This is a genomic window from uncultured Jatrophihabitans sp. (assembly GCF_964246335.1).
In the GTDB taxonomy this organism is placed as follows: Bacteria; Actinomycetota; Actinomycetes; order Mycobacteriales; family Jatrophihabitantaceae; genus Jatrophihabitans.
The window spans coordinates 113,830-162,885 of the sequence record NZ_CAXTQF010000001.1 but is presented as its reverse complement, the minus strand read 5'-3'; the positions used below and the strand labels follow the sequence as shown (position 1 = coordinate 162,885).

The following is a 49,056-nucleotide window of genomic DNA, read 5'->3' as shown; positions in this document are numbered from 1 at the left end:
CGGTGGAGATCGACGTGCTGGCCGCGATGGCCGCCGACCCGGACCCCTACCGCGACGGTGCACCGGACCTGGGCAAGCAGTGGATACGCGAGGACGTCGCCTGCGCGCTACGCGTGCCCTCGGCGACCGCCGGACACAAACTCGCCCTCGCCACCGAGGTGACGCGCCGGTTCCCGGCCACCCTCACCGCGATGCACGACGCGACGATCAGCGCGCACTACGCCGAACGACTCGTCGAAGCCACCACCGACCTGCCCGACACCGCCGCCGCGCAGGTGCAGACACGGGTCCTGGCGCGTGCCGGATCCCAGACCCTGGCCCAGTTCGGGTACTCGCTACGCCGCGCCGTCGCCAGCGTCGACACCCGCGCCGCCGAAGCCAAACGCGCTGCCGCCCGCGCGCAACGCCGCGTCGTGTTCACCCCCGCCGATAACGGGATGGTCGAACAATGGTCACTCAACCAGCCGAACAGGCCGCCGCCATGCAGACCGCCGTCAACACCCTCGCCGACTCCTGGAAAGGCCTCGACGAGCGCACCGCCGACCAACGCCGCGCCGACGCCCTCGCCGCCCTCACCACCGGCACCGGCACCGGGACGGCCGTGCCACCGCGGGGCAGCGGTGGGGCGCGGGTCAACGTGACCGTCGCGCTGTCCACCCTGCTGTTCCTCGACGACCAACCCGGCGCCCTCGACGGGCACGGCACCATCCCCGCCAGCATCGCCCGCGCCCTCGCCTTCGACCCGGACAGCAGATGGCGCCGGCTGCTGCTCGACCCGAACGGTCGCGTCTGCGACACCACATCGGCCAACTACCGGCCACCCAAACCCATGGCCCGCTACGTCCAACTACGCGACCGCACCTGCCAGTTCCCCGGCTGCCGCCGCCGCGCCACCACCACCGAGATCGACCACCTCACCCCCTGGGCAGCCGGCGGACCCACCACCCCGACCAACCTCATCTGCCTATGCGCCCGACACCACCACCTCAAACACGACGGCCACTGGACACTGCGCCGCGACCCCGTCACCGGCCAAGTCGCCTGGACCAACCCCATCGGCACCACCTGGACCCGACCACCACCCGAACCCGCGCCGTATTGATCACTAGCGAAGTTCGGCTCAGCTCACTCCGTGCCCTCGGCGAGGCGCAAACGCAGTTCCTCCAACGGTGCCCACTGCGCAGCGGTCACGACGAGGGGTCGTCCTGCTGCTGGTAGGGCGTGGGGGTCCGGTTGGGTGGGCGGATCGGTTCGATCTCCGCGTCACCGGTGAGCCGCGGTCCGGTCCACGGTGCCGGCACCGCGTCCAGGCGGGCCGCCAGCTTGTACGCGATCGCCTCGTAGTTCACCCGCCAGCCGCGGAAGTCCGGCCAGGCCTCCTCCGCGGTCCGCTCCGTCCGGAACGACGTCTCGAAGATCCGCCCGACGCCGTCGAGATACGCGTCGTAGGACAGTTGCAGCGCAGCGTCGGGATCAGGGTCGCGGTCGGTCTCCATGCCGAGCGAATCGGCTACGGCACGCAACGCGGTGAAGCCCATCCGCAGCGCCAATCGGGCTTCGGTCACCGGCGCACTGCCCGGGGCGAGCGCGAGCCACAGCGCGGCCGAATCCATGACCGCGACGATCGCCACCAGCCACGACGAAAGGCGCAATGGCGAGCGGAGCAGCGTGAGCACCGGATAGTTCGTGTGGCTCTCGGAAAGATCAGCGGCCCAGCGCTCCCACCGCAGGTAGAAGTCGTCCATGACAGCGCCGTGGTCATCGGCAGTGAACCCGAAGCGAGTCCGGGCGAGGATCTCCGGGCCCCAGGCCGGCACGCCGGCCCGCCCGAACAGCAGCCGTACCTCGGTCTCGCGACGGTTGAACGCGCCGTAGAGCGTCGGCAGGTAACCGATCTGCAACGCGACGACGATCAGGCCGGTCGCCGCAGCCAGGTAGTCGACGATGTTGAGCGATGCACCTTGCGGCCCCGCGTATCCGAGGGTGAACAGCGACGACCCGGACTGGGCGAACGCATGAGCCACGCTGTCCACTTGAATCGCATTGATGATCAGCGCATACCCGACGTAGAAGATGGCCAGCCACGCTGCGAGCTGCACCATGATCAGCGACGGCCCCTGCCAGGCCAGCCACCGGTCGCGCAACGCATAGCCGCGTAACCGGTGCGCCACGAATCGGAAAAACCACTCGACGACCTCGAACATCACGCGGTTGAGCTGGTTGCGGGTCCGCCGCGGCACGACGAGCACGGAGAGCACGCTGCCCCACGCCAGCACCACCAGCAGGCCGCCCGCGACGGCGCCCAGGACGTTCGGAACGCTCACGCGGGCGAGGTTCGCCTTATGCTCCGGTGATCGCGCCTTCGCCACTCGGCAGGTTCGATCGCGTCGGCAGCACGAGCAAGCTCGACTCCACCCGCCTCATTCACCTGTGGGCAATTCGTTGTGGCCGCCGAACGCCTTGCGCATGGCCGACAGCAGCTTGTCCGCGTAGACGGCCTCGCCGCGGCTGGAGAACCGGGCGAACAGCGACGCCGCGAGCACCGGGGTCGGGACGCCCTCGTCGATGCCGGCTTTGATCGTCCAGCGCCCCTCGCCGGAATCCGAGACCCGCCCAGCCACACCGTCGAGGTTCGGGTCGCCGTAGAGCGACCCGGCGGTGAGGTCGAGCAGCCATGACGCGATCACCGAGCCGCGTCGCCACACCTCGCTGACCGCGGCGAGGTCGAGGTCGTAGCGGTAGTACTCGGGCTGTTCGAGGGGCGTCTCCTCGGCGGAGTGCGTCTTCTCGGTCTTGCCGGCATTGGCCTTATGCAACACGTTGAGGCCCTCGGCGTAGGCAGCCATCATGCCGTACTCGATGCCGTTGTGGACCATCTTCACGAAGTGCCCTGCGCCGGCGTCCCCGCACAACAGATACCCCTGCTCCTCCGGTGCGGGGTCACCCTTGCGGCCGGGCGTGCGCTCGACGTCGCCGACACCCGGCGCGATGCTCGCGAACAACGGCTCGCAGTGCTCGTACGCACCCTGGTCGCCGCCGATCATCAGGCAGTACCCGCGGTCGAGACCCCACACACCGCCGCTGGTGCCGACGTCGAGGTACTCGATGTTCTGGTTCTCCTTGAGTGCCTTGGCGCGGTCGTAGTCCTCGCGGTAGTTCGAGTTGCCGCCGTTGATGATGATGTCGCCCTCGTCGAGCAGTCCGGACAGCTGCTCCACGACCTTGTCCGTGATGCCGGCCGGGATCATCACCCAGGCCACCCGCGGCTTGTCGAGCTTCTGCACGAACTCCTCGAGCGTCTTGGCGCCGATCGCGCCCTCGCCGGCCAACTGGTCGACGGTGTCGGGGTTGGTGTCGTACGCGACGGCGGTGTGCCCGTCGCGCATGATGCGCCGCACGATGTTGGCGCCCATGCGCCCCAGGCCGATCATGCCGAGCTGCATGTCAGGAGTCCTTTCCGGCACGCGCCGCTCTGTAGCGGCGGATCAATTCGTTGGTGGAACTGTCGTGCGTCAGGTCCGGCTCGTCAGCGGCCGACAGCTCGCCGGCAACCTTCTTCGCCAGCACCTTGCCGAGCTCGACACCCCATTGGTCGAAGGAGTTGATCGACCAGACGGTGCCCTGGGTGAAGACGCTGTGCTCGTACAACGCGACGAGCGTGCCGAGCGATCGCGGGGTCAGCTCGTCGAGCAGCAACGTGTTCGACGGGCGGTTGCCGTCGAACACGCGGTGCGGCACGAGCCAGTCGTCGGTCCCCTCGTCCTTGACCTGCTGGGCGGTCTTGCCGAACGCGAGCGCCTCCCCCTGGGCGAAGACGTTGGCGGTGAGCAGGTCGTGGTGCGCGACGCCCTCGGACGTCACCTCGGGGTTCAGCGACTGCGTGAAGCCGATGAAGTCGGCCGGGATGAGCTCGGTGCCCTGATGGATGAGCTGGTAGAAGCTGTGCTGGCCGTTGGTGCCCGGCTCACCCCAGTAGACCGGACCGGTCGGGTAGTCGACGGTCTTCCCGGCGAGCGTCACGTGCTTGCCGTTGGACTCCATGGTCAGCTGCTGCAGGTACGCCGGGAACCGCTTGAGGTACTGGTCGTAGGGCAACACCGCCTGGGTCTGGGCGTCGAAGAAATCCGTGTACCAGACGGTCAGCAGGCCTAGCAGCACCGGCAGGTTCTGCTCCCACGGCGCCGTCCGGAAGTGCTCGTCCATCTCGTGGAAGCCGGCGAGCATCTCATTGAACGCGTCGGGGCCGACGGCGATCATCGTCGACAGACCGATCGCGGAGTCCATCGAGTAGCGGCCACCGACCCAGTCCCAGAAGCCGAACATGTTCATGACGTCGATGCCGAACTGCTCGACGGCCTCGGCGTTCGTCGACACCGCGGCGAAGTGCTTGGCGATAGCCGACTTGCTGTCCATCGCGGCGAGGATCCAGTCCCGGGCGGAGACGGCGTTGGTCATCGTCTCCAGCGTGGTGAACGTCTTCGACGACACGATGAACAGCGTCTGCTCGGGATCGAGATCGCGGGTGGCCTCGGCGAAGTCAGTGCCGTCGACGTTGGACACGAAGCGGAAGGTCAGGTTGCGATCGCTGTAGTGCCGCAGCGCCTCGTAGGCCATGACCGGCCCGAGGTCGGACCCACCGATACCGATGTTGACGATGTTGGTGATCGGCCTGCCGGTGTGCCCCAGCCAGTGGCCACCGCGGATCCGGTTGGCGAACTCGGCCATCCGGTCGAGGACCTCGTGTACCGCCGGCACGACGTCCACGCCGTCGACCGCGATCCGCTCGCCGGTGGGTGCGCGCAGCGCCACGTGCAGCACGGCGCGGCCCTCGGTGATGTTGATCTTCTCGCCGGCGAACATGGCGTCGATGCGCTCACGCAGGCCCGACTCGTCGGCCAGCCGGCGCAGCAGCTCGAGCGTCTCGTCGGTGACCCGGTTCTTGGAGTAGTCGAGGTAGATGCCGCACGCCTGCGCGCTCAACCGTGCGCCGCGCTCGGCGTCCTGCTCGAACAGCTCACGCAAGTGGGTGTTCGCAACAGCCGAGTGGTGCTCCTGCAGGGACTGCCAGGCGGGACGTTGGGTGAGGTCGGTGATCTTGTCCGGCTCGGTCACGTCGTATTCCTCCCCATTCGGCAACGGTGTCAGACACTCAGCTCGGGGGCGAGCAGATCCAGGACGCGGGTAGATGCGCAGCCGTCGTCGTGTGGCGCCAGCCGGGCCACGAGCTCGGCGCGACGGGGCCGTTCGGCGGCACCGAGGTCGGGGGCGAGCAGGGCAGCCTCGAGCTCGTCCTGGTCGCGCACGACGGGCCCGGGGACGTCCTCGACCGGCAGGTAGAAGCCACGCAGCGCCGACGCGTACCTCGCGAGGTCGTACATGAAGAACAGCATCGGCCGGTCGAGCAGTGCGTAGTCGAAGTAGATGCTCGAGTAGTCGGTGATCAGCACATCACTGGCCAGGCACAGGTCGTTGATGTCGTCCACGCCGGACACATCGCGTACGAAGTCGCCGTGCCCGGCGAAGTCGATGGTGTTCGTCACCAGGTAGTGGGCGCGGAACAGCAGCAGCCAGCCGTCGCCGAGCGTCTTGTGCAGCCGGGCGATGTCCAGCGGCTGCGTGTAGACGTATCCGGAACGCGAGTCGTGCTGGTCGTCGCGCCAGGTGGGCGCGTAGAGGATGACCTTCGTGCCGGGCTCGATGCGCAGCTTCGTCCGGGCGGCCGCGACCTGGCTCGCCCCGGCGTTGACCAGCACGTCGTTGCGTGGCTGCCCGGTCTCGACGAACGGGGTGCGCTCACCTTCGGCCGGCAACCCGAACGCGGTGGCGAACGCCTCGGTGGTGAACGGCGCCGAGGACAGGAACCGGCTGATCTTCACTGCTTCTTCGCGGTAACGATCGTCGATCTCGGCCTTGCCGTTCATCGCGGTCTCGGTGGTGGCGACGACGTCCAGGCCGATGCGTTTGAGCGGCGTGCCGTGCCACGTCTGCAAGTACACCTGATCGGCGCGCGGGCTCATCTCCGGCGCGATGATCGAATTACTGATCCACACCCGCGCGGTGCCGAACGCACGGTAGTACGGCGTGGTGCGGTAGTGCACGACCTCGGTGCGCGGGTCGTCCAACGCCGGGAACTGCGCCGAGCGGCCCGGTTCGCGCAGGGCCCACACGAAGCGGCAGCGGGCGAAGCGCGGGTCGCGAAGCATCGCCTCGTACAACGCACGGGGCGAGCCGGCGTAGCTGCGGCCGTTGAACGACTCGAATACGACGAGCGCCCGATCGGTGCCACCGCGCGATTGCCAGCGGAAGACGAGCTGGCGCTGGGCACGCCGGCCGAAGCGGTAGATCAACCGCAACCACACCACCCGCTTGAGCACCGCGACGCCGAGGGCGCGCACCCGGGATTTGTTCATCCGAGCTCCGCCGGCGACGCACCGAGCGCGAGCGCCGCGATGCGCCGGGTGCTGCCGCCGTCGGGTTCGCTGACGAAGTTCTCCCGGAACCGTTCGACGTCGGCGTCGGTGACGGCGTGCTCGAGCAACGCGCGCACGACGGACTTCTCGTCGCGGTGGACGACGCCCGGCATGTCGTGCTCGTAGTCGAACGGGATGCCGCGCCGCTCGCGGTACTCGTCCAGGTCGTAGGCGTAGGCGTAGATCGGCACGCCGAGCACCGCGGCGTCGAACGCGACAGCCGAGTAGTCGGTGACGAGGTCGCTCGCGATGGTCAGCCAGTCGAGCGTGGTGAACGTCGGGTCCTGCGTGACGCCGGGCAGCCGGGAGAAGTCGCGGTGGTCCAGCGGGTGCAGCGCGACGACGACGTCGAGCTCGGCCTCGATCAGGGCGTCGAGCAGCGGTTCGACGCGCACCGGATCGCCGGTGCGGAAGGTGGGGGCGTACAGCACGACCCGGCGGTCACGCAGTTGCGGGTGCGCAGCGTCGATGCGCTTGCGCTTGCCCGCCAGGTAGTCGGGGTCGCGCAGCAGGTCGACGCGCGGCGTGCCGATCGGCAGCACGTGGTCCGGCGCAACGCCGAACGACTCCGCGAACGGCTCGACCATGCGCTTGCCGCCGGCGATCACCCAGTCGTAGCCGTGGTGCATGCGCATCACCCGCGCGAGGCCGCCCGGCCGACCTTCGGCGGTGCCCACCGCCGCGAGCCCGAACCGCTTGATGGCGCCGAGCGCGTGCCACATCTGCACGATGATCAGCTCATCTTTGTGCTCCAGCGCGCTGATGGCAGCCATGTAGCTGTCGGTGACGCAGGCGCGCGACGTCGCGAGCTGGTACATCTCGACGAGCATCTGGCCCGGGACCGCCCACGGCCGGGTGTTGCGGTGGTTGAGCACGACGACGTGGGTGCGCGGACTCTGCCGGTGGATCTCGTCGCGCACCCCGGCGAAGTCCTGCGATGTCTGGTCGTAGAGCCGGGACATCAGGACGATCTTGTTGCGGGTCGGCAGCTTCTTCAGCACGGCATAGATGCCGCACATCGCCGCGACAGCCACCTGCGCGACCACCACGACGAACGCGTCGACGAGCTTGCCTAGCGGGCCGCGTTGGTCGCCGCGCAACACCGAGAAGGTCGGGTCGGGGGCGCTGCGCCGACGCTGCCCACCCTGGATCTGCACGGCTGCTTACCTTACGGGGCGGGGGCGGGCGCTGGGGTCACCCGCCGTCACCCGCCGTCACCCGCCCAGTGCGGCGTCGACGATGGCACGCGCCTCGTCCTGGATCCGCGCGAGGTGATCCGCGCCGCGGAACGACTCGGCGTAGAGCTTGTAGACGTCCTCGGTGCCCGAGGGGCGCGCGGCGAACCAGCCCGATTCACTGACGACCTTCAACCCGCCGAGGGCCGCGTCGTTGCCCGGCGCCTTCGTGAGCTTGGCGACGATCTTCTCGCCGGCAAGCGTGTCGGCGTCGACCTGGTCGGGCGAGAGTTTGCCGAGCACCGCCTTCTGCTCGCGCGTTGCGGGTGAGTCGATGCGCGCGTATGCGGGGTCGCCGAAGCGTTGCGTCAGCTCGGCGTAGCGCTGCGACGGCGACGAGCCGGTGACGGCGGTAATCTCGGACGCCAGCAGGCACAAGATGATGCCGTCCTTGTCGGTGGTCCACACCGAACCGTTCCGGCGCAGGAACGACGCACCTGCGCTCTCCTCGCCGCCGAAGGCCACCGAGCCGTCGAGCAGGCCGGGGACGAACCATTTGAAGCCCACCGGGACCTCGAGCAGTTCACGGTCCAGGCTCGCCGCGACTTTGTCGATCATCGACGAACTGACCAGCGTCTTGCCGACCGCGGCGCGCGTCGGCCAGTCGGCGCGGTTGCGGTAGAGGTAGTCGATCGCGACCGCGAGGTAGTGGTTGGGGTTCATCAACCCGCCGTCCGGCGTCACGATGCCGTGCCGGTCGGAGTCGGTGTCGTTGCCGGTGGCGATGTCGAACTCGTGCTGCCGCGAGATCAGCGAGGCCATCGCGACCGGCGACGAGCAGTCCATCCGGATCTTGCCGTCGGTGTCGAGCGTCATGAACGCGAACTGCGGGTCGACGGTGTCGTTGACGACGGTCAGGTCGAGTCCGTACCGCGACCCGATCTCGGCCCAGTAATCGACGCTGGCGCCCCCGAGCGGGTCCGCGCCGATCCGCACGCCGGCCGCGCGGACGGCGTCGAGGTCGACGACGTCGGGCAGTGCGGCAACGTATGCGTCGAGGAAGTCGTAGCGCTGCGTCGTGTCCGCGCGCAGTGCCCGCTCGTGCGGCACGCGCTCGACGCCGCGCAGGCCGCCGGCGAGCAGCTCGTTCGCGCGGTTCTGGATCCACGTCGTGATGTCGGTACCGGCCGGCCCGCCGTCCGGCGGGTTGTACTTGAACCCACCGTCCTGCGGCGGGTTGTGCGACGGCGTGACGACCACGCCGTCCGCGCGTGCAGCGTCGCCGTCCGCGTTGTGCGTGAGGATTGCCAGGGACACCGACGGCGTCGGCGTGTAGCGCCCGCGAGAATCGATCAGCGTGGTGACGCCGTTGGCGGCGAACACCTCGAGCGCGGACGCCGTTGCCGGCTCGCTGAGCGCGTGCGTGTCGGCGCCGAGGAACAGTGGGCCGTCGATGCCCTGGCGCGCGCGGTACTCGCAGATCGCCTGGCTGGTGGCGACGATGTGGTCCTCGTTGAACGTCGACTTCAGCGCGGACCCGCGGTGCCCGGACGTGCCGAAGCTGACCTGCTGCTCCGGGTTCGCCGGGTCGGGGTGCAGGTCGTAGTACGCGCTGATCAGCGCGTCGACGTCGACGAGGTCCTCGGCTCGAGCCGGCTGTCCGGCGCGCGGATCGCTCATCCCTCGATCCTGGCACGGACTTCCCCGCCCCGGCCGAGCGCCCGTTTGCACCCGGTACCGTCGTCAACTCCCCCGCCCGGACCCCGGTTGGCGACGGGTGCGGGTGCAAACCGAGGCCGGGGCCACCGCTGATCAGGGGTCGAGGCGGATGCGGACGGCGCGGAACTGCTCGGGCATGGCCTGCAGCGTGCGCAGCTTGACGTCCTGCACCTGCAGCCACGGCCCGGCCGGCTGCAGGTGTGCGAGCCGCGGGTCGGCCAGCACGGCCCGCACCGCATCGCGATCGCCCCCGGCGACGAACGCGTCGAGCTGGTCGTCGCCGAGGACCCGCGCGGTGGCGTCGGCGGCGTCGGCGAACGCGGCCGTGGCCTGGTTGCCGCGACGGCGCGCGTAGCGCTGCTGCGACCACCCGCCCGCCTTCGTGCCGCCCTGCACGTATCGCGACCCGACCTTCGACGCGATCAGCTCCGCGCCGGCAAAGGCACCCACCGCGTAGCCTCCGCGCCGCACCAGCAACACACCCACCCGGCGGTCGCGCATGACGTGCTCCACGATGTCGCCGGTCAACGGCGGGAACGGAACCTCGAGCCAGGCACGTGCGCCGTCGTCACCGACCAGGACCACTACCTCGGCCGATGTCGCAGTGCGGGTGTCGCCGTGCCGCTCGGCGAAACCGTCGAGCCACCGCCTGAGCCGCTGCGCCGCCACGGTGACGGTGCGCGCGCCGGTCGGCGGTTCCTCGACGCCGGTCACCGGCTCACTGTGGCACGGGCTCGGTGGCGGCCGGAGCCGCAACGACCTGCTCGTCAGCGCCCACGCGCTCCCCCGCACGCACCAGCGCGATCCCGGCGAGCATCACCACGCCGCCGATGCCCTGCACGACGCCCGGCCGCTCGCCGAGCAGCAGCCAGGCGCACAACACCGCGAACAACACCTCGGCCAGCCCGACGAACGACGCGAGCCGGGCACCGAGGCGTTGGGCCGCGGCGATACCCAGCGTGTAGGCCAGCGCCGCCGCGACGAACGCCAGGCCGAGCACCGGCAGCCACCAGGCGACGCGCGTGTCGGCGAAGTCCGCGGCGGCCGTCGAAGCGCGCATCGGGATCGCCCCGACAACGCCGAGCAGGAGCAGCGCGACCGAGCCGACGCACATGCCGCCCCACACGGTGACGAGCGGCGGCAACGGGTCGTCCGCCCGGGCCGAGAGCATGAAGTACGTGGCCAGCCCCGCCGCGGCCGCCAGACCCCACAGGACGCCGACCGGGTCGAGGTGCGCGCCGCCGGTCAGGTCGAGCACGCAGCACAGCCCGGCGAGCGCGATGACGCCGCCGACGCCCGTCCGCGCACTGGGCCGCTGGTGGTGACGCACCCACAGCCATACGACGACGAGCAGGGTGCCGCAGTATTCGAGCAGCAGCGCGACGCCCACCGACAGGCGCTCGACGGCGTTGAAGTAGAAGAGCTGGCACCCGGCGATGGCGACCAGCCCGTAGGCGGCCACGGCACCGAGTGACCGGCGCAGCAGGTGCCAGCGCCCGCGCATCGTGAGCACGGCGGGGATCGTCAGCAGCAGCGCGGCCACCCCGACGCGGATCGTCACCGCAGCACCGGGCGTCCAGCCCGCCGCGAGCAGGCCGCTCGCGAAGGTGCCGGACGTCCCGAACGTCGCGGCGGACGCGATCGCCAGGCCGAGACCGGCGGCGTTGGTGCTGGGCACGGGACGATCACCTTTCGCCGTAATGAGCAAAACGAATTACGCTGATGACACGCTAACCATGGCCGATGTCAGGAGTCAATTTGCTTTTTGCTCATGACACGGAGGTTGCGCTCACCTGCGCCGCGGCGCTGGTCAACACCGCGAACGACGACTCGCTGGCCACCGTCGGCGAGCTCGACACGTTCGTCCGCGACTGGAAGTTCACCGGCAGCTACCGGCACACCCGTGCCGAGCTCGACGCGGTGCGGGCGCTGCGCCCGCGGCTCGCTGCCCTGTGGAGCAGCGACAAGGACGGCGTCGTGGCGATCGTCAACGAGCTGCTGCGCGAGGCCAGCGCGCTGCCGCAGCTCGTGCGGCACGACGAGTGGGACTACCACATGCACGCGACCGCGCCGGATCAACCGCTCGCGCAACGGATGCAGGTCGAGGCCGCGATGGCGTTCGCCGACGTGGTGCGCGCCGACGAACTCGACCGGCTGCACACCTGCGCGGCCGACGACTGCGCCGACGTGTTCGTCGACCTGTCCAAGAACCACTCGCGACGCTTCTGCGACGGCAGCTGCGGCAACCGCGCGAACGTCGCGGCCTACCGCGAGCGGCGCCGCGCGGCTACGACGTGATGTCCTTGCGGTCGAAGCGCAGCCACGCCCAGCCGAGGAACACCGCGCTGTAGATCAGCGACAGACCCGCACCGCGGATCATGTCGTCCCACACGATCGGCGAGCTGAGGGTGTCGACCCAGGCGTAGTCGAAGTGCGTCGGCAGGTAGCTGCGATAGGAACCGAGCGCGGTGATCTGGTCGATGATCGAGCTGATCACCGCGAGCATCACCGCGCCGCCGACCGCGCCGAGCGGGTTGTCGACGCTGACACTCAGCAGGAACGCGAGCGCGGCGAACTTCAGCAGCGTCACGCAGATGTAGGCGACGACCACCAGCATGCGCAGCAGGGACTCGCCCGTCGAGAAGTCGCCGCCGAGCGGCGAGTGCGCCGGACCGAAGCCGAAGAACAGACCGCCGATCACGAACGCCCACACCGGCAGCAGCACGTTGGCGGCGACGCACAGCAGCCCGGCGACGACGAACTTCTGCCGCAGCAACCGGGCGCGCGGCACCGGCTGCGCGAGCAGGTAGCGCAGCGACGCCCAGCTCGCCTCGCTGGCCACCGTGTCGCCGCAGAACAGTGCGACGACGACGACGAGCAGGAACCCGACGGAGGCGAACTCGGCGAACAGCGCGAAGTTGATGCCACCAGCGGTGGCGAGCCCGACGAGCTGCGGCGCGTCGCCGCCGGCGCCGCCACCGACCTGGAACGCGATCGCCATGATGATCGGCAGCAGGAACAGCAGGCCGAACGCGACCTGCGTGCGCCGTCTGCGCAGCTGCCGCGCGAACTCGACCCGCAGCCGCAGCGTGTGGCCCGGCACGAACTCCGGTGCCCGGCCCGCGTCGAGCTGCGCGAGACGGTCGTGGATGCCGCGCCGGGTGGCGGCGACCCTGGACAGCTCGCGGTCGCCGAGCCGCGTGCGGCCGTTCAGGTCGGTCACGGCGCTTCTCCGATCAGGTCGAGGAAAACGTCCTCCAGGGCGCGGCGCGCCGGCACCAGCTGCGCGCCGACCCCGGCGTCGGCGAGGACGCGGGCGGCGACCTCCGGGTCGTCGACGGCGAGCTGCTTGCCGGTGCCCCCGGCGATGTCGGCCACCGACCCCGCCGCGACGACCTTGCCGCGGTGCATGACGACCACGTCGGTGCAGGTCTGCTCCACCTCACCGAGCAGGTGGCTCGACACGACCACGGTGCGTCCGGTGTGCGCGTAGTCCTGCAGCACCTCGCGCATCTCGGCGATCTGCGGCGGGTCGAGGCCGTTGGTGGGTTCGTCGAGCACGAGCAGCTCGGGCAACCCGAGCATGGACTGCGCGATGCCGAGCCGCTGCCGCATGCCCTGGCTGTAGGTGCGGACGCGGCGATCGATCGAGCCGCCCAGCCCCGCGATGTCCAGCGCGGTGTCGAACTCGGCCTGCGCCGGGTCCCGGCCGGTCGCCGCCCAGAACAGGCGCAGGTTCTCCCGGCCGGACAGGTGCGGCAGGAAACCCGGGCCCTCGATGAACGCGCCGACGCGGGCGAGCACCGACGCACCGGGCAGCACGGGCTGGCCGAAGACGTAGACGGCCCCGGCGGTGGGCGTGATCAGCCCGACGAGTACGCGCAGCGCCGTCGTCTTGCCGGCGCCGTTCGGGCCGAGCAACCCGACGACCTGCCCACGGCGCACGGTGAAACTGACGTCGTCGACGGCCCGGTAACCACCCGCGTACTCCTTGACCAATCCCTCCACGGCGACCGGCACGTCGGCGAGGTCGGCGCGCGGCTTGAGGATGCGCCGACGGCGCAGGACGACGAATGCGACGCCGGCGATGACGAGCACCGCGAGCGCGCCGCCGACGATCAGCCAGCCGAACGGGTGCCCGCCGCCGATGGCCGTGCCGCGCGTCGTCGGCACCGTCACGGCGGTGCGGTCCTCCGGCAGGCCGACCGTGTATTGACGCGCGTCGTCGGGACCGTCGAAGGAGAAGTCCGACGCGCTCACCGCCAGCACGAGCCGGTGCCCGGCGAGCACGTTGCGCACGAAGCTCGGCAGCCGCACGGTGACGATGCGCGGCGCGCCCGGGCGCATGCCGGTGAGCTTGATCGGCGAGACGAGCTGCGACGGGAGTGTCGGCGAGCCGTCGCGGTCGACGTCGCGCAGCCCGACGAAGAGCACCGCGTCGGTGCTCGAGCGGGTCGTGACGGTGAGCCGGACGGTCGGCTGGCCGGCGACACGCAGGGCCTTCGTCAGCGGGTCCGAACCGAAGATCGCCGTCTGGCCCGGGCCGCTCGGCAGCCGCGCGAGCACGCCGTCGAAACGGCTCGAGATGCCGCCCAGGCCGGGGATGCTGGTGATCACCGCCGGGGCGCCGCCGGCCGGCGAGGAGATCTGCTGCGCCGGGCCGTCGAGGGTCACGCGCCGGGTTTCGCGCTTCGTTCCTGCGATGCCGGGATAACCGGGTGCGTCCAGCTGCTGCTGCGACGCGTCACCCGTCTCTGCCGAGACCTGCCCCGCCTGCTCGGCGAGCTGGAACGGTTGCTGACGCGACACGCTCCCGGCGAACGCCTCGTGGAACCAGCGGACTGCGTCGGAGGTCGCCGTCGTCTCGCCGACCGAGCCTGCGTCGTGGCCACCGGGACGCCAGACGACGCGGACCGGCGTGCCGTGCGCCGCGATCCCCCGCGCGTTGGCGTCCGCCTCGCTGAGCGGGAACAGCGAATCCTGCTCGCCCTGGGTCAACAGCGTCGGGACGCGGATCCGGCTCAGCACGCTCGCCGGACTTGCCTGGCGCATCAGCTGTTGCATCGCCGCATTCGGCGTCCCCGCGGTGGCCGAGGCCTGGTAGGCCGCACACACGTCGGCCGCGAACCGTCCGCACGACACCGAACCCGTCGCCGGCGGGTCGGCCGCGCCGCCGAGCAGCGTCGACAGGTCCGGGCGGGCGAACGCGTTGCCGAACAGCTCGCCGGCCCACAGCTTCTTGAAGACACCCGGCTGCGTGCCGGCGAAGTTCGGGAACAGCGCGTGCGAGAGGCTGTTCCAGGTGATGTCTGCGGCCACCGCCCGCACGCGTGGGTCGGCCGCCGCGATGAGCAGCGACAGGCCGCCGCCGTAGGACGAGCCGGCGGTGGCGAGCTGCGCGCGCCCGTCTACCTTTTTTACTTGCTTCAAGCCGGCCAGGTGGTCCAGCAGCAGCTTGCCGTCGTTGATCTCGTAGTCGGGTGACGCGAAGTGGATCAGGCCGCCCGAGTCGCCGAAGCCGCGGGCGCTGTAGGTCAACGCCACGAAGCCGTTCTGCGCGAACGTCCGCGCCGCGGTCGCGAGCGATGACTTGTCGCCGCCGAAGCCCTGGGAGAGCAGCACCGCGGGGGCCGGCGTGGTGTCCGGAACGTAAAGCGACGTGTCGAGCTCGACCTTCTTGCCCGCCTCGGGCGTGCCGGTGACGAGCCCCTGGCTGACCCGCACGCCGCCCGGCCGGCTGACCGCGACGGCCGCGATTACGGCGACGACCGCGAGCACGACGACGAGCAGGACCGCCTGCAGCTTGCGCGAACGCAGCCGTTCGCGAAGTGCAGCCGGGAACATCAGCACACCTTACGGACGCAAGATGAGCAGGCTCGCGACGCGCGCGCGTCGGGTCAGTGCAGGCGCTCCTGCAAGGCCGCGTTCTTCGTCTCGGCGCTCGCCGCGAGATCACGCTGGAACGCAGCCATCCGCTCGGCGAGCGCGTCGTCGGTGGCGGCCAGGATGCGCACCGCGAGCAGGCCCGCGTTGCGCGCGCCGCCGATGGAGACGGTCGCCACTGGCACACCGGCGGGCATCTGGACGATCGACAGCAGCGAATCCATGCCGTCCAGGTATTTCAACGGCACCGGCACGCCGATGACCGGCAATGTCGTGAGCGACGCGACCATGCCGGGCAGGTGCGCGGCACCGCCGGCGCCGGCGACGATCACCCGCAGGCCGCGGCCGGCGGCGGACTGTGCGTAGTCGGCCATGCCGAGCGGGGTGCGGTGCGCCGACACCACCCGCACCTCGTGCGGCACGTCGAACTCGGCCAACGCCGCGCCGGCCGCGCCCATGACCTCGTAATCCGAGTCGCTGCCCATGATGAGTCCGACTCTCGGAGCAGTCATTCCTTGTCCCCGTTCACCAGGTAGTCGGCGGCGGCGGCGGCGCGGGCGCGGACTTCCTCGACGTCGTCGCCGAGCGCGGTCACGTGCCCGACCTTGCGGCCGGGCCGGAACTGCTTGCCGTACAGGTGCAGCTTGACGTCCGGCCAGTGCGCCATGAAGTGGTGCACCCGTTCGTCGATGCCGGCCGGCCGGACGTCGGCCGGCCCGCCGAGCAGGTTCGCCATGACGGTGACCGGTGCGGTCGGCCGGGGCGAGCCGAGCGGATAGTCCAGGACCGCGCGCACGTGCTGCTCGAACTGCGACGTCCGGGTACCCTCGATCGTCCAGTGCGCGGAGTTGTGCGGGCGCATCGCGAGCTCGTTCACCACCAGCCCGCCACGGGTCTGGAACAGCTCGACGGCGAGCACCCCGGTGACGCCCAGTTCGGCCGCGATGCGCAGCGCGAGGTCCTGTGCGTGTTCGGCGAGCTCGTCGTCGAGATCGGGGGCGGGGGCGATGACCTGCACGCAGATGCCGTCGCGCTGCACCGTCTCCACGACCGGCCACGCGGCGCCCTGCCCGAACGCCGAACGCGCGATGACGGCGGCGAGCTCGCGCTCGATCGCGACCTTCTCCTCGGCGAGCAACCGCGTCCCGGAGGCCAGCACGTCAGCGGCCGCATCGACGCTCTCGACGACCCACACGCCCTTGCCGTCGTAGCCGCCGGTGGCCGCCTTCAACACCACCGGCCAGCCGACGTCGGCACCGAAGTCGCGAAGGTCCGCGGCAGACGCCACAGCCGTCCAGCGCGGACACGGCACGCCGAGCGCGCTGAGCCGTTCGCGCATCGCCAGCTTGTCCTGCGCGAACCGCAGCGCCGACGGCCCCGGTTGCACGTTCGCGCCGTCGGCGACGAGCGCGCGCAGATGCTCGTGCGGCACGTGCTCGTGATCGAAGGTGACGACGTCGCAGCCCTGTGCGAATGCCCGCAGGTCGTCCAGGGAGCGGTAGTCGCCGAGCACGACATCGGACGCGACGAGCGCCGTGCCGTCATCCGGCGAATCGGCGAGCACGCGCAGCGACTGGCCGAGTGCGATGGCCGCCTGGTGCGTCATCCGGGCCAACTGGCCGGCGCCGACCATCCCGACCACGGGCAGCCCGGTGCGTGCGTCCACGGGCGAGAGCCTAGGCCGCGCTGTGCAAGGTCTCGGCCGGACCCGTGACGGCCGGTAAGGTCGCGCATGTGACGGCCACGGCGAAGCGTTCCTCGCTCGCTGATTATCTGCGGGGGTCATGGCGCATCCTGCTCAAGGAGATCGCCGCCTTCGGGGTCATCGGCGTGATCGCGCTGATGATCGACCTCGGCACCTTCACCTGGCTGACGCACGTGGCGCACTTCGGCGCGTTGAAGTCCAAGGGCGTCTCGACGGTCCTGTCGACCACGTTCGCCTACTTCGGCAACCGCCACCTGTCCTTCTCGCACCGGGCCCGCACGAGCATCGGGCGCGAGACCGCGTTCTTCTTCGGCATCAACGTGATCACGCTGATCTTCTCCGAGCTGATCATCGCCGTGTTCGTCTACCCGCTGCACTACGGGCACACCAGCCTGACGGTGTCGGTCGTCAACGTGGTCACCATCGGGCTCGGCACGCTGTTCCGGTTCTGGGCCTACAAGCGTTTCGTGTTCCTGCACCCGGACAAGGTGCACAGCCACGACGTCGACCTCGAAGCGGAGCTCGCCGAGTAGGACGGCGCCCATGGTCTACCTGCTCGGCCTGTTGGGCGCGGGGGCGCTCGGCGTCGGCTACGTGCTGCAGCAGCGCGTGGCCGCGCAGGCCAGCGCCGACGTGCTGCACGCACGGCTGATCGTGCGCCTCCTGCACGCACGGATGTGGTGGCTCGGGACGCTCGCCATCGTCGGCGGCCAACTGCTCGGCGCGGGCGCATTCGTCGTCGGTGATGTCGCCGTGGTCGAGCCGCTGCTCTCGCTGAGCCTGCTCGTCGCGCTGGCCGTAGCGGCCGGCGTCGTGCGGCATGCGCCTCGCTGGCAGGAGCTGCTCGGCGCGCTGCTGTTGACCGCGACACTCGCGGTGTTCCTGGCCGTCAGCGCGCGCAGTGCCAGCCGCGACGCGCGAACCGACCTGCTCACCGTGGCCATCGGCACCGTCGCCGTCTTCACCCTTGCCGGCGCACTCGTCGTGGTGGCGCGCGGGCGTCGCGCGGCACTCGAGGGAGTACTGCTCGCCACCGCTGCCGGCGTCCTCTACGGCCTGCAGGACGTCGCCACGCGCGGGACGTCCGTCGTCGCGGATCGGCACGGCTTCGCCGCATGGCTCACCTCGCCGTATCCCTACCTGACGGTGGCAACGGGTGTGGCCGGCGTGGTTCTCGCGCAGAATGCGTTCGGCGCCGCACGCCTGGACTACTCGCTGCCCCCGTCCACCGCGACCGAACCGGTGGTCGCCATCGGGTTGGGGGTCGGTCTGCTCGGTGAACAACTCGCCGTCAGCGCCGGCGCGCTCGCCATCGACGCGTGTTGTTTCGCCGCGCTGGTCGGCAGCGTGGCGCTGATCGGCCGCTCGCCGGCGTGGAGTTCGGTGACCAGCGTCGATCGACCGGCCCGGAGTCCGCGCGCCTGACGCGACGGCCCGTCGAGAGTCAGTCGCCGCCGCCGACGTCGGTGTGGAACGCCTCGTAGACCAGGTCCGCGCCACGCTGGCGGTGCCGCGCCAGCCGGGCGAGCAGCGTGGTGGCGCGTTCACGCAGCTGGTCGACGTCGCCCGAGTACACCGGCGGCGCACTGTCTGCGACCAGTGCCCGCAGCCGGGTACGGATCTCGGCATGTTCACCGGTCAGCACGTCCACGGCGTTCGCCAGCCGCAGGTCGCCGTCGAGGATCGATTCGTGCAGACCGCCAGGGCCTTCGGTGACCTCGATGTGCGCCGCGAAGTCGGCCTCGAGCAGCAGCAGGGCGGCATGCACCGCGTTGCCCCACATGACCTCCTGCCCGGAGGCCGGGGCGGCCAGCGCGTTCTCGACCTCGCCGAGCCGCTCGCGCATCTCGGCGCGCCGGACGCGGACGGCGGCGAGTTCGGTGTGCGCCGGGCGCAACGTGCCGGTGGGTTCCATCGCAACCTCCGCGGGCCGGGCCTCACATGGTGGCCCATGCACGCGCGGGCGTAAAGAACGCCGTCCCGAAGGGCCCTCAGCGGCCTGTGGGCAGGCCCTGGCAACATCGAGGGCGTGAGCGACCAGCCGGCCGGACTGCCCGCCGTGGACGATCAGCTCGTCGCAACGCTGCAACGGGTGCAGGACACCGGCACCCACCAGCTCGTCGACGTCGACGAAGCGGAGCTGGTCGCGGTCAGCGGCCTGCCCACGCCGTCGGCCAAACGCTCGCCGCTGACACCGGAACAGATCGACGCGGGCGGCCGGCGGCTGGTCGAGCGCGGCCTCGCCGAGCCGACGCCCTGGCAACTCGCGGCCTACCGCCCGCTCGGCCCGCTGCTGAGCGTCGTCCAGCTGGCCGTGCACCCGAAGGCCCACACCGGTGTCATCTCCAGCTGGGACGAGCCGCACGGGTCGGACGCCGTGCAGGTGGTCCGCCGACTCACCCTGCTCATGGATGTCGCGCGCGCAGGCCAAGCCGTCGTCGAGCACGTTCTCGTTCCGTTGTCCGACGCGCCGCCCGCGTCTGCGGTCTCGATCTCGCTGCTGCGTCTGGACGTCCTCATCGAGCAGGCGGTCGCCGATGCGACGCCACCGCCCGGCACCGGTCGAGAGACGCTGGTGCTGTTCGCGGACGCGCGCGGTCGTCAGGAGCCGTCGCGCTACCGCGTCGCCGCCGACGGCAGCGCGGACATCGAGTCGTCCCGGCACGGCCTGCTGGGCGCGAAGACGGTGCACGACCGTGCCGACGCAGCGGCCTTCGCCGACCATCTGCGATTGCGGTTGATGGCGGCGGGCTGACGGCGCCACGGATCGTGGCTGGACCTAAACTTTGACGACGGCAAGATCGCAGGGGAGGAGCAGGACATGGGCGGTGGCGGCCCGGTAGGTGGCAACCCGGCGTCGATCTCGGACGGCGCGAGCGGGCTCGGCCGCGCCGCGCGCGTCGTCGGCTCGACCGCGGCAGCGATCAACAGTGCAGGTTCGCAGGGATCCGGCGCGGCCGGAGGCGACCCGATGTCCGGCGCGATCAGCCGGCTCGCCGCCGCGTTCTCGCAGACCGCCTCGGACGTCGAGATCGAACTACAGGCCGCAAGCAAACTCGCCGGCAACGCAGCCCAGGACCTGACCACGGCAGGTGGCGGCGCACCGGGGCACGGGCCGCTACCGGTGGGCTCCGGCGGTTCGGGGTACCCGCGATGAGCGACGCGTTCGACCCGCCGCCCGGGGACGCCGGCGGACTGAAGAGCGCCAGCCGCGCGCTGCAGAAGGCCGCCGCGGACATCGACAGTGGCGCGAAGTCCACCAAGGGCGCGGTGGCCACGGCCCTGAACGAGTGGCACGGCAACCGCAGCGACGATTTCCGCGACGCCGGCGCGGGCATCCAGGCCCAGCTGGCCGCGATGGAGACCGCGTTGTCGCGTGCTGCGCAAGCGATCGGCGCCTACGGCACGGCGCTGGACCGGACCACGACGGAGGTGGCCGGCTACAAGCAGCAGGCCGAGCCGCTCAAGCAGCACCCCGACAAGAACGCGGCGAAGATCGCGCATCTGGAGGGTCTTGCCAACACTGCCAAGTCCCACCTGAAGTCGCTCGCCGGCAAGCTGGCTTCGGCAGTGGACATGGAGACCGACGTCGCGGTGCCGCAGAGCGCGAAGCTGACGCCGGACCAGATCCGTCGCCGCGTCACGACCTCGCTCGGCGTCAGCAACCTGGCAAAGGCCGCCGCGAACGGCACGATGACCCCGGACCAGGCCTGGAGCGCCCTCGGCGCGGCCGAGAAGGCCGTCCCGAAGAAGGCGATCAACAAGGACGGCTCGGTCAACTGGAAGGAAGCGCTCGCCGACTTCAACGACAAGTATCTCGGGCCGCCCAACGCCCTCGTCGGCGCTGCATCCCCCGGTCCGGCCGGTTGGGCGGTGTACCGGCTGCTGCTCAATCAACGCGAGGTCGCCGCCACGGCAGGTGACCTGCGCACCGCATTCGACGAGATCGTCGGCCCTGTCGCGCTCAACATGGACCGTGGTCTGGCCAGTCTGACCGATCTCAATGATGCGCTGACCCGGTTCAAGGCCGTCGACGACGCGTTCTCCGCGCTCGGCCCGGCCGGCGAGACGGCGGAGAAGGTCGAGCGCGCGGTGGCCGGCGGCCTGCCGGAGACCGGCGTGCTCGGCGCGCTCGGCAAGTTCGGCGGCGCCCTCGGTGCTGTCGGCGATGTGTTCACGCTTATCGACCCGGGCGTCAAGAACAAGTACGAGGCCGGCGGCCTACGCATTGCTGCGGGCGCGAACCTCGTCGGCACCGGCATGGCGTTCTCCTCGACGTTGCTCGGCGCGAACGCGGTTGCCGACTGGGTCCCCGGCGTCGGCGAGGTCGTGATGGTCGGCACCGGTCTGATCCTGGCCGGCGACTACGTCTACCACCACTGGGATCAGATCAAGCACGGGCTGAGCACCGCGTGGAACTGGACGTCGCACGCCGTCAGTACCGGCTGGCACGACACCACGCACGCCGTCAGCACCGGCTGGCACGACACCACGCACGCCGTCAGCACCGGCTGGCACGACACCACGCACGCTGTGAGCAGCGGCTGGCACTCGGCGACCAGCTTCGTCGGCGGTCTGCTTTGAGCAGCACGTGAGCACGGCGCATGCCGAGGCGATCGGCATGGGCATCACCGCCGTGTTCTTCGTCGGGATCACCTTCGTGGCACTGCGGACACAGCGGCGCACGGGGCAGCCCAATCAGTGGCGCTACGTTGCGCCGCTGGCGGCGCTCGTCGCCGTCACGTTCCTCGTCCTCAACCTCAACGGAGTCGTGATCCGTGGCGGCTGACCCGGAGGCGGCGCTGCCCGAAGACGGAGCGGAGTCCAGCCGGCTCGTCCGCGAGCTCGTCGCAGAGGTCGACGCAGGCGCCAGCGACGGCACGCTGCCCTCGCTGACCCGTGAAGACCTCTTCACCCTGTCCGACGCCCCCACGCTCGAGCACCCCGGCGACGTCGCGTGGTGGACGGGCTTGGACGACGGCGGCCGGGACCTGGTCCGACAGACTGCCGAACGCGGCTTGCTGGCACGGCAACTGCTGACCTCGTCGCCCGACGGCACGGCGTTCGTTCTCGACCCGCGGGTGCACGTGATCGCGCGGGCGCGCGCCGAGCCGTCGTGGCTTCTGGTGCTGGGCGAACCCGCGAACAGCGACGTCCAGATCGTCGGGTACGGCATCGATCTCGCGGCACGCGAAACGGCCGCCGTGTTGGTCTCGGCGCGTCTCGAGGGCGTGTACCTCAACCGGCTGCTGCCACCCGCGACTGCCATCGACGTGCTCATCGAATGGCTGACGCGGCCCACGCCCGGCTCGGAGCCGACGGGACGCACCGTCGAACTCATCACGCCGCACACCGAGGGCGACGAACGCCGGGAGCAACACATTCGCGCGATCGTGCTCGCGAGCAACGACGCCTACGCGCTCGCCGAGGTCGACCCCGCCGCCGACAAGCCCGGCGAACCGGAACCCGTGGACGAGGCGGCATTGCGCGCGTGGGTCGCCACGCGGGTGCCGGCCGATAGCCGACCTCGGTGACGCGCCGTCCGCGCGGTCGGCGGCGTCCGTCCGTTGCCCTACTGACCGTTGTTCTCCTGCTGCTCGCGGCGTGCACCTCGTCGACGCACGAGTCGCCGCACCACCGCACGCACTTCTCCCCCGGCCGCATCACCGGCACGACCAGCCCGAACATCGTGTTCGTGCTCACCGACGACCTGTCGATGAACCTCGTCGCGCACATGCCGCACGTCCTCGGGCTCGAGCACGCCGGTACGACGATGAGCGATTTCCACGTCGTGGACTCCCTGTGCTGCCCGTCGCGCTCGGCGACGTTCACCGGCGAGTTCCCGCACGACGACGGCGTCTTCCGCAACACCGGCTCGGACGGCGGGTACTCAGGGTTCAACGCCCATGGTGATCGCGAGCGTTCGTTCAGCATCGCGCTGCAACGCGCGGGCTACCGCACCGCACTGATGGGCAAGTACCTGAACGGTTACGACCCCGCGGACGGCGTGCCCCCGGGCTGGGACGAGTGGGACGTCGCGGGTAACGGCTACGCGCAGTACAACTACACGCTCAATGAGGACGGGCGGCAGCAGCATTTCGGCAGCAAGCCGCAGGACTACCTGACCGACGTCCTGTCCGGGAAGGCCGCCGGGTTCATCCGGTCCAGTGCCGCGCGGCGGGAACCGTTCATGCTCGAGGTGGCGACGTTCGCGCCGCACAAGCCGTCGACGCCGGCACCGCGCTACGCCAACGCCTTCCCGTTCCTGCGCTACCCCCGCACGCCGGCGTACGACGCGTTGCCCACCGGCGCGGCGTCCTGGTTGCGGAGCAGCCCGGCGTTGAGCGCGAGCCAGCAACAGTTCATCGACCAGCAGTACCGCAAGCGGGTGCAGTCCGATCTCGCCGTCGACGACCTGATCGGCAACCTGCAGCGCACGCTCCAGGCGACGGGTGCCGCGAAAAACACCTACTTCGTCTTCAACTCCGACAACGGCTACCACATGGGCGAGTACCGCCTGCTGCCCGGCAAGCAGACCGCGTACGACACCGACACGCACGTGCCGCTCGTGGTCACCGGCCCGGGCGTGCCGGCGGGCCGCGTCGCGCCACAGCTCGCCAGCAACATCGATCTCGCCCCGACGTTCGAGAACCTGGTCGGGGCGCGCGTCCCGAAGACGGTCGACGGCGTGCCGCTCACCCCCCTGTGGCACGGGCAGGCCCCACTCCTGTGGCAGCGGGCGTTGCTGATCGAGCACCACGGGCCGGCGAACGCGAAGAACGATCCGGACGGACAGGCCCTGCGCAGCGGCGCGCCACCGACATACTCGGCGGTGCGTACTGCCGACGCGCTGTACGTGCGCTATCGCAACGGCCAGCAGGAGTACTACGACACGCAGACCGACCCGAACGAGCTGCACAACATCGCCGCGGCCGGCGTGCCGCCCGCGCTGACCCACACGCTCGTCGCGCTGACGACCTGCCACGGCGCCGCCCAGTGCCAAGCCGCCGCCGGCGCCCCCTGACCACCCGTTTTCCCTTTCTTGCATGCTGAGCTGACCACTTTCGGGGCCCGAAAGTGGTCAGCTCAGCATGCAAGAAGGGGGACGGGCGTGAGGATTTCCGTCAGGGCCGGACGGCGTCGATGGCGCGGTAGATGCGTTGCTCGCTGACCTTGCGGGCGACGCCGAGCTGCTGCGCCCACAGGCTGACGCGGAACTCCTCGAGCTGCCACGCGATGTCGCGCACGTCCGCGCCGCCCGCACGAACCGGCGGCAACGCCCGGACGAGCTCGTCGTAGGCGTCCTGTACGGCACGCACCCGCGTCATCCGGCCGGCATCGAGCTCGGGGTCGCGCCGCAGCCGCTCGAGCCGGTGGCCGATCGCGCTCACGTAGCGCGGCAGGTCGCGCAGGTGCGCATGCCCGGCCGCGGTGACGAAGCCCGGTGGCAACAGCCGCCGGAACTGCGTACGCACGTCCTCGAGCGCGGCACGTTGCGCCGGCGCCTGAAGTGCGGACAGCTCCTGCAGCGCGAGCCGGACGTCGTGCGCGGCGGCCAGCGCCGCCTGCGCCAGCCCGGCCGTCTGCGCCGTCGTGGCCACGAGCTCCGCGCCCACCGTCGCGCGCAGCTGCCGGAAGTCGGCGCGCGTCCACACCGCGGTGGGCGCCAGCGCGTCGACGGCGGCGTCGGCGCAGTCGTCGAGCAACGCGGCCAGCGAGCCGTCCGGATTGCTCGCCAACATCAACCGCGCCCGCGTGTCCAACGACCGCTCGACGGCCTTCACCGGCGACGCGACGGACAGCCGGATCAGCCGGCGCTGTCCGGCCAGCATGGCGGCCTGCTGTTCGGGTTCGCCCGCGAACACCCGCACCGACACGGCGTCGCCGTCGTCGACGAGCGCGGGATAGCCGCGCACCTCGTGTGTGCCGCTTCGGCGTGCGAGCGTGCGCGGCAGCTCGTCGAGGTCGTCCGGCCAGTCGCGCAGACCGTGCCGTTCGATCTCGCCGGCCACTGCGGCGGCGACGGCCTCGCGCACCGGCGCGGTGAGCTCGTCCTGCAGCACCGCGAGGTCCTTGCCGCGCGCTACCTCCGCACCGTCCGCGCCCTCGACCACGAAGGTCATCCGCAGGTGTGCCGGCAGCTTGTCCGGATCGAACGCGTCCAACGGCACGAGGACGCCGGTACGACGGTGCAGCTCGCGCTGTAACCCGGCGAGCAGCGGCTCCTGCCCGGGCGCAAGCGCGCCGAGCACCGCGCGGGCCGTGTCCGGCACCGGCACGAACGCGCGCCGCAGGTCCTTCGGCAGCGAGCGGATCAACGCGACGACGAGTTCCTCGCGCAACGCCGGCACCTGCCACGCGAACTCGTCGCCACCGAGCCGGGCCAACACATCGACGGGGACGTGCACCGTCACGCCGTCGTCCGCCGCACCGGGACTGAAGGCATAGCTCACCGGCAGCGCCAGATCACCGGTTCGCCAGACGACGGGCGTATCGGCAGTCCCGGCTGCGGAGTCGTCGCGCAACAGATCGTCGCGGGTCAGCGTCAGCTGCTGCGGCGTCTCCCGCCGCGCCCGCTTCCACCACGCGTCGAAGTGCCGGGCAGAGACGACCTCGGCAGGGATGCGCGCGTCGTAGAACGCGAAGATCGCGTCGTCGTCGACGAGCAGGTCACGCCGGCGCGACCGCTCTTCGATCTCCTCCAGCTCCGTCCGCAGCGCGGCGTTGTCGCGGACGAACCGGTGCTGCGTGCGCCACTGCCCCTCGACGAGCGCGTGCCGGATGAACAGCTCACGTGCTTCGGCCGGCGCGACCGAGGCGTAGCCGACCAGCCGCCGGGTGACGAGCGGCAGCCCGTAGAGCGTGACGCGTTCGTAGGCCATGGCGGCGCCACGCTTCTCGCTCCAGTGCGGTTCGCTGACGCTGCGTTGCACGAGGTGCCCGGCGACACGTTCCACCGCCTCGGGTTCGACGCGCGCAGCGGTGCGGCCGAACAGCCGCGACGTCTCGACGAGGTCGGCGACGACCACCCAGCGCGGCGGGCGTCGGGTCAGCACCGAGCCGGGCGCGAGGACGAAGCGCGAGTTGCGCGCGCCGAGGTAGTCGCGTGCGTCGCCTTCGCGCATGCCGACGTGGCTCAGCAGCCCGGCGAGCAGCGCGCTGTGCACGCGGTCCGGCGAAGCGGGCTCATCGGTCTCGACGATGTCCAGGTCGCGCGTGATGCTGCGCAGCTGGCCGACGAGGTCCTGCCATTCCCGCACCCGCAGGTAGTGCAGGAACTCGTCGCGGCACATCCGGCGGAACTGGTTGCCGGAGCGTTCCCGGCGCTGCGCGCGCAGGTACGCCCACAGGTTCAGGTACGAGACGAAGTCCGAGTGCTCGTCGGCGAAGCGGGCATGTGCTTGCCGGGCGGCATCCTCGCGGTCGCTCGGCCGCTCGCGCGGATCGGGTATCGACAGCGCGGCGGCGATGACCAGCACCTCGCGCACGCAACCCTCTCGGTGCGCGGCGAGGATCATCGCGCCGACCCGCGGATCCAACGGCAGCCGCGCCAGCCGCCGGCCGACGTCGGTCAGCGCGCCGGCGCCGTCGAACGCGCCCAGTTCCTGCAGCAGCGTCACGCCGTCGCGCACGCTGCGCCGGTCCGGCGGATCGAGGAACGGGAAGTCATCGACGTCACCGAGCCGCAGCGCCGCCATCTGCAACAGCACCGAGGCGAGGTTCGTGCGCAGGATCTCCGGGTCGGTGTAGCGCGGCCGTGCGTCGAAGTCCTCGCGCGAGTACAGCCGGATCGCGACGCCGTCGGCCACCCGGCCGCAGCGCCCGGCGCGCTGCGCCGCGCTGGCCTGCGAGATCGGCTCGATCGGCAACCGCTGCACCTTGGTCCGCCTGCTGTAGCGCGAAATCCGCGCCGTCCCCGGGTCGATCACGTACCGGATGCCGGGCACCGTCAGCGACGTCTCGGCCACGTTGGTGGCGAGCACGACACGTCGACCCCCGAGCCCTGACGACGGAGCCGGTTCGAACACACGGTGTTGTTCGGCGGTGGGCAGCCGCGCGTAGAGCGGCAGCACCTCGGTCCGCTCGCCGAACTCGCCGCGGAGCACGTCGGCGGTGTCCCGGATCTCCCGCTCGCCGGACAGGAACACCAGCACGTCACCGGCCGGTTCGCGTTCGAGCTCGCGCACCGCATCGACGATCGCCTCGGTCTGGTCACGCAGGCGCGTGTGCACAATCTCGTGGTCGGGGTCGTCCGCGTCGTCTTCTTCGTCGACCGGCGCCACCGGCTGTTCCAGCGGCCGGTAGCGGATCTCGACGGGATACGTGCGCCCGGACACTTCGACCACCGGGACGTCAGGCCCGAAGTGTGCGGCGAATCGACCCGGCTCGATGGTCGCAGACGTGATGACGACCTTGAGATCGGGCCGCTGCGGGAGCAACTCACGCAGGTAGCCGAGCAGGAAATCGATGTTGAGGCTTCGCTCGTGCGCCTCGTCGATGATCAGCGTGTCGTAGCGCAGCAAGCGACGGTCGCGCTGGATCTCGGCGAGCAGGATGCCGTCGGTCATCAGCTTGACCAGGGTGCGGTCGCTCGTTTCGTCGGTGAACCGGACGGTGTAGCCGACGGCGCTGTCGGAAGAGCCGAGCGGCACGTGCAGTTCGTCGGCGATGCGTTGCGCGACCGTCCGGGCTGCGAGCCGACGCGGCTGCGTGTGACCGATCGTGCCGCGCACGCCGCGACCGAGCTCGAGGCAGATCTTCGGCAGCTGCGTCGTCTTGCCCGATCCGGTCTCGCCGGCGACGACGATCACCTGGTGCTCGCGGATCGCCGCGGCGATCTCCTCGCGCCGGTCGCTGACCGGCAGGTTGGGGTAGGTGATCGACGGCATGGCCGCGGTCCGGGTGGCCACGAGCTGCTCGCCGCGCTCGAGCTGCGCGGCGATCTTGGGCAGGTCGCGGGCGCGCGCCCGGTGCAGGCGCCGGCCGATCCGCGCGGCGTCGGCGATCGTCAGGCCGTCGAGCCGGGCTCGCAACTGCGCGACGGACGGTTCGGGCACCCGGCCACGATAGGCAGGCGGCGAACCTCGTCAGTCGACGGTGAAGATCCGCGCCGCGCGCAGGTCGCCGTCGGCGATGATCAGCTCGCCCATCGTCTTGTGCGGCTGCCGACGCTTGTCTGTCGGCGAGCCGGGGTTGAACGCGTGCTGCCCGTCATACGTCTCGTCCCACGGAATGTGCGAATGGCCGAACACCACCAGCTGTGCGTCCGGGAACATGCGGCGCAGCCGGGGCCCACGGCCGTTGGCCGGTCCGCTGTCGTGAACCATCGCGATCGGCAGGCCGGCCAGGTCCAGTGTCATGCGCTCGTGCGCACCCCACGCCGCGACGTCCGTGCCGTCGTTGTTGCCGAGCACGACGTGCACGGGCGCGAACGTCGCCAGCTCGTCGAGCACCTCTGCCGTGCACACATCACCGGCGTGCAGGATGACGTCGACGCCGTCGAGCGCCCGCGCGACCGCGGGCGGGCAGCCCTTCCAGAACCGCGGCGAATGGGTGTCGGACAGTACGGCGACGCGCATACCGACAGCCTGCCGCGTCCGGCACACCGCCGGGATCCGGGCCCACCGGCCTACGGCTCAACAGTTGCGCCACCCATTGATCCGTTCCGTAGACCGCTTGACGGTTTCGAACGTGTGTTCGATGATGGGCGGATGCTCGACGTCGCGATCCGTAAAGCAGACGGTAGCGCGGCGGTCGACTGGCAGCACGTGGGTGTGCGCACGGCTCCACCGCTGCCGGTGGCCGCGCCGCTGCGCACGCTGCTGCCGGGCGGACTGCGCCGTGGCGCCACGGTGAGCGTCAGCGGCTCGGTGTCGCTGCTGCTCGCGTTGCTCGGCGGCGCCTCGGCCGACGGCGCGTGGTGTGCATTGGTCAACTTCCCGCGGATCAGCGCCGAGGCCGCGGCCGAGTACGACATCGACCTGCGCCGGCTCGCGCTCGTACCGGCGCCGGGTGAGGGTTGGACGACGGTGGTCGGCGCGCTGCTCGACGCCGTCGACATCGTGGCCGCCCGGCCGCCGCGCAACATGGGCCAGCGCGCGGGCCGCGGGCTGGCTCCGAACGACGTCCGCCGCCTCGCCGCCCGCGCTCGCAGCAAGGACGCCGTGCTGATGCCCTTCGTGTCCGCCGACGAGCCGGCGGCCGGCGGTTGGCCGGGCGCCGATGTGCGGTTGCACGCGCGCGATGCCGCCTGGTCCGGGATCGGGGCGGGCACCGGGCGGCTGCACGGCCGGCAGCTGGACGTCGTCGCCGAAGGCCGCGGCCACGCCGCGCGGGGCAGGTCGGCGCGTCTGTGGCTGCCCGCCGACGGCGGCGGTGTCGGCGCTGTCACCGAGCTCGCGCCCGTCATCGACATCGCCGGCTGAGCACATGTCTCCTGCGAGGGGGTCCATCCGAGGTCGATATGCCCGGCCAGAAAAATGAGCCGGCAGATCTGCATCTGGTGCCCGGACTGGCCGGTCACCGTCGCTCGCGTGGAGGCCGGGCTGGACGACGACGCACCGATCGCGGTCGTCACCGCGAACCGGGTCGTGGCGTGCTCGCAGCCCGCGCGCGGACACGGCGTACGCCGCGGGATGCGCCGACGCGAGGCGCAGGGTCACTGCCCCCAGCTGGCGGTACTGCCCCGCGACACCGACGCCGAGGCGCGATTGTTCGAGCCGGTGGTCGCGGCACTCGAGGCGCTGGCTCCCGGCGTGGAGATCACCCGGCCGGGGCTCGCGGCCATCGGCATGCGTGGTCCGACGCGCTACTTCGGCGGCGAGACCGGCGTGCTGCACGCGCTCTCGCGCGGCGTGGCCGGGTTGCCGGTGCTGGGTGGCGCCGACGTGCTGATCGGCATCGCCGACGGCGCGTTCGCAGCCGAGCAGGCGGCGCGGCGCGGAGTGGTCGTCGACCCGGGCGGTTCGCCGGCGTTCCTCGCCGACCTGCCGATCGAGACGCTGGACCCGTCCGGGGCATCCCCGCTGATCGACCTGCTGCGCCGGCTCGGGATCCGCACGCTGGGCGCGTTCGCCGCGTTACCGCCGCGCGACGTGCTCGCCCGCTTCGGTCCCGACGGCGCCTGGGCGCACCGGCAGGCCGGCGGTGTCGACGACCGTCCCGTCTCCGGGCGCCGCCCGGCGGTGGAGTTCGCGGTCACGCTCGACTTCGAGCCGGCGCTCGACCGCGTCGACACCGTGGCCTTCTCCGCGCGCGGCATCGCCGAACAGTTCGTCACCGACCTCGCGTCGCACGGGCTGGCGTGCGCCTGCCTGGAGCTGCAGGCGTCCAGCGAGAACGGTGAGGAGACGGTGCGGCGCTGGCGGCACGCGGGCGTGCTGTCGACCGTCGACGTCCTCGACCGCGTCCGCTGGCAGCTCGAGGGGTGGCTCAACGGCCCGCACCGGCCGACCGCCGGGGTGTGCCGGGTGCGGCTGCTGCCCGTCGAGACGGTGCCCACCGGTGCGCACCAGCGTGCCTTGTGGGGCGGCGCCGGGGACGACGACGAACGCGCGCACCGGGCACTCGCCCGGGTGCAGACGCTGCTCGGGCACGGCTCGGTGCTGACGCCGGTGCTCGACGGCGGCCGCGATCCGGGCCAGCGCACCCGGCTGGTGCCGTGGGGTGACGAGCCGACGCCGGTGCGCTCGCCCGAACAGCCCTGGCCCGGCCGGCTGCCTGCGCCCGCGCCGTCGGTGCTGCTCGACCCGCCTCGGCCGGCGCAGGTGCTCGACGCCAACCGCCGGCCGGTCGTGGTCACCGAGCGCGGCGCCATGCCTGCGCCGCCCGCGCTGTTCGCCATGGGTGATCAGCGCGCCGACGCCGTCGCGTCGTGGGCGGGCCCGTGGCCGGTCGACGAGCGGTGGTGGAGCGACGAGACGGCGCGGCGCGTGGTGCGGTGCCAGATCGTCGACGTCCGTGGCCGTGCCTACCTCGTCACCGGCACGATGAGCGCCGAACCGCACTGGCAGGTCGAGGCGATCTACGACTGAGCGTTAGGTTGCACGGCGGGAAGTGCTGCTCGTCGCGCAGTGCAGCGTCGCAAGAGGTGACAGGCAAGGCATGATCAGTCGATGCAAGACCCACGTCCAATCTGCCGACTGTGCCTGCAGCCAGCTAAGCGAATGTCCGATGAAGACGTTGTCCCGAACTGGCTGCGTGATCACATGATCCGCAGCATTGACGGAGAATCATCTTGGGCGGTGCACATCAAGCGAGTTCGCACCCGTGTGTGCGAAAGCTGCAACGGTCGAATGAACCGCTCTCTCGAAATGCCGGCCCAAGGTCTCGTGACAGCCATGTGGGACGGCGCCAAACTCCAACTCGATTACGCGGGCGCGCGCAACGTGGCCGCATGGGTCGTCAAAGTACAGACCCTGTACTCCCTGATGCGTCATTGGCGGAACGACGCCGCTCCGGCTGTTCACCCTGACGGCGCGGCTACTTGGTCCGCGGAACAAAGTGAGTCCATCCACCGAGATGATCTGCAGAGATTGATCGAACATGGGCGTCTTCCACCTGCAACGACCATCTGCGCGCTGTACATGGCCGCAAAAGACCGTTCCGCGCCGCTGGGGATCAGATCGGATCCGCAGCATCGCGGCTACTCCGCCACAAATCTCATGCCACTGATGTTTGAAATGGTCTATCGCGACTACGAACCAGGCCTACACAGCTCGGCCCGCGGTCTTGACGCACGATGGGTGCAACTTTGGCCGTTGAAACGCGATGCGACCGTCACGTGGCCACCGGCACTGGCCACGTCCGTTCTCGATGTCATCGATTATCAAGCTGAAAATATTCGACGGGCCCACTTCATGACGATGGGGGCTGATCGCGCCGCTTCCACCGGATGGTTACAGCTGGCCAAGACCTACGAAGAACTCGGCGTCAGCAGAAGCATCATTGACTGGGTCTAGTCCTTGGCCACACGAGTAAGCCTCGTACCGGCACGATGAGCGCCGAACCGCACTGGCAGGTCGAGGCGATCTACGACTGAGCGGCGACGATCTGACTCAGGCAACGCGGTGGTCCACCGAGGTGTATTACACGCGTAATACACACCTGGGGGACAGGTCACCTGGCCGCCGACAGCGGCCGTTACGGTGCAGCCATGGCGGAGGACGGTGTGCAGAAGGTGCTGCTCGTCGTGCACCACACCGCGTCGCCGGCGACCCAGGAGTTGCTCGAGGCCGCGCTCGACGGCACCCGCGCGGACGGCATCGAGGGCGTGGACGTGCGGGTCCGGCCCGCGCTCGGGGCGACGGTCAGTGACGTCGTCGACGCCGACGGCTTCCTGCTCGGCACGCCCGCGAACATCGGCTACATGAGCGGCGCGCTGAAGACGTTCTTCGACGCCATCTACTACCCGACGTTGATCGCCAAGACGGGCGCGCCCTACGGGCTGTGGGTGCACGGCAACGACAACACCGCCGGGGCCATCCGTGCGGTCGAGTCGATCGCCGGCGGCCTGGGCTGGGCCAAGGTCACCGACGCGGCCGAGATCACCGGCGCGGTCGACAAGGAGAAGCGCGAGACCGTGTGGGAGCTGGCGGCGACGGTCGCTGCGACGGTCAGCGGCGCGCTCGGCAGCTGAGCGGTCGGAAACCGCGGGCGCCGTTCGTCAGTGGACGGTCACCAACTGCGCCCCGCCGAAGACGCCGCTGGTGCTGTCGATCGCATCTGCGACGGCGATGTAGCGGTGCGCCTGCAGTCGGGCTCTCGTCCACGCCTGGTGGTGCGGACCGATGAGGCCGCCGAGCGCGAAGTCGGTGACGTCCAGGTCTTCGAGGTTGCTCTCGGTGGGATGCGTCAGGAATCGCTGGACATCAGCGTTCGAGGTGCTGCTGCTGATGCCGAACAGCACCAGCTCCTCCGGGTGCGAGCTGCCGTTGATCAGATGCAGGTAGCTGTGTCGCGACTGCGTTGCGGGCGCGTGCAGTGCCTTGCGACTGTCGATGCGATAGGCGCTCGACCCGGGCACCGAGGCGTTCACGCTCTTCCCGGTCACGTGCACCGTCGCGACCTTGGCAGCGGACAGGTGCTCGACCGCGACCGCGACCACGTAGTACGTGCCGCGGCTCAACGTCAGATACGTATCGGAGTCGAACAGCGACACCACGGTGAATTGCTTGAGCAACTTCGACGACTTGGTCGCACGCAGATCCTTGACGAGCGCAGCGGTGCCGGCGTGCTTGCGCTTGACGACCATCACCGGCTTTGCACTCGGGACCCGCAGGTGCGCCAGGCCGGGGCGTTGCTTGGCGAGCGTGTGCACGTAACCCTTCGTGGTTACGTGAAACGTGACCCGGGCGCGACCGTGATGTGTCGTCGCCCCTGCTGGGCCGGTTGCGCCGAGCACGAGCGCAACGGCGCTCGCGGCCACCACTGCACCCTTGATGATCTGACTGGTTCTGTTCACCGACGCCGCCTAGCTGGGTTGATTCGTGAGCACATCCGCCGCGCGACGCACGACTGCGGTCAGTATCAGGTGGTTGACGCAAGAACCACCGACCCGGGCAGGTAACAATCTGGTGAAGTTATGGTAGCCGAGCACAGTTGGCTACGGAGTCGTACAGGGCGCTCGGTTTGCCGTCCAGCCCGACCCCACCGCGGGCTGGACGGCACGTGCCGACCCATTGACATCACACAGATGACGGCGCGCGGGCTAACGTCCGGTGTACGTCACCTCACGCGCCTTTGATCTATACCCAAAGCCAAACACATTCCTCACATTGAATCGGTGGCAGTTGTCAAGCCGGCGACCAGGCGGGAAAGACGGCGGTATGTCCGATTTCGAGCAGGGTGACCGGGTGACCTGGAGCAGTCACGGGAGCACCGTCCACGGCACCGTCAAAAGCAAGATCACCAGCGAGACCGAGGCCGGCGGCCGGAAGGTCAAGGCGAGCGAGGACGAGCCGCAGTACCTCGTCGAGAGCGACAACGGGGGCGACGCGGTCCACAAACCGGAGGCCTTGCGCAAGTCGTCATGAGCGACAACGGGGACGCCCACGACGCCTGCTGCGCTGCGAGGGACGGTGAGCATCGGTGCAGTCGGTGGCAGTGTGTCTGGCGATCCTGACCGCCGCGATGACGGCGTGCACCGGTGATCGTGCGCTACGACCCGGCGCCCAACCCGCCGCCGAAGCCGGAGGAGAACGCGCGCCGGCGGCGGCGCTCGGCCTTGTCGCCGGCCTGCTTGACCTCGCCCGGGCTCTTCCCGGCCTCGGTGGCCAACTCCTCGGCGTCGCGCCGCGGTCCGTTCATCACGTCGTCGCGCCAGTTCATGTACTTCTTGATCAGTCCCATCGCCCCGGTATACCCGTCTCGGGAAGCGCGGATGCGGCTCGGCGACGGACGTGCGGCGCCCGTCAGTCCTTCGGCTTGGGGGTGAACAGCGTGCTCGCCCTGGTGGCCACACCGGTGCCGGCCGGCGTGCTGACGGTCAGCGTTATCCGGTACGGGTAGTTGTAGGGCAGTGGGGTTGCCTCGACCGTGCCCTGGCTCGCGCCGTTCGGGTCGGTGGTGCCGCTGGCGGTGTAGTCCGTGGTGTTCAACGCGGTGTTGAGGTACGTCAGGGTCCAGCTGTCCCCCGCGCACCCGGTGAGCGCGTAGGTCGACGTGATGGCCGCGCCCGTGAGGGTCAGGACGGGAGTGTTCGACAGTTGCTTGATCTGGCAGTTCGACGACGCGGCTTGTCCGCCACCCTGTCCGCCACCCTGGCCGCCTGACGCCTGCGCAGCAGGAGCTGCCACGAGGGCGACCGCGCCGGATGCCGCGAGCAGGGTGAGTGTCTTACCGATCATGGGGTGCTCCTTCGACCGAGGCCGTTGTCCGAGGGGCCGCGGGTTGTCCCGCGCACGGGTCAGTTATCGCGGCCGGCCGGTCGTAATCGCGATAGTCCGTTGGGACTAGTACGTGCGCAGCCCGGCGAGATGCTCACTGGCATGATTCGAACGCACGTTCTACCATCACCGGGTGGGCTGGGAGAACCCGGAGATTCCGTGGCGTGAACTGGAGCGGCGCCTGTCCGGGCGCCCGCAGACTCCATTCGCGCAGCTGCAGAGCCAGCTGCACGGCGACGGCGGCGACTCCCCCGCGTGGTCGCGCAAGCGCGAGGCCTACGAGCCGGCACAGCTGATCCGCCCGACGGGCACCGTGCCCTACGGCGAGCTGCACGCCCACTCGTCGTTCAGCTTCCTCGACGGCGCGTCCGACCCGACCGAGCTGGTCGAGGAAGCGGTGCGGCTCGGCATCGAGTCGTTGACGCTCACCGACCACGACGGCGTCTACGGGCTCGTCCGGTTCGCCGAAGCCGCCGACCGTTACGACCTGCCCACCGGCTTCGGCGCCGAGCTCTCGCTCGACATCTCGACGCCGATCACGCAGGCCGAGCGCGACATCGCCGCACGCGTGGGCATCCCCGATCCGCCCGGCACGCATCTGCTCGCCCTCGCCCGCGATCCCGAGGGTTACGCGCGACTGTCACGGGTGATCGGGCGTGCGCATCTGCGCGGCGGCGCAAAGGGACGCCCGGTCTACGACGGGCTCGAGGCTCTTGCCGCCGAGGCGGACGGCCACTGGCTGGTGCTCACCGGGTGTCGCAAGGGTGCGGTGCAGCGGGCACTGGGACGCGGCGGGCAGTCCGCTGCGCGCAGTGCCCTCGTCCGGCTGGTCGACCTGTTCGGCCGGGACAACGTCGTCGTCGAACTCACCCACGATCTCGACCCGCTCGCCGATGAGCGTTACGAGGTGCTCGCCGCACTCGCCGACGAATTGCGCCTCGACCTCGTCGCCACCACGGCCGCGCACTACCACGGGCCGCCGCGCCGGCCGCTCGCCACGGCGATGGCCGCGGTCCGGGCCCGCAGCACGCTCGACGACGTCGACGGCTGGTTGCCGAGTTGGTCCGGTCAGCACCTGCGCAGTGGCGCCGAGATGGCAGCGCGGTTCGCCCGCTGGCCGCACGCCGTCGCCAACGCGGCGCGGCTGGCGAAGGAGATCGCGTTCCCGCTGTCGCTGATCGCACCGGACCTGCCGCCGTTCCCGTGCCCGGACGGCCTGGACGAGATGGGCTACCTGCGGCAGCTGACCTACGAGGGCTTCGCGCGGCGCTTCGCCGGCGAACCGCACGCGGCCAAGGCGCGAGCGAAGATCGAACACGAACTGACGATCATCGGCGAGCAGAACTTCCCCGGTTACTTCCTCGTCGTCTGGGAGATCGCGCGATTCTGCCGGGACAACGGCATCCTGTGCCAGGGCCGAGGGTCCGCGGCCAACTCGGCGGTCTGCTTCGCGCTGGAGATCACCGCCATCGACCCCGTCTACTACGACCTCATGTTCGAGCGCTTCCTCGCGCCCGAGCGCGGTGAGCCGCCGGACATCGACATCGACATCGACTCCGACCGGCGCGAGGAGGTCATCCAGCACGTCTACGCGATGCACGGGCGCGAGCACGCCGCGCAGGTCGCCAACGTGATCACCTACCGGCCCAAGTCGGCGGTACGCGACGTCGCCAAGGCTCTCGGCTATTCGCAGGGCCAGCAGGACGCCTGGAGCAAGGAGATCGAGCGCGGCTACTACTGGAGCTATACACCCGACACCGGCGAGCTCGGCAACAAGACCACGGCCGATGAGCTCGCCGAGGTACCGGAGCGGGTCGTGCAGTTGGCCGAGCAGCTGCAGAACATGCCGCGGCATTTGGGCATCCACTCCGGCGGCATGGTGATGTGCGACCGTCCGGTGATCGAGGTGTGCCCGGTCGAGTGGGGCCGGATGAAGGACCGCACCGTGCTGCAGTGGGACAAGGACGACTGCGCCGAGGTCGGCCTCGTCAAGTTCGACCTGCTCGGCCTCGGCATGTTGTCCGCGCTGTCCTACTGCTTCGAGATGATCACGAAGCACCACGGGGTGACGTACGAGCTCGCGACCATCCCGAAAGAGCAACCGTGCGTCTACGACATGCTCTGCGCGGCCGACTCGGTCGGTGTGTTCCAGGTGGAGTCACGCGCGCAGATGGCCACGTTGCCGCGGCTCAAGCCGCGCGAGTTCTACGACCTCGCCTGCGAGGTCGCGTTGATCCGCCCCGGCCCCATCCAGGGCGACTCGGTGCATCCGTTCATCCGCCGCAAGAACGGCGACGAGCCGATCACGTTCCCGCACCCCAAGCTCGAGCACGCGCTCGCGCGCACCAAGGGCATTCCGCTGTTCCAGGAGCAGTTGATGCAGATCGCCGTCGACGTCGCGGGTTTCTCGCCGGCCGAGGCCGACAAGCTGCGTCGCGCGATGGGCTCCAAGCGCGGCGTCGAGCGCATCGACGCCATGCGCGAGCGGCTCTACGAGGGCATGCGGGCGAACGGTCTCGCCGGCCCGGTCGCGGACGAGATCTACGAGAAGATCAAGGCGTTCGCGGCGTTCGGCTTCGCCGAGTCGCACTCGATCTCGTTCGCGCTGCTCGTCTACGCGTCGTCCTGGCTCAAGCGGCACTACCCCGCCGCGTTCTGCGCCGCACTGCTCAACGCCCAGCCGATGGGCTTCTACTCGGCACAGTCGCTGATCCACGACGCCAAGCGGCACGGCATCGAGATCCGCAAGCCGTCGTTGGAGCACTCGTTCGCCGGCGCCACCCTGGAATCAGGCGACGGGCCGTCCCAGTGCGCCTGCCTGCACGCGCCGCAACCGGCGGTCCGGCTCGGCTTGGGTTCGGTGCGCACGATCGGCGACGAGCTGGCGCAGGCCATCGTCGCCGAGCGGGAACGAGGCGGGCGCTACGAGTCGATGGCCGACCTCGCGCGGCGCGTCGGGCTGGGTGCGGAGCAGGTCGAGGCGCTGGCCACGTCCGGCGCGTTCGCCGGCTTCGGCGTCGGGCGCCGCGAGGCGCTGTGGAGTGCAGGCGCCGCGGCCACCGCCCGGCCCGGGCAGCTCGACGTCGTGACCTTCGACGAGCAGGTGCCGCCGCAGCTGCCCGCGATGACCGGCCCGGAACAGCTGATCGCCGACATGTGGGCGACGTCGATGACACCGGACATCTACCCCACCGCGCTGATCCGCCCGCAGCTCGATGCGCTCGGCATCGTCACGGCGGCAGGGCTGCGCCGCATCGACGACCACACGAGGGTGACCGTCGGCGGCGTCGTCACGCACCGGCAGCGCCCGGCCACCGCTCGTGGCGTCACGTTCCTCAACCTCGAGGACGAGACGGGCATGGTCAACGTGATCGTCGAGGAGTCGGTGTGGGAGCGGCACCGGCGGGTGGCGCGCGAATCCGGTGGCCTGCGCATCCGCGGCATGCTCGAGCACACGCACGACGGCGTCATCAACGTGCTCGCCGAACGTATCGAGCGGCTCAACCTCGGCCTGCACACCAAGTCCCGCGACTTCCGATGAGCGACGCGAAACCGGGCGATCTTGATGCGCTGGACGACCCATGACCCGGCCAGAACATCAAGATCCGTTCAGATGGCAGACCACGAGCGACGACGACGCGCTGTTCGCCACGGACGAGCTGTTCCTGCACGACCTCGGCTCCGGGCGCATGTCCGATCTCGAGTTCCTGCACGTCACCGCCAAGCGCATCCTCAACCACGTCCCGGACGGCTCCCGCGCGCCGAGCAACTGGACGATCAACGTGTACCGCGGCTGCAGCCACGCGTGCACGTACTGTTTCGCCCGGCCGACGCATGAGTACCTCGGCCTCAACATCGGCAGCGACTTCGACCGCAAGATCGTCGTGAAGATCAACGCAGTGGACCGGCTGCGCACCGAGCTCGCCGACCCGAACTGGCGCGGCGAAACGATCGCGATGGGCACGAACACCGATCCCTACCAGCGCGCCGAGGCCAAGTACCGCCTCACCCGAGGCGTGCTCCAGGCGCTCGCCGAGTACCGCAACCCGTTCTCGATCCTCACCAAGTCGCCGCTGGTGGTGCGCGACCTGGATGTCCTGCTCGAGGCCGCACAGCACGCACACGTGTCGGTCAACTTCTCGCTCGGAACGCTCGACCGGCGCGTGTGGCGGGCCACCGAACCCGGCGCGCCCGACCCGCGACGGCGGGTCGACGCCATGGCACGGCTCGCCGCGGCGGGGATCAGCACCGGGGCGTTGATCGCGCCGATCCTGCCGGGCCTCAGCGACGACGCCGCGCAGCTGCGCGAGGTGGTCTCGGCCGTCCGCGATGCCGGCGGCCGGCTGCTCGGCATCGGACCGCTGCACCTGCGACGCGGCACCCGCGAGCACTTCCTCGACTGGCTGCGCGACTTCGACGCCGACCTGCACCGCAACTACCTGCGCCGCTACGCGCGCAGTGACTACGCGCCCGAGCACTATCTCGCGCAGCTGTACCGCCGCGCCGGCATCGAACGCGTCAGCCGGCGGAGCCTGCGTTGAACACGCCGGTCATCAGTTGGTCGAACACGCCCTCGACGTCGGCGCGCGCCTGCACCGGGTCCTCGGCGCGCGCGACGTAGAGCGCCGCCTCGTCGAGCGCGCCGAGCAAGACGTGCGCGAGCGGCGGGGTCGGCTGCGGGCGCAGGTGCCCGAAGGTGATGGCCAGCTCCAGCAGCTGCTGCACCAGGCCGAAGCCGTACCGCAGGCCGATCTCGCGCCAACGCTCCCAGCCGAGCACGGCCGGCGCCTCGAGCAGCACGATGCGCTGGACCTCCGGCTCGGCGCAGGCGTCCAGCCACGCGCTGGCGCCGAAGCGCATCAGCTCGGGCGGCGTGCGCTCGCCGACCTCGCTGACCTGCGCGTCCAACCGGGCCATCGTCTCGGCCTCGACGGCCTCGAACACCGCAGCGAACAGCTCGGTCTTGTCCGCGAACTGGTGGTAGAGCGCGCCGCGGGTGACTCCGGCTGCCCGCACGATCTCCTCGGTGCCGACGTCGGCGAACCCCCGACTCGCGAACAGCGGCCGCGCGGCCCGTACGAGGGCGTCGCGCGTGGAGGCCGTCCGATCGGCCTGGGTGCGCCGGTTGCTGGTCATACAGACTGTATGTATGTTGGAGCGGTCACGAGCCGACGATAGCGCCGTAGGAGGACAGCATGTCCGCACCGCACGCCGCCGAACACGCCGAGATCGAGCTGCCTCAGGGTCGGATCCGCTATCGCGACGTCGGGCCGCGCAATCCCGAGGCACCCGTTGTCGTGTTGGTGCACGGCTTTCTCGTCAGCGGCTCGCTGTGGACCGGCGTGGCCGACCGGCTCGCCGCCGCGGGCGTGCGGTCGATCGCGCCGGACCTTCCGCTGGGTTCGCACCAGCTGCCGTTGACCGAGGACGCCGACGTGAGCCCGCGCGGCATCGCCCGGTTGGTGCTCGATCTCGTTGCCGCCCTCGAGCTCACCGACGTCACGCTGGTCGGCAACGACACGGGCGGCGGCCTGTGCCAGTTCGTCATCGACACCGACGCGCAGCGCATCGGCCGCCTGGTGCTGACCAACTGCGATTGCTTCGACCAGTTCCCGCCCCCGCCGTTCGGGATCGCGATGCGGGCGGGCAAACACCCGGCGTTGTTCCGCGCGGGGGTGCGCACGGCCCGCGCGACGGTCATCCGGCACTCCGCGCTCGCCTACGGCCCGCTGGTGCGCGATCGTCGGGCGCTCGACCCGGAACTCACCCGCAGCTGGGTCGACCCCCTGGTGCAGGACAAAGCGATCGCTCACGACCTCGCAAAATTCTGTGCCGCTCTCGACCCTGCGGAACTGCTCGACATCTCCACCCGTCTGGCCGACTTCGGCAAGCCGGTGACGCTCGTCTGGGGCGCGGCCGACCCCTTCTTCAAGCTGGCGCTCGGCTGCCGACTGCGCGACGCCTTCGGCAACGCGACGCTGATCGAGATCGCGGACGGCAAGACGTTCGTGCCCATCGACGAGCCGCAACGGTTGAGTGACGCCATCGTCGGAGCGGGCCACCGACTCGCGCGCTGAGGACGACCCGGGAGGCCATCCGACCTGCCCGGCGCGGTGCGAAAAAGAGCCCGGCCTGCTGATCTTGCAAGATCCCGCACCGATATGGGAATGTACTTCACGTCGATCTAACACTGGGTGGGGCCACTGGAAGATCGCGTCCGAGCCAACAAGCGCTCACGCCGTGGAGTGGACCGATGCCGATCAACCGACAGCAGTTCTCGCTTCGTCGGCTCTCCCTGTCCAGCGTCATGTGGTACGCGTGCGTCGGACTCGGCTGGACGCTGATGGGCTGGGCTGTCTGGCACCTCGCGACCACACCGGAATTCCGTCTGGCGCCGACCTTCGTGACCGTCGCGGTCCTCGTCCCCGCGCTCGAGGTGCTGCCCGTCGTCCAGGGCCGTGGACACGATCCCGAGGGCGTCGTGATGTCCATGGCGTTCGCTGCCGCGATGCTGTTCCTGTGGGGCATCTGGCCGGTCGTCCTGGTCGTGGCTGTGGGTTCGATCGCCGCCGACCTGCGCGTCGGGAAGGCGTGGTGGAAGGTCCTGTTCAACCCCGCGCAGTACGCGCTCGCCATGGGCGCAGCCTGGCTCGTCCTGTACGCGGCCGGCGTCACGGTGTCGCCAGCGCACCCGTTGGCTAATTTCCATGCAAGCTACCTGTGGTGGATGGCCTTGGCGTGGTTGGTGTACTTCGTCGTCAACCTCGTGCTCGTCGGCGCGATGGTCGCCGGGACGTCGTTCATCACCGAATTCATCCGCCGGGACTTCTGGCACTCCGCGGTGATGAACTTCGCGGTACTCGCGTTGTCGCCACTCATCGTCATCGTCGGGCAGCACTGGTGGTCGCTGATCCCGTTGCTGCTGATCCCGCTGCTGCTCGTCTACTACACCGCTCAGCAGTCGCTCCAACGTGAGCACGCGGCCGGACACGACAACCTGACCCATCTGCCGAACCGGTCCACACTGAACTACGAGCTCGGTCAGGCGTTCGCGACACACGTCCGCGAAGGGTCACCCTTCGGGCTGCTGCTCATCGACCTCGACGACTTCAAGGCCGTCAACGACACGCTCGGCCACCAGATGGGCGACGAGCTGCTCGTCCAGTTCGCCGAACGGCTGCGGGGCAGCATCCGGGTGGGTGACATCGCCGCCCGCCTCGGCGGCGACGAGTTCGCGGTCATGGTGTTCGACGCCGACAGCGAGCAGGTCTACGCGGTCGCACGACGCATTTGTGACGGTGTGTCCGGTCCGGTGACCCTCGGCGGCCTGACCGTGGAGGTCGACCTCTCGGTCGGCATCGCCGTGGGTCCGGGCGACGCCACCGACCCGGCGGCGCTGCTGCGTCTGGCCGACGTCGCGATGTATCGCGCCAAGGCGCAGCGCACCGTGATCGAGATGTATTCGCCGGAACACGACGACAACACCGCGTCGCGGCTGGGCCTCGTCGGCGACCTGCGCAGGGCCATCGACCGCGACGAGCTCGAGCTCTACTACCAGCCGAAGCTCGCGAACGACCGGACCCCGATGGGGGTCGAGGCGCTCGTGCGATGGGAGCATCCGCAGCGCGGGCGGGTGAGCCCCGACCAGTTCGTCCCGGCCGCGGAGCGCTCGGGCATCATGCCGCTGCTGACCGCGAAGGTCATCAACCTGGCGCTGTCACAGATCGTCGCCTGGCGCGCCCAGGGCATCAACCTGCCGGTCGCGGTCAACATCTCGCCCACCGACCTGTACGGCGCCGACCTGCCCGATCTGATCGCCCGCGAGCTCGCTGCGCGCCGCCTGCCCGCGGACGTCCTCCAGCTGGAGATCACCGAACGCGTCGCGACGCACCACCTCGAGCAGTCCCGCGCGACGCTCGACCGGCTGCGCGCGATGGGCGTGCTGATCAGCCTCGACGACTTCGGCACCGGCTACTCGTCACTGTTGCGACTCGGCGCCCTGCCGGTCGACGAGATCAAAATTGACCGGATCTTCGTCTCGCGGCTCGACGAAGACGTTCGTGCGTTCGACATCCTCGCCACGCTGGTCGGACTCGCTCACGCGCTGGGTGTACCGGCCATCGCGGAGGGTGTCGAGACGCAGGACCAGCTGCATCTGGTGGAGAAGGTCGGCTGCGACGGCGTTCAAGGCTGGTACATCGCGAAGCCGATGCCCAGCGAGCTCGCCACCGAATGGATCCGTGGCCGGCTCGCAAGCTCGCCCCTGCCGGCGCCCCAGGCCACCGCGACGCCGCATGACCGGTCGGTCGAGACGTCTGCTCTGGTGCTATCGCAGCCTCTGGGGCAAGCTCGCTAGAACAGAGCTTCGAAGGAGGTTGCCGTGCAGATCGCCGACGTCCTCAGGCACAAGCGAGCCCGCGACGCCGCCGAGGTGTTCACGATCGTGCCGTCGGAGACGGTCGCCACGCTGCTCGCCACACTGGCTGAGCACAACGTGGGCGCCCTCGTGGCCGTCGACGGTGATGACGTCGTCGGGATCGCCAGCGAACGCGACGTCGTGCGTCGTCTCGCCGCGGACGGTGCCGCCGTGCTCGAGCAGCCGGTCGAGCAGATCATGACGTCGACCGTGCTCAGCTGCGCCAGCGGCGACGCGGTCGACGGCATCGCCGAGACGATGACGCAGCGGCACATCAGGCACATGCCGGTGATCGACGACGGCCGGCTGACGGGCCTGGTCTCCATCGGCGACGTCGTGTCCAGCCGGATGCGGCAGCTGGAGGACGACCGCGGTCAGTTGGAGCAGTACATCAACGGCTGAACGGTTGCCGCTGGCCGACTCAGTTCGCGCCAGATACGTGACTGTGTTTGGTTTACGTTAGCCGCAACCGGGTAAATATGGGGTGCTGACGTTCGGGCTGGGGGCGGACCACGCGCACGAGTTCGACTCCTCGCCGCGACCCGTCGAGGACTGCACAGCCTGCCGGTCCACCGCCGCCCCAGGAGCAGTTTCGCATCGCCCCGCACCGCGTTCTCGACGCCTGTGCCGGGCGCTCGACGCGACCCTGGACACCCGGTGAGACCGGCCGCCATGGACAACCGTCCATGACACCGAAGCAGCCGGGCAGGAGGCAGGCATGTACGCCACGCACCGCCCGCTGCTCGATGCCCTGCAGGCACGCGGCATCGATGCGCACCTTCTGCAAGAGGCAGCCGACGAGGCCCAGCGCTCGCTGCGCTCCGTCCGTGACGTCCTGATCAACGACTCGATCGTCACGGAACTGGAACTGACCGAGGCGTCCGCGGACGCAAGTGGGCTCAAGAGCGTCGACCTCGTGGGCTATCCCCTCGATGCCGCGGCCATGAAAGCCATCCCGATCTCCACAGTGGTCCGGCACCGCGTGCTGGGCATCGGCATGGACAGCGGCACGCTGACGGTCGCGATCTCCGACCCGGACGATGTCTTCGCCCTCGACGACGTCCGCGCAGCCACCGGACTCGCGATCGAGCCGGTCGTCGCGGCGCGCAGCGAACTCCGCAAGCTCATCGACCGACTCAAGCGCGAGGAGACCGACCTCGCCGAGCTGGCCTCGACGCTCGGCGCCGAGGTCGCGCAGGCCGAGGTGCAGGTGTCCGAGGACGACGCGCCGGTCGTCCGATACGTGAACAGCCTCATCGACCAGGCGATCCAGAGCAGGGCTTCGGACCTGCACCTCGAGCCCACCGAGAGCGACGTGCGCGTGCGCTTCCGGATCGACGGTGTACTGCACGAGGTCGACCGCGTACCGACCGCGGTCCAGTCGTCCCTGATCTCGCGCCTGAAGATCATGGCAAGCGTCGACATCACGGAGCGGCGTGTGCCGCAGAACGGTCGCATCACCGTGCGACTGGACGCGAACAAGGTCGATCTGCGGCTCGCCACGCTGCCGACCGTCTGGGGCGAGAAGATCGTCCTTCGCGTGCTGGACACCGGCGGCATCGACCTCCAGCTGCGCAGGCTCGGCTTCACCGACCGCAGCTACGAGCGCTTCTCGGCGTCGTTCACCAAGCCGCACGGCATGGTGCTGGTGACCGGGCCGACCGGCTCGGGCAAGTCGACGACGCTCTACGCGACACTCTCCGAGATCAGCAAGCCCGAGGTCAACATCATCACGGTGGAGGACCCGGTCGAATACCGACTTCCCGGCGTCAACCAGGTGCAGGTCAACAACAAGGCCGGGTTGAACTTCGCAGCCGTGCTTCCGGCAATTCTGCGCTCAGACCCCGACGTCGTGCTGATCGGCGAGATCCGGGACCGCGCCACTGCGCAACTCGGCATCGAGGCCGCACTTACCGGTCACCTCGTGCTGTCCACGCTGCACACCAACGACGCGCCGTCGGCACCCACCCGATTGATCGAGATGGGCGTGGAACCGTTCCTCGTCGGCTCCTCGCTGGACTGCGTCATGGCGCAACGCCTGGCCCGCCGGCTGTGCGACTGGTGCAAGGAACCGTACGTACCGTCCCCGAGCGAATTCGACGGACGCGCGTGGCCTGCGCATGTCGAGATGCCCGAGAAGCTCTGGCGCGCCATCGGTTGCCGCTCGTGCGGCAACACCGGCTACCGCGGGCGGCTCGCCGTCAACGAGGTCATGCCGGTCTCCGAAGAGATCGAGCGACTGGCCGTCCAGCACGCCACCGCCACCGAGATCAAACGGGTCGCGGTCGCGGAGGGCATGGTCACGCTGCGCGAGGACGGCCTGATGAAGGCGATCGCAGGCGAGACGACGGTGGCAGAGATCTTCCGCGTCACCGTCTGAACCGGTTTCCGTCGGTTGCACGACACCGGAAACGTCCAAGCCCTGCGTTGATTCACCGCCTGAAGTGCGGACAAATCCGGACACAGTCCAGCATTCGCACGTCGGGCGCAAAAAAGTTGTGAACTAGACGTTAGATTTCGCCGTGTCTCGGTTAGTCTTCACGCTGAGCAAACATGAAATCTGTGTGAGCTGATTTCTTATCTCGTGCACCTGCGGGGGTTGCGCGAGGCCGATCGATTCTCGTTCGTGCCCGAAAGGACCCCCGGTGGACGCATTCTCGCCGCTGACGCAGCCAGCCGACATGGCCGGCTCGTCCGTCGCGCTGTACACCGGTGCGCTGCTCGACGCGGCGCCCATCGCGGACCTGCCGGCCGCCTCGCCTTCGCTGCCGCCGAGCGTCGACGGCCCCGCGCACAGCGCACCGGTCGTCCGGCACGCGACGCGCGACAGCGCGCTTGCCAAGGGCCTGAACCACGACGACTACGCGCGCACCCAGCTCAACGCCATGCTGACCGCGATGGTCCGCGCCGGCGGGTCTGACCTGCACATCACCGTCGGCCGGCCGCCGATGGCCCGTATCCACGGCGACCTCACGCCGCTCGCCGGCTTCGACGACGTGCTCCGGCCCGCGGACACCGAGGCCATCGTGCGCTGCGTCGTCACGCCCGGCCAGTGGGCACAGTTCGAGCGCGACCTCGAGTTCGATCTCGCCTACAGCCTGGACGGCGTCTCCCGCTTCCGCATCAACCTGTACCAGCAGCGCAACTCGTTCGGCTCGGTCATGCGCTCGATCCCCTACGAGATCAAGCAGCTGCACGAACTCGGCATCCCCGAGCAGATCGAGCGGTTCGCCGCGCTGCCGCGCGGGCTCGTCCTAGTGACCGGCCCGACGGGCTCGGGCAAGACCACGACGCTCGCGGCGCTGCTCGACCTCGCCAACCGCACGCGCAAGGACCACATCGTCACGATCGAGGACCCGATCGAGTTCGTGCACGCGCACAAGAAGTGCGTAGTCAACCAGCGCGAGCTCGGCGTCGACACGCACAGCTTCGCCGAGGCACTCAAGCACGTCCTGCGCCAGGACCCGGACATCATCCTCGTCGGCGAGATGCGCGACCTCGAAACGGTGTCCACCGCGCTGACCGCTGCCGAGACCGGCCACCTCGTCCTCGCCACGCTGCACACGCAGTCCGCGGCCCAGACGATCGATCGCGTCATCGACATGTTCCCGGCGCACCAGCAGCAGGAGATCCGCGCGCAACTGTCGACGGCGCTGCAAGGCGTGGTCACGCAGTCGCTCGCACGCCGTCCCGACGGCAAGGGCCGAACGGTGGTCTGCGAAGTCATGTTCGCCACCGCCGCGATCCGCAACCTGATCCGCGAGGGCAAGAACCACCAGATCCCGTCGTTCATGCAGTCCTCCGGCGGCGACGGCATGCTGACCTTCGACGCGCACCTCGCGCAGCGCGTGCACGAGGGCCTCGTCGGCTACGACCAGGCTCTGAACATCTGCCACGCGCCCGAGGAGTTCCGCCGGCTGGCCGGAGGCGCCCGATGAGCGCCCCAACCGCGGAAAAGGCCGCCAAGGAGCGGACGTTCGCGTACGAGGCGGTCGACGCCAAGGGCCACCGCAGCAAGGGCTCCATGGACGCGCCGGACGAGGCCGCCGTCGCGGCCGGGTTGCGGGCCCAGGGGTTGACGCTGCTCACCGTCCAGCATTCCGGGACCGGCCTCAACCGGGAGATCCGCCTGCCCGGCATGGGCAACGGGGTCGGGCTCAAAGACCTCGCGATCTTCAGTCGCCAGTTCGCGACGATGGCGAGCTCGGGTCTGTCGCTGCTGCGCTCGCTGACCATTCTCGAGGAGCAGACCGAGAAGCCGGCTCTGGCCAAGGCCATCCGCGAGGTGCGACGCGACATCGAACGAGGGTCGTCCATGTCCCAGGCGATGGCGAAGCACGACAAGATTTTCCCGCAGATCATGGTGGCAATGATCAACGCCGGCGAGACGGGCGGCTTCCTGGACGCCGCACTCGAGCGCCTCGCCGTCAACTTCGAGAAGGACGCCAACCTGCGGGCCAAGATCAAGTCGGCGATGACCTACCCGACCATCGTCATCTGCTTCAGCCTGCTGATGATCACCGGCGTGCTGATCTTCATCGTCCCGGTGTTCGAGAAGATGTTCAAGAATCTCGGTGGCACGCTCCCGCTGCCGACGCGGATCATCGTCACCACGAGCCACAACGCCGGCTGGATCTTGCCGCTGCTGGCAGTGATCGTGATCACCGGGACCAAGCTGTTCAAACGCAAACTGCGCAATGACCCGGCGTTCCGGCTGCGCTTCGACGGCCTGAAGCTGAAGATCAAGGTCTTCGGCCCGCTGTTCACGAAGATCGCCATCAGCCGCTTCGCGCGCAACTTCGGCACCCTGCTCGCCGTGGGCGTCCCCGTGATGCAAGCCCTCGACGTCGTCGGCGGCACCACCGGCAACGCCGTCATCGGCGCGGCCATGAAGGACGTCGGCAACTCGATTCGCGCCGGCAACACCATGTCGGCCCCGCTGGCCGAGCACCCGGTGTTCCCGCAGATGGTCGTGCAGATGATCGAGGTCGGCGAAGAGACCGGTCAGATCAGCAGCATGCTCGACAAGATCTCCGACTTCTACGACCACGAGGTCGAGGTCGCCACCGAGTCCCTGACCGCCGCCATCGAGCCGCTGATGGTCGTCGTCATGGGCGCGCTGGTCGGAGTCATGGTGATCTGCCTCTACCTGCCGATGTTCACCGTGTACCAGCACGTCGCAGGGGGCCAGTGATGGCCCCATCCACACTTCCGTGCACTCGCACGGAGCGGTCCGCCCCATAACCGGCCGCACGGCTCCGGAACGCCCGCTCCGGAGTGTCCCCCTAGAGTCCACGGAGGCTCAGATGTTCCGCAACACGCTCGACAAGCTGATCGCGATCCGCGAGGACAAGAAGGCCGAGGACGGTGGCTTCACCCTCATCGAGCTGCTGGTCGTCGTCGTCATCATCGGCGTCCTGATCGCGATCGCCATCCCGCTGTACCTCAACTACGAGAAGGGCGCGGCCGACAAGTCGGCGCAGTCCGACCTGCGCGCGGCAGTCAGCACGCTGAGCCAGTGCTACAGCGAGAACAGCAACGCCTACCCGGCGGTACCGACCGGCGGCGCCGACGCGACCGGCTCGCTGCAGTTCACGTGCGGCACCACCACCGAGACGGCGAAGCTGTCGTCCGGCACGCACCTGAAGTACGCGCAGGGCACCAGCTCGGCGAGCTTCACGCTGGCGGCCTGGAACACGAACGGCCACAAGAACGCCGACTCGGCCGGCAACGAGTACACGTACGACAGCACGGCCGGCGGCACCATCGGCGGCTGACCGCGGAATCTCTCGCAGGGGCGGGG

43 protein-coding genes and 1 pseudogene are annotated in these 49,056 nt (G+C 69.9%); 25 read left to right on the top strand and 19 right to left on the bottom strand.

What is annotated here, in order from left to right; all coding sequences use genetic code 11:
* Positions 1-26 precede the first annotated feature (26 nt).
* Both ACFFCN_RS00805 and ACFFCN_RS00800 read left to right on the top strand, forming a co-directional pair.
* Positions 27-383: pseudogene (locus ACFFCN_RS00805) on the top strand (DUF222 domain-containing protein); the annotation flags it as partial.
* Positions 384-448: 65 nt separating this feature from the next.
* On the top strand, positions 449-1,102 hold the full coding sequence (locus ACFFCN_RS00800; protein ID WP_375488757.1) for an HNH endonuclease signature motif containing protein: 654 nt from the start codon (positions 449-451) through the stop codon (positions 1,100-1,102).
* 85 nt (positions 1,103-1,187) lie between these two features.
* On the opposite strand, the gene ACFFCN_RS00795 is transcribed toward ACFFCN_RS00800, so the two are convergent.
* The 8 genes from ACFFCN_RS00795 to ACFFCN_RS00760 all read right to left on the bottom strand — a co-directional run bounded on the left by ACFFCN_RS00795 (position 1,188) and on the right by ACFFCN_RS00760 (position 11,042).
* Positions 1,188-2,324, bottom strand: coding sequence for a hypothetical protein (locus ACFFCN_RS00795; protein ID WP_375488755.1), 1,137 nt, complete (start codon positions 2,322-2,324; stop codon positions 1,188-1,190).
* A 96-nt stretch (positions 2,325-2,420) separates the two neighbouring features.
* Positions 2,421-3,443 carry a phosphogluconate dehydrogenase (NAD(+)-dependent, decarboxylating) gene (gene gnd / locus ACFFCN_RS00790; protein WP_375488753.1) on the bottom strand — a complete coding sequence of 341 codons (1,023 nt, stop codon included), beginning with the start codon at positions 3,441-3,443 and terminating at the stop codon, positions 2,421-2,423.
* 1 nt (position 3,444) lies between these two features.
* Positions 3,445-5,112, bottom strand: a complete 1,668-nt coding sequence (gene pgi / locus ACFFCN_RS00785; protein ID WP_375488751.1) for a glucose-6-phosphate isomerase — start codon at positions 5,110-5,112, stop codon at positions 3,445-3,447.
* Between the two features lie 29 nt (positions 5,113-5,141).
* Positions 5,142-6,410, bottom strand: a complete 1,269-nt coding sequence (locus ACFFCN_RS00780; RefSeq protein ID WP_375488749.1) for a CDP-glycerol glycerophosphotransferase family protein — start codon at positions 6,408-6,410, stop codon at positions 5,142-5,144.
* Positions 6,407-7,627, bottom strand: a complete 1,221-nt coding sequence (locus ACFFCN_RS00775) for a CDP-glycerol glycerophosphotransferase family protein (protein ID WP_375488747.1) — start codon at positions 7,625-7,627, stop codon at positions 6,407-6,409. Before ACFFCN_RS00775 ends, ACFFCN_RS00780 begins: the two co-directional genes overlap by 4 nt.
* A 57-nt stretch (positions 7,628-7,684) precedes the next feature.
* Positions 7,685-9,325, bottom strand: a complete 1,641-nt coding sequence (gene pgm / locus ACFFCN_RS00770) for a phosphoglucomutase (alpha-D-glucose-1,6-bisphosphate-dependent) (RefSeq protein ID WP_375488745.1) — start codon at positions 9,323-9,325, stop codon at positions 7,685-7,687.
* A gap of 132 nt (positions 9,326-9,457) precedes the next feature.
* Entirely contained in the window at positions 9,458-10,078 is a 621-nt protein-coding gene (locus tag ACFFCN_RS00765; RefSeq protein WP_375488743.1) for an acVLRF1 family peptidyl-tRNA hydrolase, read from the bottom strand.
* A gap of 4 nt (positions 10,079-10,082) precedes the next feature.
* On the bottom strand, positions 10,083-11,042 hold the full coding sequence (locus tag ACFFCN_RS00760) for a DMT family transporter (protein ID WP_375488742.1): 960 nt from the start codon (positions 11,040-11,042) through the stop codon (positions 10,083-10,085).
* 65 nt (positions 11,043-11,107) lie between these two features.
* On the opposite strand from ACFFCN_RS00760, the gene ACFFCN_RS00755 reads away from it, so the two are divergent.
* Positions 11,108-11,662, top strand: coding sequence for a CGNR zinc finger domain-containing protein (locus ACFFCN_RS00755; RefSeq protein WP_375488740.1), 555 nt, complete (start codon positions 11,108-11,110; stop codon positions 11,660-11,662).
* Here ACFFCN_RS00755 and ACFFCN_RS00750 read toward each other — a convergent pair.
* From ACFFCN_RS00750 to ACFFCN_RS00735, 4 genes are read right to left on the bottom strand one after another with little or no spacing between them, the layout of a single operon-like run.
* On the bottom strand, positions 11,652-12,587 hold the full coding sequence (locus ACFFCN_RS00750) for an ABC transporter permease (protein ID WP_375488738.1): 936 nt from the start codon (positions 12,585-12,587) through the stop codon (positions 11,652-11,654). The two genes, ACFFCN_RS00755 and ACFFCN_RS00750, sit on opposite strands and share 11 nt — an antisense overlap.
* Positions 12,584-15,208 carry an alpha/beta fold hydrolase gene (locus ACFFCN_RS00745; protein ID WP_375488736.1) on the bottom strand — a complete coding sequence of 875 codons (2,625 nt, stop codon included), beginning with the start codon at positions 15,206-15,208 and terminating at the stop codon, positions 12,584-12,586. The genes ACFFCN_RS00750 and ACFFCN_RS00745 overlap by 4 nt, the downstream gene beginning before the upstream one ends.
* A gap of 53 nt (positions 15,209-15,261) precedes the next feature.
* Positions 15,262-15,759: a 5-(carboxyamino)imidazole ribonucleotide mutase gene (gene purE, locus ACFFCN_RS00740; protein ID WP_375488734.1), complete on the bottom strand. Its 498-nt coding sequence runs from the start codon at positions 15,757-15,759 to the stop codon at positions 15,262-15,264.
* On the bottom strand, positions 15,756-16,913 hold the full coding sequence (locus ACFFCN_RS00735) for a 5-(carboxyamino)imidazole ribonucleotide synthase (protein ID WP_375488732.1): 1,158 nt from the start codon (positions 16,911-16,913) through the stop codon (positions 15,756-15,758). The genes purE and ACFFCN_RS00735 overlap by 4 nt, the downstream gene beginning before the upstream one ends.
* A 68-nt stretch (positions 16,914-16,981) precedes the next feature.
* Here ACFFCN_RS00735 and ACFFCN_RS00730 point away from each other — a divergent pair, with 68 nt between their 5' ends.
* Together ACFFCN_RS00730 and ACFFCN_RS00725 are read left to right on the top strand one after the other, a co-directional pair.
* A complete protein-coding gene (locus ACFFCN_RS00730) occupies positions 16,982-17,485 on the top strand; it encodes a GtrA family protein (RefSeq protein ID WP_375488731.1) in 504 nt (167 codons plus the stop codon).
* A 10-nt stretch (positions 17,486-17,495) separates the two neighbouring features.
* Positions 17,496-18,377, top strand: coding sequence for a DMT family transporter (locus tag ACFFCN_RS00725; protein ID WP_375488729.1), 882 nt, complete (start codon positions 17,496-17,498; stop codon positions 18,375-18,377).
* A gap of 19 nt (positions 18,378-18,396) precedes the next feature.
* Here ACFFCN_RS00725 and ACFFCN_RS00720 read toward each other — a convergent pair whose 3' ends face one another.
* Entirely contained in the window at positions 18,397-18,867 is a 471-nt protein-coding gene (locus tag ACFFCN_RS00720; protein WP_375488727.1) for a hypothetical protein, read from the bottom strand.
* A 114-nt stretch (positions 18,868-18,981) separates the two neighbouring features.
* Here ACFFCN_RS00720 and ACFFCN_RS00715 point away from each other — a divergent pair, with 114 nt between their 5' ends.
* The 6 genes from ACFFCN_RS00715 to ACFFCN_RS00690 all read left to right on the top strand — a co-directional run bounded on the left by ACFFCN_RS00715 (position 18,982) and on the right by ACFFCN_RS00690 (position 23,976).
* Positions 18,982-19,707 carry a hypothetical protein gene (locus tag ACFFCN_RS00715; protein WP_375488725.1) on the top strand — a complete coding sequence of 242 codons (726 nt, stop codon included), beginning with the start codon at positions 18,982-18,984 and terminating at the stop codon, positions 19,705-19,707.
* Between the two features lie 66 nt (positions 19,708-19,773).
* Positions 19,774-20,109, top strand: coding sequence for a hypothetical protein (locus tag ACFFCN_RS00710; RefSeq protein ID WP_375488723.1), 336 nt, complete (start codon positions 19,774-19,776; stop codon positions 20,107-20,109).
* Positions 20,106-21,536: a hypothetical protein gene (locus ACFFCN_RS00705; RefSeq protein ID WP_375488722.1), complete on the top strand. Its 1,431-nt coding sequence runs from the start codon at positions 20,106-20,108 to the stop codon at positions 21,534-21,536. The genes ACFFCN_RS00710 and ACFFCN_RS00705 overlap by 4 nt, the downstream gene beginning before the upstream one ends.
* A gap of 7 nt (positions 21,537-21,543) precedes the next feature.
* Entirely contained in the window at positions 21,544-21,741 is a 198-nt protein-coding gene (locus ACFFCN_RS00700) for a hypothetical protein (protein WP_375488720.1), read from the top strand.
* On the top strand, positions 21,731-22,486 hold the full coding sequence (locus tag ACFFCN_RS00695) for a hypothetical protein (protein ID WP_375488718.1): 756 nt from the start codon (positions 21,731-21,733) through the stop codon (positions 22,484-22,486). The genes ACFFCN_RS00700 and ACFFCN_RS00695 overlap by 11 nt, the downstream gene beginning before the upstream one ends.
* The gene (locus ACFFCN_RS00690; protein ID WP_375488716.1) at positions 22,483-23,976 is read left to right on the top strand and encodes a sulfatase; all 1,494 of its coding nucleotides are present in this window, start codon (positions 22,483-22,485) and stop codon (positions 23,974-23,976) included. The genes ACFFCN_RS00695 and ACFFCN_RS00690 overlap by 4 nt, the downstream gene beginning before the upstream one ends.
* Positions 23,977-24,076: 100 nt before the next feature.
* Here the strand turns inward: ACFFCN_RS00690 and hrpA are convergent, their stop codons facing one another.
* A complete protein-coding gene (hrpA, locus tag ACFFCN_RS00685; RefSeq protein ID WP_375488714.1) occupies positions 24,077-28,009 on the bottom strand; it encodes an ATP-dependent RNA helicase HrpA in 3,933 nt (1,310 codons plus the stop codon).
* Positions 28,010-28,039: 30 nt separating this feature from the next.
* On the bottom strand, positions 28,040-28,531 hold the full coding sequence (locus tag ACFFCN_RS00680) for a metallophosphoesterase family protein (protein ID WP_375488712.1): 492 nt from the start codon (positions 28,529-28,531) through the stop codon (positions 28,040-28,042).
* A 132-nt stretch (positions 28,532-28,663) separates the two neighbouring features.
* Between ACFFCN_RS00680 and ACFFCN_RS00675 the strand changes: the two genes are divergently transcribed.
* From ACFFCN_RS00675 to ACFFCN_RS00660, 4 genes are all read left to right on the top strand, one after another.
* Positions 28,664-29,377 (top strand): hypothetical protein, encoded by a 714-nt coding sequence (locus tag ACFFCN_RS00675; protein WP_375488711.1) that lies wholly within the window; start codon positions 28,664-28,666, stop codon positions 29,375-29,377.
* A 54-nt stretch (positions 29,378-29,431) separates the two neighbouring features.
* Positions 29,432-30,985: a DNA polymerase Y family protein gene (locus tag ACFFCN_RS00670; protein ID WP_375488709.1), complete on the top strand. Its 1,554-nt coding sequence runs from the start codon at positions 29,432-29,434 to the stop codon at positions 30,983-30,985.
* A gap of 132 nt (positions 30,986-31,117) precedes the next feature.
* On the top strand, positions 31,118-31,912 hold the full coding sequence (locus ACFFCN_RS00665; RefSeq protein WP_375488707.1) for a hypothetical protein: 795 nt from the start codon (positions 31,118-31,120) through the stop codon (positions 31,910-31,912).
* Between the two features lie 194 nt (positions 31,913-32,106).
* Positions 32,107-32,589, top strand: a complete 483-nt coding sequence (locus ACFFCN_RS00660; protein WP_375488705.1) for a flavodoxin family protein — start codon at positions 32,107-32,109, stop codon at positions 32,587-32,589.
* Between the two features lie 27 nt (positions 32,590-32,616).
* Here ACFFCN_RS00660 and ACFFCN_RS00655 read toward each other — a convergent pair whose 3' ends face one another.
* Positions 32,617-33,414, bottom strand: coding sequence for a hypothetical protein (locus ACFFCN_RS00655; RefSeq protein WP_375488703.1), 798 nt, complete (start codon positions 33,412-33,414; stop codon positions 32,617-32,619).
* 364 nt (positions 33,415-33,778) lie between these two features.
* Here ACFFCN_RS00655 and ACFFCN_RS00650 point away from each other — a divergent pair, with 364 nt between their 5' ends.
* Complete coding sequence (locus tag ACFFCN_RS00650) at positions 33,779-33,985, top strand: DUF2945 domain-containing protein (protein WP_375488701.1); 207 nt, start codon at positions 33,779-33,781, stop codon at positions 33,983-33,985.
* Between the two features lie 124 nt (positions 33,986-34,109).
* Here the strand turns inward: ACFFCN_RS00650 and ACFFCN_RS00645 are convergent, their stop codons facing one another.
* Both ACFFCN_RS00645 and ACFFCN_RS00640 read right to left on the bottom strand, forming a co-directional pair.
* A complete protein-coding gene (locus ACFFCN_RS00645) occupies positions 34,110-34,301 on the bottom strand; it encodes a hypothetical protein (RefSeq protein WP_375488699.1) in 192 nt (63 codons plus the stop codon).
* 62 nt (positions 34,302-34,363) lie between these two features.
* The gene (locus tag ACFFCN_RS00640) at positions 34,364-34,798 is read right to left on the bottom strand and encodes a hypothetical protein (RefSeq protein ID WP_375488697.1); all 435 of its coding nucleotides are present in this window, start codon (positions 34,796-34,798) and stop codon (positions 34,364-34,366) included.
* Between the two features lie 172 nt (positions 34,799-34,970).
* Between ACFFCN_RS00640 and ACFFCN_RS00635 the strand changes: the two genes are divergently transcribed.
* Entirely contained in the window at positions 34,971-38,378 is a 3,408-nt protein-coding gene (locus tag ACFFCN_RS00635) for an error-prone DNA polymerase (RefSeq protein WP_375488695.1), read from the top strand.
* 40 nt (positions 38,379-38,418) lie between these two features.
* Complete coding sequence (locus tag ACFFCN_RS00630) at positions 38,419-39,378, top strand: radical SAM protein (protein ID WP_375488693.1); 960 nt, start codon at positions 38,419-38,421, stop codon at positions 39,376-39,378.
* On the opposite strand, the gene ACFFCN_RS00625 is transcribed toward ACFFCN_RS00630, so the two are convergent.
* Positions 39,356-39,973: a TetR/AcrR family transcriptional regulator gene (locus ACFFCN_RS00625; protein ID WP_375488691.1), complete on the bottom strand. Its 618-nt coding sequence runs from the start codon at positions 39,971-39,973 to the stop codon at positions 39,356-39,358. The genes ACFFCN_RS00630 and ACFFCN_RS00625 overlap by 23 nt on opposite strands.
* A 59-nt stretch (positions 39,974-40,032) precedes the next feature.
* Here ACFFCN_RS00625 and ACFFCN_RS00620 point away from each other — a divergent pair, with 59 nt between their 5' ends.
* The 7 genes from ACFFCN_RS00620 to ACFFCN_RS00590 all read left to right on the top strand — a co-directional run bounded on the left by ACFFCN_RS00620 (position 40,033) and on the right by ACFFCN_RS00590 (position 49,030).
* Positions 40,033-40,914, top strand: coding sequence for an alpha/beta fold hydrolase (locus tag ACFFCN_RS00620; protein ID WP_375488689.1), 882 nt, complete (start codon positions 40,033-40,035; stop codon positions 40,912-40,914).
* Positions 40,915-41,090: 176 nt separating this feature from the next.
* Positions 41,091-43,193, top strand: a complete 2,103-nt coding sequence (locus ACFFCN_RS00615; RefSeq protein WP_375488687.1) for a putative bifunctional diguanylate cyclase/phosphodiesterase — start codon at positions 41,091-41,093, stop codon at positions 43,191-43,193.
* A gap of 24 nt (positions 43,194-43,217) precedes the next feature.
* Positions 43,218-43,655, top strand: a complete 438-nt coding sequence (locus tag ACFFCN_RS00610; RefSeq protein WP_375488685.1) for a CBS domain-containing protein — start codon at positions 43,218-43,220, stop codon at positions 43,653-43,655.
* 316 nt (positions 43,656-43,971) lie between these two features.
* Complete coding sequence (locus ACFFCN_RS00605) at positions 43,972-45,633, top strand: GspE/PulE family protein (protein WP_375488684.1); 1,662 nt, start codon at positions 43,972-43,974, stop codon at positions 45,631-45,633.
* 265 nt (positions 45,634-45,898) lie between these two features.
* Positions 45,899-47,191 carry a type IV pilus twitching motility protein PilT gene (locus tag ACFFCN_RS00600; protein ID WP_375488682.1) on the top strand — a complete coding sequence of 431 codons (1,293 nt, stop codon included), beginning with the start codon at positions 45,899-45,901 and terminating at the stop codon, positions 47,189-47,191.
* On the top strand, positions 47,188-48,447 hold the full coding sequence (locus tag ACFFCN_RS00595; RefSeq protein WP_375488680.1) for a type II secretion system F family protein: 1,260 nt from the start codon (positions 47,188-47,190) through the stop codon (positions 48,445-48,447). The genes ACFFCN_RS00600 and ACFFCN_RS00595 overlap by 4 nt, the downstream gene beginning before the upstream one ends.
* Before the next feature lie 112 nt (positions 48,448-48,559).
* Positions 48,560-49,030 carry a prepilin-type N-terminal cleavage/methylation domain-containing protein gene (locus ACFFCN_RS00590; protein WP_375488678.1) on the top strand — a complete coding sequence of 157 codons (471 nt, stop codon included), beginning with the start codon at positions 48,560-48,562 and terminating at the stop codon, positions 49,028-49,030.
* Positions 49,031-49,056 lie beyond the last annotated feature (26 nt).

Coding starts and splice junctions, on each gene's coding strand:
- ACFFCN_RS00665 (WP_375488707.1), top strand. CDS start 31,118: ATGTCCGATGAAGACGTTGTCCCGAACTGGCTGCGTGATCACATGATC.
- ACFFCN_RS00640 (WP_375488697.1), bottom strand. CDS start 34,798: ATGATCGGTAAGACACTCACCCTGCTCGCGGCATCCGGCGCGGTCGCC.
- ACFFCN_RS00645 (WP_375488699.1), bottom strand. CDS start 34,301: ATGGGACTGATCAAGAAGTACATGAACTGGCGCGACGACGTGATGAAC.
- ACFFCN_RS00800 (WP_375488757.1), top strand. CDS start 449: ATGGTCACTCAACCAGCCGAACAGGCCGCCGCCATGCAGACCGCCGTC.
- gnd (WP_375488753.1), bottom strand. CDS start 3,443: ATGCAGCTCGGCATGATCGGCCTGGGGCGCATGGGCGCCAACATCGTG.
- pgm (WP_375488745.1), bottom strand. CDS start 9,325: ATGAGCGATCCGCGCGCCGGACAGCCGGCTCGAGCCGAGGACCTCGTC.
- ACFFCN_RS00590 (WP_375488678.1), top strand. CDS start 48,560: ATGTTCCGCAACACGCTCGACAAGCTGATCGCGATCCGCGAGGACAAG.
- ACFFCN_RS00670 (WP_375488709.1), top strand. CDS start 29,432: ATGAGCCGGCAGATCTGCATCTGGTGCCCGGACTGGCCGGTCACCGTC.
- ACFFCN_RS00620 (WP_375488689.1), top strand. CDS start 40,033: ATGTCCGCACCGCACGCCGCCGAACACGCCGAGATCGAGCTGCCTCAG.
- ACFFCN_RS00720 (WP_375488727.1), bottom strand. CDS start 18,867: ATGGAACCCACCGGCACGTTGCGCCCGGCGCACACCGAACTCGCCGCC.
- ACFFCN_RS00680 (WP_375488712.1), bottom strand. CDS start 28,531: ATGCGCGTCGCCGTACTGTCCGACACCCATTCGCCGCGGTTCTGGAAG.
- ACFFCN_RS00675 (WP_375488711.1), top strand. CDS start 28,664: ATGCTCGACGTCGCGATCCGTAAAGCAGACGGTAGCGCGGCGGTCGAC.
- ACFFCN_RS00625 (WP_375488691.1), bottom strand. CDS start 39,973: ATGACCAGCAACCGGCGCACCCAGGCCGATCGGACGGCCTCCACGCGC.
- ACFFCN_RS00605 (WP_375488684.1), top strand. CDS start 43,972: ATGTACGCCACGCACCGCCCGCTGCTCGATGCCCTGCAGGCACGCGGC.
- ACFFCN_RS00615 (WP_375488687.1), top strand. CDS start 41,091: ATGCCGATCAACCGACAGCAGTTCTCGCTTCGTCGGCTCTCCCTGTCC.
- purE (WP_375488734.1), bottom strand. CDS start 15,759: ATGACTGCTCCGAGAGTCGGACTCATCATGGGCAGCGACTCGGATTAC.
- ACFFCN_RS00595 (WP_375488680.1), top strand. CDS start 47,188: ATGAGCGCCCCAACCGCGGAAAAGGCCGCCAAGGAGCGGACGTTCGCG.
- ACFFCN_RS00780 (WP_375488749.1), bottom strand. CDS start 6,410: ATGAACAAATCCCGGGTGCGCGCCCTCGGCGTCGCGGTGCTCAAGCGG.
- ACFFCN_RS00660 (WP_375488705.1), top strand. CDS start 32,107: ATGGCGGAGGACGGTGTGCAGAAGGTGCTGCTCGTCGTGCACCACACC.
- ACFFCN_RS00705 (WP_375488722.1), top strand. CDS start 20,106: ATGAGCGACGCGTTCGACCCGCCGCCCGGGGACGCCGGCGGACTGAAG.
- ACFFCN_RS00650 (WP_375488701.1), top strand. CDS start 33,779: ATGTCCGATTTCGAGCAGGGTGACCGGGTGACCTGGAGCAGTCACGGG.
- ACFFCN_RS00630 (WP_375488693.1), top strand. CDS start 38,419: ATGACCCGGCCAGAACATCAAGATCCGTTCAGATGGCAGACCACGAGC.
- ACFFCN_RS00755 (WP_375488740.1), top strand. CDS start 11,108: ATGTCAGGAGTCAATTTGCTTTTTGCTCATGACACGGAGGTTGCGCTC.
- ACFFCN_RS00745 (WP_375488736.1), bottom strand. CDS start 15,208: ATGTTCCCGGCTGCACTTCGCGAACGGCTGCGTTCGCGCAAGCTGCAG.
- ACFFCN_RS00710 (WP_375488723.1), top strand. CDS start 19,774: ATGGGCGGTGGCGGCCCGGTAGGTGGCAACCCGGCGTCGATCTCGGAC.
- ACFFCN_RS00725 (WP_375488729.1), top strand. CDS start 17,496: ATGGTCTACCTGCTCGGCCTGTTGGGCGCGGGGGCGCTCGGCGTCGGC.